The organism is Longicatena sp. 210702-DFI.1.196 (assembly GCF_020563125.1).
In the GTDB taxonomy this organism is placed as follows: domain Bacteria; phylum Bacillota_I; class Bacilli_A; order Erysipelotrichales; family Erysipelotrichaceae; genus Longicatena; species Longicatena caecimuris.
Map to the genome: position 1 here is coordinate 1 of NZ_JAJCPX010000009.1, position 57,671 is coordinate 57,671.

The 57,671-nt window shown below is 37.3% G+C and carries 50 protein-coding genes, 2 pseudogenes and 1 riboswitch; of the genes and pseudogenes, 2 read left to right on the forward strand and 50 right to left on the reverse strand.

All coding sequences use genetic code 11. The features are described from left to right. Positions 1–45: 45 nt before the first annotated feature. The 15 genes and pseudogenes from LI241_RS05745 to LI241_RS05820 all read right to left on the reverse strand — a co-directional run. A pseudogene (locus LI241_RS05745) lies at positions 46–165 on the reverse strand (helix-turn-helix transcriptional regulator); the annotation flags it as partial. 524 nt (positions 166–689) lie between these two features. Next, positions 690–1,835 (reverse strand): ankyrin repeat domain-containing protein, encoded by a 1,146-nt coding sequence (locus LI241_RS05755; protein ID WP_008691015.1) that lies wholly within the window; start codon positions 1,833–1,835, stop codon positions 690–692. A 246-nt stretch (positions 1,836–2,081) separates the two neighbouring features. Then, positions 2,082–2,351 carry a hypothetical protein gene (locus LI241_RS05760; protein ID WP_226906223.1) on the reverse strand — a complete coding sequence of 90 codons (270 nt, stop codon included), beginning with the start codon at positions 2,349–2,351 and terminating at the stop codon, positions 2,082–2,084. 60 nt (positions 2,352–2,411) lie between these two features. Next, complete coding sequence (locus LI241_RS05765; RefSeq protein ID WP_008691013.1) at positions 2,412–3,179, reverse strand: nitroreductase family protein; 768 nt, start codon at positions 3,177–3,179, stop codon at positions 2,412–2,414. A gap of 398 nt (positions 3,180–3,577) precedes the next feature. Next, the gene (locus tag LI241_RS05770) at positions 3,578–4,651 is read right to left on the reverse strand and encodes a YhcG family protein (protein WP_017144524.1); all 1,074 of its coding nucleotides are present in this window, start codon (positions 4,649–4,651) and stop codon (positions 3,578–3,580) included. A gap of 421 nt (positions 4,652–5,072) precedes the next feature. Further along, positions 5,073–6,554: a lysine--tRNA ligase gene (gene lysS, locus LI241_RS05775; protein ID WP_008691001.1), complete on the reverse strand. Its 1,482-nt coding sequence runs from the start codon at positions 6,552–6,554 to the stop codon at positions 5,073–5,075. A 386-nt stretch (positions 6,555–6,940) separates the two neighbouring features. Next, positions 6,941–7,747: a LytTR family transcriptional regulator gene (locus tag LI241_RS05780; RefSeq protein ID WP_008691000.1), complete on the reverse strand. Its 807-nt coding sequence runs from the start codon at positions 7,745–7,747 to the stop codon at positions 6,941–6,943. 235 nt (positions 7,748–7,982) lie between these two features. Next, positions 7,983–8,999: a tRNA dihydrouridine synthase DusB gene (gene dusB, locus LI241_RS05785; RefSeq protein ID WP_008690999.1), complete on the reverse strand. Its 1,017-nt coding sequence runs from the start codon at positions 8,997–8,999 to the stop codon at positions 7,983–7,985. Next, positions 8,989–9,876 (reverse strand): Hsp33 family molecular chaperone HslO, encoded by an 888-nt coding sequence (hslO, locus tag LI241_RS05790; RefSeq protein ID WP_008690998.1) that lies wholly within the window; start codon positions 9,874–9,876, stop codon positions 8,989–8,991. Before hslO ends, dusB begins: the two co-directional genes overlap by 11 nt. Before the next feature lie 178 nt (positions 9,877–10,054). Beyond that, entirely contained in the window at positions 10,055–11,389 is a 1,335-nt protein-coding gene (locus tag LI241_RS05795) for an MATE family efflux transporter (RefSeq protein WP_008690997.1), read from the reverse strand. A gap of 77 nt (positions 11,390–11,466) precedes the next feature. Continuing rightward, positions 11,467–12,228 carry a helix-turn-helix transcriptional regulator gene (locus tag LI241_RS05800; protein ID WP_008690996.1) on the reverse strand — a complete coding sequence of 254 codons (762 nt, stop codon included), beginning with the start codon at positions 12,226–12,228 and terminating at the stop codon, positions 11,467–11,469. 280 nt (positions 12,229–12,508) lie between these two features. Next, positions 12,509–14,542: an ATP-dependent zinc metalloprotease FtsH gene (gene ftsH / locus LI241_RS05805; protein ID WP_008690988.1), complete on the reverse strand. Its 2,034-nt coding sequence runs from the start codon at positions 14,540–14,542 to the stop codon at positions 12,509–12,511. A gap of 20 nt (positions 14,543–14,562) precedes the next feature. Next, the gene (gene hpt, locus LI241_RS05810; RefSeq protein ID WP_008690987.1) at positions 14,563–15,102 is read right to left on the reverse strand and encodes a hypoxanthine phosphoribosyltransferase; all 540 of its coding nucleotides are present in this window, start codon (positions 15,100–15,102) and stop codon (positions 14,563–14,565) included. A 27-nt stretch (positions 15,103–15,129) separates the two neighbouring features. Next, on the reverse strand, positions 15,130–16,350 hold the full coding sequence (tilS, locus tag LI241_RS05815) for a tRNA lysidine(34) synthetase TilS (protein WP_117547766.1): 1,221 nt from the start codon (positions 16,348–16,350) through the stop codon (positions 15,130–15,132). A 149-nt stretch (positions 16,351–16,499) separates the two neighbouring features. Next, on the reverse strand, positions 16,500–18,377 hold the full coding sequence (locus tag LI241_RS05820; protein ID WP_117547767.1) for a SpoIIE family protein phosphatase: 1,878 nt from the start codon (positions 18,375–18,377) through the stop codon (positions 16,500–16,502). Positions 18,378–18,545: 168 nt separating this feature from the next. Between LI241_RS05820 and LI241_RS05825 the strand changes: the two genes are divergently transcribed. Beyond that, on the forward strand, positions 18,546–19,910 hold the full coding sequence (locus LI241_RS05825) for an MATE family efflux transporter (protein WP_008690984.1): 1,365 nt from the start codon (positions 18,546–18,548) through the stop codon (positions 19,908–19,910). Between the two features lie 67 nt (positions 19,911–19,977). Here the strand turns inward: LI241_RS05825 and LI241_RS05830 are convergent, their stop codons facing one another. From LI241_RS05830 to metK, 35 genes and pseudogenes are all read right to left on the reverse strand, one after another. Then, positions 19,978–20,547 (reverse strand): hypothetical protein, encoded by a 570-nt coding sequence (locus LI241_RS05830; RefSeq protein WP_008690983.1) that lies wholly within the window; start codon positions 20,545–20,547, stop codon positions 19,978–19,980. A gap of 239 nt (positions 20,548–20,786) precedes the next feature. Beyond that, the gene (locus tag LI241_RS05835) at positions 20,787–21,869 is read right to left on the reverse strand and encodes an MraY family glycosyltransferase (RefSeq protein WP_008690981.1); all 1,083 of its coding nucleotides are present in this window, start codon (positions 21,867–21,869) and stop codon (positions 20,787–20,789) included. Between the two features lie 27 nt (positions 21,870–21,896). Further along, a complete protein-coding gene (locus LI241_RS05840) occupies positions 21,897–22,883 on the reverse strand; it encodes a rod shape-determining protein (RefSeq protein WP_008690978.1) in 987 nt (328 codons plus the stop codon). 140 nt (positions 22,884–23,023) lie between these two features. Beyond that, the gene (locus LI241_RS05845; RefSeq protein WP_008690977.1) at positions 23,024–23,638 is read right to left on the reverse strand and encodes a M23 family metallopeptidase; all 615 of its coding nucleotides are present in this window, start codon (positions 23,636–23,638) and stop codon (positions 23,024–23,026) included. A 41-nt stretch (positions 23,639–23,679) separates the two neighbouring features. After that, on the reverse strand, positions 23,680–24,618 hold the full coding sequence (gene spoIID, locus LI241_RS05850; RefSeq protein WP_008690976.1) for a stage II sporulation protein D: 939 nt from the start codon (positions 24,616–24,618) through the stop codon (positions 23,680–23,682). A gap of 43 nt (positions 24,619–24,661) precedes the next feature. Beyond that, entirely contained in the window at positions 24,662–26,242 is a 1,581-nt protein-coding gene (locus LI241_RS05855) for a response regulator (RefSeq protein WP_008690975.1), read from the reverse strand. Next, entirely contained in the window at positions 26,217–27,893 is a 1,677-nt protein-coding gene (locus tag LI241_RS05860; protein WP_226896800.1) for a sensor histidine kinase, read from the reverse strand. The genes LI241_RS05855 and LI241_RS05860 overlap by 26 nt, the downstream gene beginning before the upstream one ends. 15 nt (positions 27,894–27,908) lie before the next feature. Further along, positions 27,909–28,112, reverse strand: coding sequence for a DUF1146 domain-containing protein (locus LI241_RS05865; protein WP_008690970.1), 204 nt, complete (start codon positions 28,110–28,112; stop codon positions 27,909–27,911). 60 nt (positions 28,113–28,172) lie between these two features. Beyond that, entirely contained in the window at positions 28,173–29,375 is a 1,203-nt protein-coding gene (locus tag LI241_RS05870) for an O-antigen ligase (RefSeq protein WP_008690969.1), read from the reverse strand. Positions 29,376–29,552: 177 nt separating this feature from the next. Then, positions 29,553–30,224, reverse strand: a complete 672-nt coding sequence (locus tag LI241_RS05875) for a hypothetical protein (RefSeq protein WP_008690967.1) — start codon at positions 30,222–30,224, stop codon at positions 29,553–29,555. Between the two features lie 89 nt (positions 30,225–30,313). Then, positions 30,314–31,528 (reverse strand): ATP-binding protein, encoded by a 1,215-nt coding sequence (locus tag LI241_RS05880; RefSeq protein ID WP_227151046.1) that lies wholly within the window; start codon positions 31,526–31,528, stop codon positions 30,314–30,316. Next, complete coding sequence (locus tag LI241_RS05885; RefSeq protein WP_008690964.1) at positions 31,525–32,223, reverse strand: LytTR family DNA-binding domain-containing protein; 699 nt, start codon at positions 32,221–32,223, stop codon at positions 31,525–31,527. Before LI241_RS05885 ends, LI241_RS05880 begins: the two co-directional genes overlap by 4 nt. A 189-nt stretch (positions 32,224–32,412) precedes the next feature. Further along, positions 32,413–33,723, reverse strand: a complete 1,311-nt coding sequence (locus LI241_RS05890) for a hypothetical protein (RefSeq protein ID WP_117547770.1) — start codon at positions 33,721–33,723, stop codon at positions 32,413–32,415. Positions 33,724–33,938: 215 nt separating this feature from the next. Beyond that, on the reverse strand, positions 33,939–34,628 hold the full coding sequence (gene lepB / locus LI241_RS05895; RefSeq protein WP_008690962.1) for a signal peptidase I: 690 nt from the start codon (positions 34,626–34,628) through the stop codon (positions 33,939–33,941). A gap of 484 nt (positions 34,629–35,112) precedes the next feature. Next, a complete protein-coding gene (atpC, locus tag LI241_RS05900; protein ID WP_008690961.1) occupies positions 35,113–35,505 on the reverse strand; it encodes an ATP synthase F1 subunit epsilon in 393 nt (130 codons plus the stop codon). Positions 35,506–35,509: 4 nt separating this feature from the next. Then, positions 35,510–36,910, reverse strand: a complete 1,401-nt coding sequence (gene atpD / locus LI241_RS05905; RefSeq protein WP_008690960.1) for a F0F1 ATP synthase subunit beta — start codon at positions 36,908–36,910, stop codon at positions 35,510–35,512. Further along, a complete protein-coding gene (gene atpG / locus LI241_RS05910; protein ID WP_008977858.1) occupies positions 36,910–37,767 on the reverse strand; it encodes an ATP synthase F1 subunit gamma in 858 nt (285 codons plus the stop codon). Before atpG ends, atpD begins: the two co-directional genes overlap by 1 nt. Positions 37,768–37,770: 3 nt before the next feature. After that, on the reverse strand, positions 37,771–39,291 hold the full coding sequence (gene atpA, locus LI241_RS05915; RefSeq protein WP_008977859.1) for a F0F1 ATP synthase subunit alpha: 1,521 nt from the start codon (positions 39,289–39,291) through the stop codon (positions 37,771–37,773). An 18-nt stretch (positions 39,292–39,309) separates the two neighbouring features. After that, complete coding sequence (atpH, locus tag LI241_RS05920) at positions 39,310–39,858, reverse strand: ATP synthase F1 subunit delta (RefSeq protein WP_117547771.1); 549 nt, start codon at positions 39,856–39,858, stop codon at positions 39,310–39,312. Next, positions 39,846–40,364 carry a F0F1 ATP synthase subunit B gene (gene atpF / locus LI241_RS05925; protein WP_008690955.1) on the reverse strand — a complete coding sequence of 173 codons (519 nt, stop codon included), beginning with the start codon at positions 40,362–40,364 and terminating at the stop codon, positions 39,846–39,848. Before atpF ends, atpH begins: the two co-directional genes overlap by 13 nt. A 151-nt stretch (positions 40,365–40,515) precedes the next feature. Next, on the reverse strand, positions 40,516–40,764 hold the full coding sequence (gene atpE, locus LI241_RS05930) for an ATP synthase F0 subunit C (RefSeq protein ID WP_008690954.1): 249 nt from the start codon (positions 40,762–40,764) through the stop codon (positions 40,516–40,518). A 38-nt stretch (positions 40,765–40,802) separates the two neighbouring features. Continuing rightward, positions 40,803–41,498 carry a F0F1 ATP synthase subunit A gene (atpB, locus tag LI241_RS05935; protein WP_008690953.1) on the reverse strand — a complete coding sequence of 232 codons (696 nt, stop codon included), beginning with the start codon at positions 41,496–41,498 and terminating at the stop codon, positions 40,803–40,805. Between the two features lie 3 nt (positions 41,499–41,501). Further along, entirely contained in the window at positions 41,502–41,873 is a 372-nt protein-coding gene (locus LI241_RS05940) for a hypothetical protein (protein WP_008690952.1), read from the reverse strand. Continuing rightward, complete coding sequence (locus tag LI241_RS05945) at positions 41,863–42,087, reverse strand: AtpZ/AtpI family protein (protein WP_226906250.1); 225 nt, start codon at positions 42,085–42,087, stop codon at positions 41,863–41,865. Before LI241_RS05945 ends, LI241_RS05940 begins: the two co-directional genes overlap by 11 nt. Continuing rightward, positions 42,056–42,676 (reverse strand): uracil phosphoribosyltransferase, encoded by a 621-nt coding sequence (upp, locus tag LI241_RS05950; protein WP_008690949.1) that lies wholly within the window; start codon positions 42,674–42,676, stop codon positions 42,056–42,058. The genes LI241_RS05945 and upp overlap by 32 nt, the downstream gene beginning before the upstream one ends. 302 nt (positions 42,677–42,978) lie before the next feature. Beyond that, a complete protein-coding gene (locus LI241_RS05955; protein WP_117547772.1) occupies positions 42,979–43,488 on the reverse strand; it encodes a hypothetical protein in 510 nt (169 codons plus the stop codon). Positions 43,489–43,615: 127 nt separating this feature from the next. After that, positions 43,616–44,845 (reverse strand): serine hydroxymethyltransferase, encoded by a 1,230-nt coding sequence (glyA, locus tag LI241_RS05960; RefSeq protein ID WP_008690945.1) that lies wholly within the window; start codon positions 44,843–44,845, stop codon positions 43,616–43,618. Positions 44,846–44,884: 39 nt separating this feature from the next. After that, positions 44,885–45,268, reverse strand: coding sequence for a hypothetical protein (locus LI241_RS05965; protein WP_008690944.1), 384 nt, complete (start codon positions 45,266–45,268; stop codon positions 44,885–44,887). A 14-nt stretch (positions 45,269–45,282) separates the two neighbouring features. Continuing rightward, positions 45,283–46,017, reverse strand: a complete 735-nt coding sequence (locus LI241_RS05970; RefSeq protein WP_008690943.1) for a DUF5131 family protein — start codon at positions 46,015–46,017, stop codon at positions 45,283–45,285. A gap of 51 nt (positions 46,018–46,068) precedes the next feature. Further along, the gene (gene rpiB, locus LI241_RS05975; protein ID WP_008690942.1) at positions 46,069–46,509 is read right to left on the reverse strand and encodes a ribose 5-phosphate isomerase B; all 441 of its coding nucleotides are present in this window, start codon (positions 46,507–46,509) and stop codon (positions 46,069–46,071) included. A 52-nt stretch (positions 46,510–46,561) separates the two neighbouring features. Further along, entirely contained in the window at positions 46,562–47,740 is a 1,179-nt protein-coding gene (locus tag LI241_RS05980) for a hypothetical protein (RefSeq protein WP_008690941.1), read from the reverse strand. Between the two features lie 44 nt (positions 47,741–47,784). After that, positions 47,785–48,396 (reverse strand): L-threonylcarbamoyladenylate synthase, encoded by a 612-nt coding sequence (locus LI241_RS05985; RefSeq protein ID WP_008690940.1) that lies wholly within the window; start codon positions 48,394–48,396, stop codon positions 47,785–47,787. Between the two features lie 140 nt (positions 48,397–48,536). Further along, positions 48,537–49,475: a D-2-hydroxyacid dehydrogenase gene (locus LI241_RS05990; RefSeq protein WP_008690935.1), complete on the reverse strand. Its 939-nt coding sequence runs from the start codon at positions 49,473–49,475 to the stop codon at positions 48,537–48,539. 110 nt (positions 49,476–49,585) lie between these two features. Next, positions 49,586–54,616: an InlB B-repeat-containing protein gene (locus LI241_RS05995; RefSeq protein ID WP_227161026.1), complete on the reverse strand. Its 5,031-nt coding sequence runs from the start codon at positions 54,614–54,616 to the stop codon at positions 49,586–49,588. 180 nt (positions 54,617–54,796) lie between these two features. Then, positions 54,797–55,890 (reverse strand): annotated as a pseudogene (metK, locus tag LI241_RS06000) (methionine adenosyltransferase). A 65-nt stretch (positions 55,891–55,955) separates the two neighbouring features. Further along, a riboswitch (SAM riboswitch) is annotated at positions 55,956–56,053 on the reverse strand. A gap of 276 nt (positions 56,054–56,329) precedes the next feature. Between metK and LI241_RS06005 the strand changes: the two are divergent. Beyond that, complete coding sequence (locus LI241_RS06005; protein WP_008690928.1) at positions 56,330–57,658, forward strand: MATE family efflux transporter; 1,329 nt, start codon at positions 56,330–56,332, stop codon at positions 57,656–57,658. The last annotated feature ends 13 nt before the right edge of the window (positions 57,659–57,671 follow it).

Below are 57,671 nucleotides of genomic sequence, written 5' to 3' on the forward strand. Positions count from 1 at the left end.
TGCAAGCAGGTAAACACAGGTTATTTCTTAATATCCTTTTGTTTGGGAAACTTCAGTTTCCCAATTTGAAATTGTTTGACGTGTAACTTGAATTTCCTCAGCAACATTTTCTTGTGTCAAACCTGCTTGCAACCTTGCTTCTTTTAACTTTACACCTATTTTCATAACACCATTCCTTTCGCAGTTACTATCCCACTTCTATGCTTTGCTGTCTATCAAAAATGTTTGGAATACACAAAATATCTGTGTCAAAATTTTTTTACATGCATTATCTAGTGTCAAAAGACTGGATTAATACTAAATATTGCTTATTACAAAATTATAAATTTTCAAAAATATTCCTATAGTCCTCTTGAGTATCAAAGATAGAAAAGAAAAAGTCCTGTCGAGTGCCTACCACTTCTTCAGAAGTGGTGCTTTGCACTCTTGATCGGGCTTTTTGTTTACTGTATCTTCTGCAAAGAGGAAAAAGACTACTCATCCGCATTATCTAAATCGTACTTTTTTAATACTTCCTGTAAAAACTCCATATCCTCTTTTGCGTTCGGATTTATCATTTTCACGACTTGATAAGGCATTTTATACTCTTTAATTCATATATTACACATGGCTTTTTTATTATGTCATCTAATTTAATACAAGACAAACAAACGTTATTCAAAGTTGAATACTTAACACAAACTGGATTTTTAGCGTTTATACTCTGCTTTACCTAATTGTATAGGTTCTGTATTCAATAACACCCATTTTACACATAATTCGCTTAATCTACTTAATTCATCATTCCAAGCATGATTTTGTTTGATTTTGTTGATGATATTTATAAATTCATTATTTTCACTTTCTGTCAATTGATTACCTTGACTTAAATACCCCAATAATGCTTGGACCATTTGTAGATACTCTTTATCCCAATTCATCTTACCATTATCAAGTATTTCCTGTGATAATTTACCTGAAATTCTAATCACTTCTCCTTGTAACGTTGAAGCATGTCCACATGATGGAACAAGTAGTTGCCATAGTTCTTCATGCTGATCTTCCCACTTTTTAGCTTTGACCTTAATTTTTGATTTTCCATCATATACGACTCTTTTGGGAATTGGCATCACATTAAAAATTTTATATAATTCTTTTAAACTGCTTTCTATTTCATCGATATAATCTTTATTTATACGATCTCTAAACCATTCAAAATCAGTTCCGATTCTTTCTACTTGTTTTTGCTCTTCGCCGCTTAACTTCGCACCTTTATCTATTAAATACTTTATCATTATAACCAAATCAGGGATATTCGCATTTTTTGCAACAGCCATTGCTTTTAGTAATGGTGTTTGATTCATATCATTTTTAGCATTTATATTCGCTCCTGCTTCAACTAAGGTTTTTAGATGATTGAGACGAAAGTATTGTGTAGCATAAAATAATGGTGTTTCATTTCTTGAATTGACAGCTTCTATATTGGCACCTAATCGAATTAAAAATTCAGGATTTCCGTTTGGATTTATCACTTGGTGGTGGAGCGGTGTATTATGATAAGTGTCTTTATAATCAATATCTGCCCCTTGTTCAACAAGCCATTTCATTATATTTTCAGAAAGTTTAAAAGAAAGGGCATTCGTTTTATCGTACCCACCATATGCATTGATATCGCATTTTTCAAATATTGCTTTTATTTCTTCTTCGTTTCCTCTTTCAAAAATTTCATCAAAATCTTTAACTAAAGTTTTTCTTTTTGTACCACTTTTAATTTTATTTGTTTTTTCTGCTGATTGCTTTTTCTTAACTACATCTTTTTCTGAATTTTTCTTTTTAAACCTATCAAACAACCCCATACAAAACCTCCTCATCAACTTCTAATTTACCTATTTGCCTTGTTATTGGTATTGTTGTATCTTCTTTCATACTTTCTTACATTATAGACTTATTACCTTTAAAAAGTCTATTCTTGAAATATCTTTTTATTTGAGTTACACTAGACAATCCAAAAAAAGCATGACATCGCGTCATACTTCAGATTCGCTTTACAAACTGGAAATTATCGGATATTCAAATTATCTACATTTTTCTATACAAATGCGTTAAGTGTTGTAATTCCAATTTTGCTTGCTAAATATTCCATCATTAGAAATTATTAGCTTTTTCTTCTCAAAATCTCTTCCACCTAAATTTTTAATCGCAGTCTCTAACATTTTATTACTTTCCTTATATAAAAACGGTGATATGTACTTATAAACATTGTCGTTATTGCTAATCTCTGGCAATGCTGCAACATCGTTCATGTCCATTTTTCTTATAATTACTTTATCGTTTTCTATATATGGAAATACATCAAATAATTCTGTCATCATAAACTCCTCAAAATCAAATATGTCTTTCATTGCCTTTATTATGACATCTTATAACGGGAATTATGAAAGTATTTTATAAACCGCGTTTAATGTTTTTTCTTCATCTGCCCCATTGTCTGTGTATAATTGTACTTCATACTTTATATCTTTATGTTGCAAGCATAAATCAAGAAAGTATAAGAAAATTCCAATATCAATTTGATTATAGAAAGACACTTTATCAGCAGGCATTATTCCTCGCTTACCTTGCTTTTTATACCTATAAACATTTAAAAGGGTATCAGTATGTTCTACTAACCAGGGCTGTGTATTGCAAGCACTGGGGGCAAATCTAACAATATCAGATATTCCCCCAAGTGGTTCTCCCAACCAAATTTCATCCATAGACTTTCGTTTGCTCTTGAACATATCTTTGCGGAATTTTCTTTCATCATCTACTTTTGATATTGCAATCATTATGATAAAATCAAGACCATCATATGACGGTTCATTCGTCTTTCCAATTCCAAACCATAGTGTTCCAATGTTTTGTGAAACAAGGTATAAATCTAATTGCTCGCCTAAATACCCAATATTCTGCAAATAATTATCTCTCTTTTCACTGTATAGCAAAATGCAGAACTGTTGACCACGTTTACAAGTAGTTTCATTCGCAGGAACAATTTTAATTGCTGTTTTTATATCGGGACATAGCGGGATAAGTGTCTTATATATTTCTTTGATATTCTCAATGTCATTTGCAGATATAGAATCATTTCCAATATTTCTAAATAAATGAAACGATTTCCTTTTAAAAATTATACTGTATAATTCTTTGTTTAAGTTCATAACCTTGTCCTCACAAATTCTTATTTCGTACTATATAAGTGTAGATGATAGCTATATCTTATTTTAGCATATTATCATTTTTTACACCACATCACAAGAAATCAAACTCATTTTCAAAAAAATGACCAACTATCATTACGATAACTGGTCATTCTCACGACTTTTTCACGACTTTTTACGACTTTTCACGGAAAATCTACGTCTTTTATATGCTTCTATCTATCATGTATATTTTATCTGTATGCAGTTGTATGTAATTATGAGTAATGCAACAAGGAAATAACAGAAGTTAGTCATTAGTGCGTAAAATTATAACTTTATTTACACGTGAAAATCGTTACTGGAATAATAGTATTATTTATTGATCTCTACATAAATATAACCTCGCAAGATACTTATTACTTTTCATTATTTTGTAATTCAAATATTGTTTTCTGTGATTCAATTTCTGCTCTTAATTCTTCATCGGATGGTAAATACAACTTGTATTTGCTTGCAAATAATTGTTCATTACCTTTCAATATTGAATAACGTGCAATATCTTCATCTGTTTCTAAACATAAGATAATGCCAATGGTTGGATTATCACTTTCTGTTCGTTTTAATTCATCATACATTCTTACATACATATCCATTTGCCCTACATCTTGATGCGTTACTTTTTCTGTTTTCAAATCGACTAACACAAAACATTTTAAATAATAATTATAGAAGACCAAATCAATAAAATAATCTTGTTTTTCCGTATGGATATGTTGTTGCCGTGCAACAAAAGCATATCCTTTTCCTAGTTCCATTAAGAATTTTTGCAAGTTACTAATAATACTTGTTTCTAGCTCTGTTTCTGTAAATGAAGTATTAGTTGGTAAAGATAAAAATTCCGCAATCACTGGATTCTTAATAAATTCTAACTTGTCATATTGATATTTTGTTGTTAATTGTTTCATCTCTTCAACTACTGGATCCTTTACTTGCGATTTAAGTAAACGGTAATAGTATTGTGATGCAATATTACGTTGTAAGGTTCTAACATTCCAAGCTTGTTGAGCAGCTTCTTTTTCATACCAGTTACGTGCTTTTTCATCTTTTACTTGTATTAAAGTACGATAATGAGTCCAACTAAGTAATGGAACAGATTTTCCACTCACTGAGTGGAAAATGTTTGGATACATTTTATAAAAAGAATAAAAACTATAAAGATTTGTTTTTGTGTATCCTTTACCATACTCATTTGTAAGTTCTTTTGATAATTTTCTAATAAGTGTTGTCCCATATTCAGCACGATCTTCACCTTTTAGTTCTTCTTCTGCTATTCTATAACCTATCAACCAATTTCTATAAACTAAAGCAGTATTGATCGCTTGGTATGCCTGTTTCTGAGATAATTCAATTATGTTTTTTAAATCTGATACAATATCTTCTGTCTTTTCTGCTTTAATAAGTTGATTAATATCCATTAAATTATTATCCATTTTTCTCATCAACCTTTCTTTAGTTATTTACGTACTCCGAATACATCTCTCAATAGAGTATATCAACACGCTTGTGTTTTAGTTTTATATTAAAAGACACTTTTTCACATGTGTATTCACTCATACTTTTCATTCCTAAAAAATTCGAATTTACCTATATTTCTTATTATAGCACGATGACATTTTTAATACCACAGCACTAGAAATTAATCTTAATTTCAAATAAAAATGACCAATTATACATAATGATAACTGGCCATTCTCACGACTTTTTTACGACTTTTCACGGAAAAATCGTGTTTTTATGCAAAAAATCTTCGCTTTTTATATGCGTTTATATGCTACCTGTATGATGCCAAAAACCCTTTCGTTATCGGCTTTTTAGCGTTGTATGCTATGTGTATGGTAGTTGTACGAACTCTTACTTATTCTTCATATGTGGGAACAACAACACCTCACGGATCGTTGTCTGCCCAGTCAGCAACATCACAAAGCGGTCAATACCCAAACCAACACCGCCTGTAGGAGGCAACCCATATTCCAACGCCTCTACATAATCCGTATCCATTTCATTCGCTTCATCATCCCCAAGATCACGCAGCTTTAACTGATTTTCAAAACGCTCTCTTTGATCAATTGGATCATTCAACTCAGAGAAAGCATTCGCATATTCATGTCCATCAATGAACAATTCATAACGATCCGCAAAACGTGGATCCTGTGCATTCTTCTTTGCTAATGGAGAAATTGATGTTGGATGTCCATAGATGTAAGTAGGCTGAATCAATGTTTCTTCAACATATTTCTCAAAGAATAAGTTGATGATGTGACCAACACTGTTATGCTTCTTTTCTACTTCAATATCATGTTCCTTCGCAATCTCACAAGCTTCCTCAAAGCTCATTTCTTTCCAGAAATCTACACCACAAGCTTCTTTGATTGCATCTACCATATGCAAACGTTTGAAAGGTGCTTTTAAAGAAATAGCTTTTTCATTATAAGTAATCTCGGTTGTGCCTAATACCTCATTTGCGACATAATCAAATAAACCTTCAATCAAATCCATCATACCATTCAAATCAGAGTAAGCAACATAAGCCTCCACTGTTGTAAATTCTGGATTATGTGTTGCGTCCATTCCTTCATTACGGAATAAACGGCCAATTTCATATACACCCTCTAAACCACCGACAATCAATCGCTTTAATGGTAATTCTGTTGCGATACGCAAATAGAAAGGCATATCTAAAGTATTGTGATGTGTAATGAATGGTCTTGCGGCTGCTCCACCTAAAATTGGCTGCAATACCGGTGTTTCCACTTCCATCAACCCTTTACCATCTAAGTAACGCTGAATCGCACGGATGATTCTTGGTCGTGTTACGGCAATGCGCTTGCTTTCCTCATTCATAATCAAGTCAACATAACGTCTTCTGAATCGTTCTTCCTTATCCTGAAGACCGTGGAACTTTTCAGGTAATGGACGCAATGCTTTTGTTAGATGAGTATACACTTCCGCCTTAACAGAAAGCTCGCCATGATTGGTTTTCATGACTTTACCCTCAATACCAACAATATCACCTAAATCTGATTTCTTGAATACTTCGTAAGCTTCTTCGCCAATAACATCCTTACGTACATAAATCTGAATTTGTCCATCAATATCTTGAATGTGCATAAAACCGGCTTTTCCTTGTCTGCGCTTTGTCATGATACGACCGGCAACTTTTACCGTCACATTCTTTTCTTCTAGCTCTTCCTTTGTACAGCCTTCATATTCTGCACGAATCTGTCCACTTTTGTGTGTTCTTTCATACGCTTGTCCAAATGGCTCAATACCCATTTCTTTGAGTTCTTCCATTTTTTGTCGACGAATTTTTTCCTGTTCCGTTAACTTTTCCATTTTTTACGCTCCTTATCCATTAAAAAAACTCTCTTCCGCATAGGGACGAGAGTTAACATCGTGGTACCACCCTAATTTATCAGCCGGTTTCCCTAACTGACCTTAGTGACTTTCTTTAAGTCCATCTTTAACGCAGATGTAACGTCCTGTTGGAAGGCTCCAAGTCTTTATTTCAGCTATTGTATCACTATCCCTTTCCAGCTTAGCGGGACTCTCTGTCAGTTACTCAATAACCTACTCTCTCTTCATCGCCTATTACGTTTATGATTATATAGAGAATGCATTTGTTTGTCAAATGATTTTCGATGAAAAACGCCTAAACAATACCAATCCAAAGCATTTGCAATACGTAATGTGGATGATATTAAATAGACGATGTATATAATCTATCTTTGGAGATAACGTTTCAATTCCATATACCGTTCTTTCGATATTGGTAATTCTGTGGCAGAATATTTCAATTTCGCCCGATATCTTTGAATACTGTCAATTTGCATACAATTTACCAAATAGCTTTTATGAATACGATGGAACACCTCCGGTAATTTCTTTTCAAAATCAGCTAACAATCCCCAAACTTCAAAGCTTTCATTTTTTGTATACACTATAGTACATTGTCCCGCTGCTTTTAAATATAAAATCTCAGAAGGCAATAAATAACGATAATGTTTTTCTCTATCTCGGAAAGAAAGGCGTTTTAGATTGGTATTCATCAATGCCAATTGTTTTAAATAAGCAAAGAATTCTGTATCCTCCGTAAATGGTTCTTCTATTAAACCCGCTTGACTTAAAGGAATATCCTGTGCATGTGAGCTATGGATGTGTACAAGTGATAGTTCCCCTTTTATCAGTTTCCAGATAAACGTGCAACGAACATGTGCATAGATACTGTTATCATCCTCTAATGCCGCCATGATCTTATAGCGACCATAAACAACCCAAACACCGCGTTCATGAAACAAAAGATGATATTCTTCATCGGATACTATGGCAGCTGGTTCATGCAATTCTTTCTCCGTTATTCGTTTGAATTCATCAGATCCTTTGGACCATTGAAAATCATTAGGCCCGATATACATAAAGTCATCACTCATTAGATGCGTTGTTTTTATGATATCTCTATCATAAAAGCCGCGAACGACTTCCTGTGTTTTTTGAATGATCGTTTCTTCTTTATACATTGTTCTTGGCATACGCATCCTCCTTCAAATTATAATGTCATTATAACAGGTACGTCACAAAACAACAAGCAATTCCAAGGGAAAATTTCTTAATTATTATGTGATAATTATATGATATAAAGATGAAAGATCAAATAAAAAGAACTCCTTTTTTGGTGTATTCCAAATTTTAGAGTTCTTATTATTAAACAACTTTTCCTTATTATCGAAGTGCCCCCTACATATGGAAACACTTCGCCTAAAACAGCTATCGTTGGGATGGCACATAACTATCTATATATTCTTGATATACTTTTTCATATGCACATAAAATTTCTTCCATCTGCGCATATGTATCCATCTTTGTCAAACTGTCTTTTAACTGATGACTTTTTGGTAAACCTTTAACATACCATGCGGCATGTCCACGCATTTCCCGCATACCCACATGTTCACCCTTTAAATCACAGAGGCGTTTTGCATGAAGTCTTGCCATGGTAAATTTTTCATTCACACTGACCGGTGGCAGCTTTTCACCGGTAGCCAAATATGTCGCAATTTCTTTGATCAGCCATGGATCACCTAATACACCGCGACCTACCATGATCGCATCACAACCAGTCGTATCCAACATCCACTTGGCATCTTCACTGCTGCGTATATCACCATTTCCCATAACCGGAATAGAAACAGCTTGTTTGACAGCTTTGATATATTGCCAATCAGCTTTGCCTTCATACATTTGTTTCCGTGTTCTGCCATGTACGGCCAAAGCAGACACACCGACAGATGCTAACCCTTTTGCCAGTTCGACACAATTGATGCTATCCATATCCCAGCCTATACGCATCTTAACAGTAACCGGTTTTTTTACACTATCGACAACTGCTTTCGTCATTGTAACCGCATGATCAATATCCTTCATTAAGGCACTGCCGGCATTGGATTTGATTATTTTATTCACCGGACATCCCATATTGATATCTATGATATCACAATCACTTTTTTCATCCAGTAACTTAGCAGCATAGACCATCGTTTCAATATCATGTCCAAAGATTTGCATGGTCAAAGGATGTTCTTCTTTTTCAACTGCTGTCATATGCAATGTTTTTTCATTTTCATAATATAACGCCTTATCACTTACCATTTCCGTATAAATCAATCCTGCGCCAAATTGTTTGCAAATCACACGGAAAGCCGGATTACTGATACCAGCCATAGGTGCAATAACAACTTGATTGGGTATGGTGATATCGCGTATCTTCCACGATTTATCTTGCATAACGTTCTATGAATCCTTCCAAATCACGCAGCTCCTGTTCATTGAAATAATATTTTTCATTACAGAAATTGCAGGTAATCTCACAACCATGATCTTCTTCAATCAGTTTCTTACGCTCTTCTTTTGACAATGTTACTAATACCCGTTTCATAGTCGCTCGATCACAATGACAGCGAAATGCTATTTCCTGACTAGATAAGATTGTTGCATCATCAAACAATGAAGTAAGAATATCCTCTAAACTTTCCCCTTCATTGATCAATTTTGAAATAGGTTCCATATGCGCTATGATGTTTTCTACTTTTACAATATCTTCTTCCTCTGCATCTGGCATCATTTGAATGATCATGCCGCCGGCAGCCTGAATAGCATTATCTGGATTTACAAGTACGCCTACAGATACTGCGGATGGTGTCTGTTCACTGGCCGTAAAATAATATGCAAAGTCATCACCGATTTCTCCACTTTGTAAAGCGACAGTGCCACTCCAGTTTTCTTTCATATTCAAATCTTTGATAACTTCTAAATAACCTTCTTTTCCTACCGCTGTACCTACAGCAAGTTTTCCTGTATCGTTATATTGCAACATGATATGTGGATCGGATACAAAGCCGCGGACATGTCCATCACTGTATGCATCAACTAAAATGGTTCCAATAGGACCGCCGCCATTTATACGAATGGTCAATTGTTCTTTATCACTCTTCAGCATACTTCCCATCATGGAACCAACACTTAGTGTACGCCCTAAAGCCGCAGCACTGGTTGGCCATAAATCAAATCGCTTGCGAGCCTCCTCAACTAAAGCGGTAGAGGAACATATATAAATTCGCACATGTTCATTACATGCTAATGCTTTTATTAAATAGTCTTTCATTTTCCTTCACTCCTTGAATTTGCACCTGTAGTATACCATAATCATTAACAAAAAGAAAAGGAAGTGATAACACTTCGCTTATTACATAACACTTTCTTTCATGAAGATCTTCCAAATGCTACCGTCTGTTATAGTTCCCTTATCTTAAATATAGTTTCATATCCAATATGTTTTCTCTTTAGATCAACATACGCTCTTTTTTCTTAAGGTCCCGGTAAAAGAATATAAAGAGAAAAGGTCCCATCAATGACCAGGCAATTGGCTCCGCAAAACATACACCGGTATAGCCGCTAAAAGGTATCAAAGCAAAGGTTGCAATAATCTTAACGCCCATTTCAATACAGCTGGATACAATCGGACTTCGCCCATTGCCAAGCCCCTGCAAACCATTACGATAAATAAATAAGATAGCAAGGATGAAATAAAATACACTGCTGATTCTGGTATAATAAGCCGCTAGTGAAACAACCTGTGTCTGTTGCTTATTGACAAGGAAGCCAATAAAGAAATCAATGCATGTAAAGGATAATAAGATGACGATACCTACCCAACCAAAGCTTATCCATACACTTTTTTTCATACCTTCTCGGATTCGATGATACTGTTTAGCACCTAAGTTTTGTGAAACAAAGGTTGTAACAGCAATGGCAATGGAAATCAGTGGCTGCATAAACATCTCCACAATTTTGCGTGCTGCCACATGTGCCGCAATGGTCATTTCTCCCAGACTGTTCACTGCACTCTGTAAGACTACTGAACCGATGGATACAATGGAATTCATAAGCCCCATGGAAATCCCCATAGACATTTGTTTCAGAAAAACTTCTCTTTCTACATGACATTCTTCTTTTTTCAAGAAAAACATTGGATATTTCTTTCTCATATACAGGAAGCATAATACTACACTTAACAACTGTGCCAGTACGGTGGCATAGCCAGCTCCATTGATGCCTAAATGCAATTGAGCAATAAAAAGATAATCTAAGGCGATGTTGGTTAAAGAGGCAATGATGAGAAAATATAATGGTGTCTTACTATCACCAATTGAGCGTAACATACTTGCCATCATATTATATGCCATAGTAATAAACAATCCCATAAATATGATAGTTAAATACCCATCTGCCATCGAAAGAATACTTTTCGGTGTCTGAAGTAAGGAAAGAATTGGTGTCTTTAAAAGCATCGCGGCAAGCACGATAATTACCACACTGGACATACATAACAAAATACATCCATAAGTTGCCATTTTCATGCCTTCCTGATCCCTAGCCCCGTAATACTGTGCTATCAATATTGATACTCCCATAGATACACCACTTACCAGACCAATGACCAAACCGGATAAGGAAGCAGTAGCTCCCATAGCAGCTAAGGCACGTACCCCTAAAATCTGTCCTACCATCATCGTATCTGCCATAGTATAAAATTGCTGAAAGATATTTCCCAAAAGGACCGGAACAGCAAAACTCAACAACAATTTCATAACATTCCCTTGTGTCATATTCTTCATAGCATCACCTCGCATTTACGCATTATTCTAACATAAATTAACTTGCGAAACAATGACTTTTATACGCATCCCCTTGATCATATACAGATAGGGATATGTGTTAAAAGGAAGCGTATCAAAAAGGGATAATCGTTTTCTGCCAACAATAGCATCACGGTTTTCATCGCTGTACTATCTAAATAACAATCTTGTTTATTCGCCAAGAGAAGCATCGTATCACCAAAAGCGTGCGTTCCGATTGTCAGATGCCCATAAGCAACGATACCAAAGCTTACTTCAAAGCCAATGGAAATAACCCCGATACTATACATGCCAATAGCTAAAGTACCAACACTGATATAGCCTATAGCTAGCGCTCCTAAAGCATACACTCCGATTGCCAACACACCTAAACAAAAAAGGAAGCCAAAGCTTAATAGGCCAAAAGATAAAATACCAAAGCTCATCATGCCAAGCGATATCACCCCCACAGCTGTATTACCGATGGCAATGATGCCTTTCGCTATTCGTCGTTTTCCATTTCTGTTCCTTCCCAAACCAAGTTGAACAGCAAGCAAAGGAATCCCAAATACTTTGCAGGAAGAAGTATATTCACAACCTTTAAAAAAAGTACTTTTATCCTTACCCATACGCTGCTTAATTGGCATGCTATTCTCACTTATTTCCTCTGGGATGTGCAAAAGCTTAATCAACTTTGCCATTTGCTCTTCATTTGCTTTACCTAATCCAAGTTCCCATCTTCTGATGGTCCATGGTGTTACATTACATAATAAAGCAAGTTCTTCATAACTCAGTTTTTGTGCAATACGATAAGCCCTTAATCTTTTCTTAAATGCCATCCATTTCCCTCCTTTTCTATCAAGGAAACACATAACTCCTATTTCATTAAATAAAGCACTACGATTTACACGCTTATTTCATATCTGTTTTAAAGAGTATCATTTAAGTTTTACAACCTATGGCTATTGATAGTAACTATAAAATAAACCTTATCCATTTATCATGATACTAGCATAAATGATCGATTAGGAACAGCCTTTCGCAATCCTTATCCTATCCTCTTATTTGTTTTCACCCCTATGAATAAGGAAAGGAAGCCAATGATTTGGCTTCCCATTGTTATTCTTCATTGTCGTGTTTCGTTAATTCTTTTAACGCTTCTTCAAAACTCTTCTGCGCTTTTTGTTTTTCTTCTTCTCGCTTCAAAGAAGTTTCATTATCTTCTACTTCCTGTGTTGGATTTTCAGCTTCTGCCTGAGCTTGCGCAGAACGTTCTTCTTCTCTTTCTGCTTCTATACGGGCTTGTTCTTTCCGCTGTTCCTGTTCCGGAGAAGTCAATTTACCATAAGTCATTAAATTATTAATCTGCTCACTTGTAATGGTTTCTTCTTCAATCAGATTTTCCGCAATCAATGTTAACAGATCTTTATTGTCCTCAATCAGTTTCTTTGCCTGATCATAACACTCATTAATGATCTTCCGGATTTCCTTATCAATTTCATAAGCAATCTCTCCGGAATAATTACTTCCGCTGCCATAATCTCTTCCTAAGAAAACATTTCCTGTACCATCATCATATTGAATAGGTCCAAGGGAAGACATACCCCAACTTCTTACCATTGCTTTCGCAATCTTTGTCGCCTTTTGAATATCATTGCTAGCGCCGGCAGAAATTTCATTAAACATGACTTCTTCGGCCACACGACCACCCATTAATCCAGTAATCTGGCTCATAAAATCAGCTTTTGTCGGGAACAATTTTTCTTCCTTCGGTGTCATGAGGTTATAGCCACCGGCTTCTCCACGTGGAATAATCGTTACTTTTTCTACCTTATCGGCATCCTCAAGTTTCAGACCAATTACCGCATGCCCTGCCTCATGATAAGCTACCAGACGTTTCTCTTTCTCCGTATACTTCTTTGATTTCTTCGCCGGACCCATCATTACACGGTCGATAGCTTCATCTAAATCTTCCATCGTAATCATCTTACGTTTATCACGAACGGCCAAAATGGCACCTTCATTTAACACGTTTTCCAAATCCGCACCAGAGAATCCCGGAGTACGTTTCGCCAAAGACTCCAAAGAAATATCCTTTGCCAATTTCTTATTGCGGGCATGTACCTTTAAGATTTCATAACGGCCTTTCTTATCCGGAAGATTAACCGTAATCTGGCGGTCAAAACGTCCGCTTCGTAATAAGGCAGGATCTAAGACATCCGGGCGATTCGTTGCAGCAATAATGACAATACCTTTATTTTCACCCATACCATCCATCTCTACCAACAGCTGGTTTAAGGTTTGTTCACGTTCATCGTTTCCACCGCCCATACCGGCTCCACGCTGGCGTCCAACCGCATCAATTTCATCAATAAAGACGATACATGGTGCGTGTTGCTGAGCTTTTTTAAACATGTCACGCACACGGCTAGCACCGGTACCGACAAACATTTCCACAAAGTCAGATCCACTGATTGAGAAGAAAGGCACATCTGCTTCTCCGGCCACCGCTTTCGCCAACAAAGTCTTACCAGTACCCGGAGGGCCAACCATCAGCATCCCCTTAGGAATACGAGCACCCATATCGGTAAAGCGTTTTGGGTCTTTCAGGTAATCAATGATTTCCTTCACTTCTTCTTTTTCTTCATCACATCCGGCAACATCCTTAAAACGCACTTTAATGCTGCTTTCTATCTTCGCCCTGGATTTACTAAATTCAAAGGCCTTGTTATTGCCTCCTGCATTCATACGAGAGAACAGGAAGATTGCTGCTCCACCAAGAATCAAGAAAGGCAATACGCTTTTAAGGAAAACTTCTAATACACTTTCCTTATTTGCATCTAATACATTCACTTTTGTCTTCTTATTCTTTTCAAATAATTCACTCAGCCATTTTACATTGTCATCCGTGCGTGGCACACTGACTGTAAAACTCTTCGTGCTATCGCCATTCTGATAGGTTCCTCTGACTCCGATGACGGTAGTACCCATAGACATATTGACTTCTTTAAATGATAAATTTTCAGCTTGCGCCGCAAATTCATTATAATTGAACTCTTTTGTGTTACTACCATTTCCAAATGTAATCAGAAGGACCATAATAGAAATAACAAGAATATAAGGCAACAGACTTATTACCTTTTTATTGTTCATATGATACGCCTCCTTTTTGCTTATTCATAGATTTCGCGTTTTAAAACTCCAATGTATGGCAGATTGCGATACTTCTGGTCATAGTCTAAACCATATCCAATGACAAATTCATTTGGAATGGCAAATCCTACATATTCTGCCTCTATATCAACAACACGACGATCCGGTTTGTCAAGCAATGATACAACCTTCACATCCTTGGCACCCTTATTCATCAATGTACGTTTTACTTCCTTTAATGTTCTGCCGGTATCGACGATATCTTCAACTAACAGAATGGATAATCCTTGTACGGAACAATCCAAATCCTTATCTATACGAATATCTCCTACAGACTTTGTCCCCTGATAACTGGATACATCCATAAAATCTATTTGAATATCTAAATCAATATGCTTAATAATTTCCGCCATGAAGGGAACGCTTCCTTTTAATAAGCCTACGACATAAGGAACCTCATTCAAAGCTTTATAATCACTCGTAATCTTTGCGCCGAGTTCTGCACATTTATGAATGATTTCATCCTGTGAAACCAATACCTTTTCTACAACTTCATGCATCGTTATTCCTCCTAATACAGCTATAAACTATTTTACCACAAATATGCTTGGATTGTTAGAGAAATGTGCAATATCACAACCGATTTGCGGTACTAAAATCACATTTCCCTGTGCGTTGACAACAACCGGCCAACATTTTCTTTCCCAAGAAGGAATTTTGCGGTCAATAAACCAACGATGCACCTTTTTTCTACCCAACCGCAATACGATAGCATCGCCTTCTTGTACATTACGAATCGTAATTGGAAAATCCTGCGGATATAAGGTTAGCGCCTCACAGCTCTTTCCTGTTAAGCTGGTATGAAAATAAGGTGTATGCAAACATGCTACTTCATGCAGTACATAGGCATAGGATGGCATATCTTTCATATGAATATGCACAATGCCATATTCCTTACTCATACAATAGCGTTTTCCGATATCACTTGTCCAATTATTTGCCTTAAAAAGCAGACCTGCCAATTGATCTAACAGCTTTTCTGATACATGTTCTTTGCATTCTTGATAAATCCATGTACGTAAAACTTGTTTACGAAAATTTTCATCAAGTTCGCATAAAGCTGCCGCATCATACTGCCAAACTGCTAAAAAAGCCTTTGTCTTCTCTAATACCTGTTGTGCTTTGTTATTCTTCTCTGCTATTTCAGCCGCCAGCTCTTCCTTTTCCTTACGGCTCATATGATCAATATAAGAATGGCGAATCCGATTCCTTGTATAATCATCTGTAAAGTTACTTTCATCAAAGCCATACGGAACTTGATGTTCAATACAATATGCTAATAATTCCTGTTTGGTATAGGATAATAGTGGACGCAGAACCTTACAATCATATAATACCGTTTCTTCTTGAATCCCATAATACACACCCTTAGAACCTCTTTCCATCTGCATCAGATACGTTTCTAAGTGATCATCTAAATGATGTGCCAACAAGATGGCATCACCATGATATTTTTCAAGTAATTCGTGATAGAAATGATAACGTTCTGCTCTGGCAAATGCCTGAAAGTTTCCCTTGCATGGTTTCTTCTGCCTTTTTACATAACATGGGATTTCATACCTTTGGCAATAATTAACCACCAGCTCTTCATCACGGAATGCACTTTCGCGTTTCTGATAATTCATATGTGCCACAAGAAAAGACAGACCATAAGATCTGCACATATCTAATAATGCCATAGAATCCGGACCGCCGCTGACACCAATGACATATACGTGTTGTTGCGAAAGATTGGCTAAACTTTTCATATGCGTATTATATACTAAAGCCTATGAAAATCAAGGTTTTTCATTGATTTCACATGAACTTCACATCGGTATACAGAAAAATGTCGTTTAAAAAAAGACTGCGTACATACAGTCTTACCTACTTACACGATGCAAAGCGTATATCATGATCATGCCCCTATCTGTGCGTTTGCCTTACATACTTTTATAGCGATTAAGGTGGAATCATCTTTTCTTCGTTGACGTGATAAAGTATCGCTAAAGGCGGCAACATCTTCTTTTAAATCTTCTTTTTTACGCTGTGAAAGCCATGCGCTTACCTCACTGCGGGTAATGCCATCAGAGATCATTAAGAATTCATCACCTTCTTGCAAGGCTACTTCGAAGCAATCTGGTTCTATAGCCGATATGATTCCTACCGGCAAAGCATTGCCATTGATTTCATGCAGATGCTCATCACGTAATAAGAATGTTGGACATGCGGCTGATTTCGAAATATATGCCATCCCGCTGGAGCGATTGATGCAGATTACATCCAAGGTCGCATAGGTGTCACTTTGAATCAATTTGTTGATACAGCGAATGGCACTATCCTGTGGTATGCCACTGATAATCATACGCTGAAATAAACTGGTAATCAAACGAGAACTGCGTGCTGCATTTTCACCATTTCCCATACCATCACTGATCATACAAATCATACTTTGGCGAAAACGGAAGATTGAGTAACTATCGCCATTTCCGGTATAAGAATTACGGATACTATCGCCATATGCCTCTATATCAAAAGGTAAGGCATCTGCAAATAGGATGGAAAACCCTCGGACAAAACGTTTCTTTTGAACTTCTAAGACTTGCAGCTTACGATGTAACAAAGTTTCCAATAATGGCTGCAAGGTCATATGAATTTCCCCTCGCCGTAAATTGCCAACTTCCAGATGTAACTGCAAACTGCCATCACTGCTTTCCTCTATATGTAAAGTTTCTACGCTGAATTGATAACCCTCTAAGGCTTTTTGTAATTGTTCATAGCGTTTCCCTTCTAACGGTATCTTCTGAATCTCTTCTGCATTATATTGCAAAGCATTCGCCATATTTAATAGTAATTCAGCCCCCGTCTGATGAATGCCCTCATAATACTCTGCCAGTGATTGAAAGATACCGGCATAATTTTGCATCTGTCTACGCAATAGATTATCATTTCCCCTATAAGGAAGCATTGTTTCCTTTGTTTCCAAGTATAACAAGGGAATATACTCCACACGCAGGATGAGCACGGATAAGATTGCAACACCAAGATAAGCATAAGTAAACATTGTCGAAGGAAGGAAAAAATAACTTAGGATAAGGATAAAACAACACAAAGCTTTTTTCTCTTTAAAGATCATGCAGATTCCTAAGACTAAGAATAGCGTCTCTTCATGAATGGGTAATAAAAATAAAATTCCTAAAAGTGCTGCAGCACTTTCCCGTGTACAGATAATAGTGATTAACAAATACGCAAAGAGAAGTATTGGTGTGTAATATAATGGCATACTGGCAGCTAACACCAGGGCGATACTCATAAGCATTGCGCCATACATGCTTTCAGTAAGGGCATAGCGTTTCTGTGTCCAGCCATATTGTGAACATGTTTGATACATCAGAATACCGCCAATCATTGGTTCAATCATAGCTTTCGGGGTTATGTTAAATTGCCGTATCGCATAAGGAATCAATACCAAACCTATCACAAAGGGAATCCATTGATAAAGATTACGATTCAAGATTTTCACTATGTACAACAAAACAAAAAACAACGAAAATCCTAATGCATAAAAATATGCCGTGAGGATATCTTTCTGTAATGCCAATAACAGTATGAAAAACACGCTGATACAGACCTCTTTATTACTACGTAAATAAGAATATGCTACAAATAAAAAAATGATGAGCGGAGATACCACCGTGTCGCTGATACCTATGTAAATCGCTAAAATACCACAAACAATATCACTGGGACGCAAAAGCGCTTTCCCCCTTGTTTTCTTAATGACTGCCTTTTCCAACCGAAACCACCTCTTTCATGACACGATTATAAAAGTGTTTTCTCAAGGATTCTGTCAGTTTTTGTCTTATCTTTACATAATCACCACAAGATATACAGAACATGTGAAACCATCTGTCATTTCTTGTTGTTTTCTGATAAAATAATCTTGTTTTGAAAGGGGATCTATATGATAAATCGTCGTGTTTTTTTATCTACGATGCTGACCATCGGTCTGCCCATCATCATTCAACAGATCATATCGTTAAGTTTGAATATGATTGATACCTTCATGATCGGGAGTGTCGGTGTTGCCGAATTAGCTGCTGTGGGAGCTGCTAATAAAGTTTATTTTATCTTTTCTACTATCTGTTTTGGTATTTATAGCGGTGCTAGTATTTTTGTGTCGCAATATTGGGGGATTCATGATGTGAAAAACATCCGAAAGGTCATCGCTATTCAAATGCGGATTGGTTTTATCCTATCCGTATTCACCTGTATCACTGCTTTTTTATTTGCCCCTGGCATCTTAAGACTCTTCGTAAGAGATGCACACGCCATTCAAATAGGCGCACAATATCTACGGATTACCTGCTTCACCTATATTATGACTGCCTTTTCTTTTTTAATGAGTTTTAACTCGCGTGCCATTCATAACCTGCGCATACCAACTATTGCAACGATTATTGCCATAACGATTAATACCATTCTTAATTATGGTTTAATATATGGTAATTTCTATATGCCTCAATTAGGTGCCCAGGGAGCGGCGATAGCTACCCTCATTGCCCGCTTAATTGAAATGGTCTTTATCCTAACTTACGTATACACCAGTAAGGAGCATCCTTTAGCCGCAGATTTATTTACGATTACACATTTGGATCATGAATTATTAAAACGTGTTGTGAAAACGGCTCTGCCGGTAGCGGCAAGTGAAAGTGCTTGGAGCGTAGGTACAACGGTCTGCTTCATGGCTTATGGATTATTGGGCACCAGTGCTGTGGCAGTTGTACAAGTGGCGAGTGTTATTAATGATTTATTCCAATGCGTATTCTTTGGTTTAGGCAATGCCTGTGCTGTCATGATCGGAAATGAATTAGGACGCCAACGTAGTGATCTTGCCTATACCTATGGAAAAATCTTTATTCTGATGAATCTGGGATTCTGTCTGACCATGAGTATTCTGCTATATGCCAGTCGTGCTATGATCGTAGATATTTATAACTATGATGAAGCTACGAGTCGTTTATTAGATGCGACCATCATCGCCTTTGCGCTTTATAATACCCCGAAGATGATGTCCTATGTGCATATCTGCGGTATTCTTCGAGCAGGTGGCGATACCCGCTTTTGTATGGCATGTGATGTCATCGGCATTTGGTGTATTGCGATACCGCTGGCATTCCTAGGCGCAGCCGTATGGAAACTTCCACTTCCTTTGGTCGTAGCATTATCCTTTAGTGATGAAATTGTCAAAGCGCTCATCACTTTATGGCGTTTCCATTCAAAAAAATGGATTCATATCTTAATACAGACCAGCGAATCCCTGATGTGATCCCAAAAGTTAGTCCTAACATCTAACGATGAAATGTTTTAACACCTAGCATCCCTAAGGATGCTTTTTAATCTAAGCATTGTTTCACACGTTCTTTTATTTCACGAAACAGATTACTATTTTTATCTAAATGTGATTTCACATCTATAATACGTGCCGTATTGATCCACTTAGCATCATTGATAAATAAAACCGATTCCTTATTCATGCCCCGAATCTTGCCAAGCCGCATCAAATGACGTTTACCTTTTGGATTGTCTTTCCCATAAGCCTGTACATAAGCACTGTGATTCCCACTCATCGGCACAACAAACGCTTTGTTGTGAAATAAAGTCATGATGATACCAAAATGTTGAAATCCGATTTCATAAATATAAGCTTCGCCAAAATCAATATAACAAATATCACCAACACGAATATCCACTCCCAATTCATTACAATTCGTGATATTACGTCGTTCGCGTAAATTCATATCACTAATCAGTTTAGGTATCGCATCCTTCACTTCCAAACTGCGATAATCCTGACTTTTTTCTTCTATGTAATGTTGCCAAAGCTCTTCCCAATATGCTTTCTCTACAATCTTTCCTTTCTTCTCATCCTTATCTAAAATTTCTTGCAATTCCTTTAGTTCCACATCTATCACCTCATAAAACTATACGACAGAGGAACCGGTGTTTTTGTAAAAGTGAAAAGATTTATGTATTTTCCTGAATAAAAATGAAAGCTTTTTATAATTCCAATATTTCATAGGTGTTTATTTACCAAGCATTTTGAAAGATATTAAATCGGAAAGTTTTCTTTATATAAACTTTTTCTCTTCCTATAACCATACGAAAAAAGACGCCCATATACATCGACGTCTCACATTTATATTTAATTACTTCTTTTACTAAATTTATGGCAGATTATTAGGAATCGTTTTTTAACGCCTCTTATCACCGATAACAAAGGATGAAATTGTTTCGATATCATGCCACTGCCTTCAATGAACAATTCAACAATCAAGGCAATGATGAAGAGAACAACAAAGCCAGCCGTTTTATTCACCAAATAGATATATGCGGTAAAACCAAACAAAGCTGTAACCACATACAAAATTAGCACTGTATTTCGTTGCCCGAAACGCTGCATCAACAAATGATGCACATGTTTTTTATCCGCATCTGAGAATTTATGCCCGGACAATTTTCTTCGTAAGATTGCACCTAAGGTATCCACAATCGGTACCGCCAATAATAAAATCGGTAAGGCCAATGTCATGATCGTAGAACTCTTAAAGCCTAATAAAGAAATCGCTGATATGATAAAGCCTAAGAATAACGCACCGCAATCTCCCATAAAGATGCTTGCCGGATGTGAATTATAAATGAGGAACCCCATCGTTGCACCCGCCAAGATCAACGACATCGTTTGAATATCCATACGTCCTTCAATAGCAGAAAGACATGCAACCACAATCAAAATAATCGTACTGATACCACCGGCTAAGCCATCCAATCCATCAATCAGATTGACCGCATTGGTAATCCCGATGATCCAGACAAAAGTTACTAAGAAAGAGATGATTCCCATATCAATCGTAATACCTAAAGGTAAACGAATGACATCTAAACTCACCTTTCCTACCATCATCAGTACAATGGCAGCAGCTATTTCAAATAATAATTTCAATTTCGGCGATAAGTTTACCATATCATCAATCAATCCGCCGATAAACATAATACTTCCGCCAATCAAGATCCCATTGATGGTCATATCGGTTTTCATAAACACCGCCATACACACAACAAAAGATACATAGATGGCAACTCCGCCAATACGGGCAATTTTGCCACTATGTACCGTTCGTTCATTTTCTAAGGCATAAATTTCTAATCGCGTTGCCACAACTTTTAAGAAAGGTGTCAGAAAAGCCGATAGTAACAACGGAATCAATAGATATTTCAGGTAATCCATAGATTCACCTCGCTTATCTTATGTGTTTTAGCGTACCAGATGCAAATTCTCCAATAAGATTCCGGTTCCTTCTGCAACACAGCGCAATGCATTTTCCGCAACATATACTGGAATATGTAATTCATTACGCAATAATTCATCAATACCATGCAACAATGCACCACCACCGGTTAATACGATACCTCTGGTAACAATATCGCTAGCCAATTCCGGAGGTGTCTGTTCCAATACCGTTTTACAAGCACGTACAACATCCTGCAGGCTTTCTGCCATACTACCCTGAATTTCCTCAGAGCATAAGGAAATCGTTGTTGGTAAGCCGGTAACCAAGTCACGTCCGCTGACTTCCATTGTTTCATGTAAGCTGCCTTTCCAAGCAGTACCGATATTTTTCTTCACTTCTTCGGCTGTACGATCACCGATCAACAGTTTCTTTTCTTCTTTTACAAATTTAATGATATCACGATCAAAGGTATCTCCGGCAATCTTCAAAGATGTACTGGATACGATTTCCCCTAAAGAAATAACCGCAACATCGGTAGTACCACCACCGATATCCAATACCATACAGCCACTTGGCTTACCGATATCCAAACCGGCACCAACCGCTGCTACTTTTGGTTCTTCTTCAATAAATACTTTTTTTGCCCCTGCGCGATAAGCGGCATCACGAATGGCATTTCTTTCCACACTTGTAATATTGCTTGGACAACAAATCAGAATCGTAGGACGTTTGAACATTCCCTTGATTGCCAATTTCTTAAAGAAGAAATTCAGCATAATTTCGGTTACTTCAAAGTCCGCGATAACGCCATCCTTTAAAGGACGGATTGCCAATACTCTGCCTGGTGTTCTTCCAAGCATATCCTTTGCTTCCTGGCCTGCAGCCAGACATTTTTTTGTTTCTGCATCTATTGCCACGACGCTAGGTTCGTCAATAACGATACCCTCGCCTTTTACATACATTAATAAGTTCGCTGTTCCTAAGTCGATTCCTACTTCTTTCGAAAACATAGTTATTCCTCCGTTCTTCAAGCAAATATCATTATAACATAAAATTCCGATTAAAAAAGGCAAATTCTGCAAACTTCAGACATCCTTAAGATTTAACCGCTTTCTTATTTTACGGATATGAAAATAGTACCCTTTAGGTACTATTTTATCTCGCTCAAAGTCTTGTCAAAGACGGTTTTCGGATCTATGATCGTACCATTTTTTTCAACGACCATATGCAAATGCTTTCCTAACTCTTTATTGTAAATATTCGTACCCGCTTTAGCAATGGCATCACCCTGATTCACTTTATCACCTTGTTTTAATGCCACATCATCCAGGCTTTGATAGGTGATGGAAAGATCCTTGCTCTTGATGGTAACACTCTTTCCAAACAAGGCATCTTCTTTCACCTCACTGACATCACCGGCAAAAACAGCTAAAACATCAAAGGCTTCATCGTTACATGCATAATCAATTCCCTGATTGGCACGATAGACACCTTCAAACTTTGTCATGCTGTCAACTTCATGATCCTTACCATCAAAGTATTCTAACACCGTTTTCGCTTCTACATTGAATGGATGGATGCCTTTCTGCGTGGTATCCGGCAATGACAATACCGGAACACTTTCCTTGAACACTGCCGTGTCCTCTTTATCCTTGCGGCTTGTGTATTCATAGCTGATAAACGCTACGGCAATCACCAGCACACAGCTTAATGCAACAATCAGTCTTCGTTTTGATGTGTTTTTTTCTTTCGTATAGCTATACATTTCATCACCTCTAGTGATGATTATTCCCTTATGAAATTCCTTTATACATCCTTTTTTTCAATCTTTACATCAGTGTAATAATGATGTAGGATTTCCTGATAGCTCTTACCTTCCAATGCCATCCCCTGAGCACCATACTGTGACATTCCTAAACCATGCCCATATCCTTTTGTCGTGATGCGATAAGCATCCCCGGTTTTTTTAATAGTGAAACAAGAAGAGCGAAGATTTAACTTCTCTCTTATACTGCGTCCGCTAAATGTTATACCATCGATTTTTATACTTTTTACATAACCGCTGGCATATCGAAGCGGCTCACTGATTTCGCTGACAGGATTTTGAAAACCCAATTTCGTATGAAAGGTATTGCTATCGATCGTTACCGTTTTTTCATATCCCTTTTCCTTTTTATCCCAATGGGAATCGACACTACGCAAGTAGGGCGTTTTACTTTCCCAATACTCCTCCGCATTTGCCGTTTTCCCACAAGAGCCGCTAAAAAACACTGCGGATATCGGTTTTCCCTGATACGTCAAAATTTCTCCAGATGTCTCTTTCACGGCCTGTTTGATACGTTTAGAATACTTCGCATAGGATGCCCCCCATATTTGCTTTAATTGTTTATCATCATGATAAACTTGTGTCTGTGTCGTATCATCTACTTCTAAGCCTCGCCGTATCACAAAGGTCCTCGCCGCAACACATTGCGCTTTTAATGCTTCCATTTCAAAAGATGCTGACATTTCAGAGGCTATGACACCACGTAAATAATCATCCATAGCCAAATGCAGCTCACTGCCATCTTGTCTGACGACATGTACTTTCTTTTTAGATTCTTTCTGCTTTTCAGCTGTAAAAGATTTCTCTTCCTGTGTCTGCCATTTAAGCGATGACTGCTTTCCATCTCCAATATGTAACCATAAGTAAAAGATAACAATGATGCTGAGAACAAGCGCGACTGCCTTGCATGTTTCCTTCAAAGCCTCACACCTCCCCTATCATGGTATGATGACAAAGCCGGTTCTATGCTTCATCATCCTGAAGAACTTTCTTACGATAATCACTTGGTGATACATGATAGTATTTTTTAAACACCTTATTAAAATATAGCTGATCCTCCATACCGACAGCATTTGCCACATCCTTAATCTTATAAGCGGGTTCTTGTAACAATTCTTTGGCCTTCTTCATTCTTTTTTCATTAATATAATAATTCAGATTGATACCCGTCTCACTTTTGAATAATCTACTCAGCGTACTTTCATTCATATCTAATGTTTCTGCCAGCATTTTCAAATTCAGTTTCTGATGATAATTCTTTTCCACAAAATCCATCACTTCCGTTATTTCACGGCGATATTTACTACTGCTAGAATCTTTCATCCACTCCTCAATCTTCACAAAGCCTTCTTTTAACACTTCTGACAATTTATCCAGTGTTTCACATTTCCGTATGTTTGCGGTGATTGCGCCAAACGGCATATTCTGTCGGGCTCCTTTTTCAATCTCTTTTCCCTCTAAGTTATTAATAATAAAAATCGTATATTCTAAGACTTGTCTTGGTACGATATGATTTTCACGCATATACAATAATGTTTTATCAATTAATTCATTCGCCTGATGAAAATTTTTCTTCTGCACCGCCTCCAGCAATTCCACATGGTATTGTAAATCATTCATTTGCAGGCTATGAAACAGATCCCCTTCTTCACTGTGTATCAACACACCTTCCCCTTTATAAAAGCGCTGTTCATGAGCCTGTACCACCTGCATATATACTTCATCATAGGTCTTTAAGGTGCGCTGTATATCAGATAAGGTAATCGATAAATGGACATCCAGATATTGTTCAATATTTCGCATAATGGAATTACATATCGTTATAATACGCAACTTCTCCGCACTGTGGAAAAGAATGACACCAGAGTGATTACTAATAAAAATCACCTGATGTTTTACATATAACGAGATACTTTCGCGTATCAAATCACGCAGATTACTCTGTAAACGCGCATGTTCTTTAAATTTCCCTTCATAAAGCATATTAATATTATCAACACGAAAATAAGCCAATTGATAAAAATCCTCATATTCCTGAAAAATCGGTTGTGCTAAAGCTCGCTGATATTCCTTCACATCAATGATATGCTCATTTTTACTTAATACCATGCATTGTTGTAATTCTTTAATTCCCTGTTTTTCTTCTTCATTTTGTGATGAGCCACCTTCTTCACAGTTTTCTTTCACCTGGGTGATGATCCTGGTCAATTCTTCTTTTTCCAATGTAATCTTTAACAGATAATCAAAAGCGCCTGCCTTCATCGCATCACGGACTAGCTCAAAGTCGGAATAATTGCTTAATACGATGACTTGTGTATTTCGGCTTTCTTTTTTTATTTTTGTTATGAGTTCTATGCCATCCATTTCCGGCATTTTCAAATCGGTAATAACAATTTCAGGGTGTACCTCTTGAAAGATGCGATAAGCTTCCTTGCCATCCTTGACCGTCGCAATCACCTCACAGTGTAAGGCCTGCCAGTCAATCATATTTTTTAACGTGATTCGGATCAGTCTTTCATCATCTGCTATCAATACCTTGTACATCTGTAATTCCCCCTTTCCTATATGGAAGCAACAGTGTCACAATGGTTCCTTTATTTACTTCACTCTGAATATTCATCGAATATTTATCTCCATACATCAAGCGTATGCGCTCTTGTATATTCATAATACCGATGCCACTTAATTTCTTATTGGTATAGGATTGTTCCACCTCTTGAAATCCTTTTCCATTATCTCCTATCTCTATTTTCAAACAACCTTTTTCAGCCTGCGCACGAATCGTCAAAATCTGATGTTCGCGATCTTCTTCAAATGCATGCAGAATACTGTTTTCAACAATCGGCTGTAACAGAAATTTCAAAATACGGCAATGGCGTACATCTTCATCAATATTATAAACCGTTTCAAACAAATCACCATAGCGAAGCTTTTGAATGATGATATAATTTTTCACATTTTCTATTTCTTCTTCCACATCAACATATTCATTACTGTCTACGATCGTATTACGTAATAACTTTGATAGCGCACTAATGCCTTCACTAACGGGATTGTCTTCATTTAAAATCGCCAAATAATGAAGTGTATTTAACGTATTGAATAAGAAATGCGGATTTATTTGTGCCTGTAACAACTGAAGTTGCGTTTCTCTTTTTTGTTCCTGTTCCAGTGCAACCGTCTTTACTAATTCCTGTACACGATTCAACAAGTCATTAAAGTTTTCACTTAATTCATGTACCTCATCTTTCCCATTATCCTCCACCTGACTACTAATAAGATTCGTTTCATCAAGCTTACGCATGGATACCAAGATATTATGAATCGGATCATAAATACTGTGATATACAATAGTCGATAAGATAGCTTCTAATATCAAGATGGCCACTCCATAAAGAAATAGCATATTCCGCGTACTATGAATTTCTTGTAAGACATATTCCGAGCTTACCAGATTGACAACCTTCCAATCCATGCCCTCGATTTGTTTACTTTCATGGTAATAAGACTTACCATTCACATTGACCATGTCTTGACTTATCTGAATATTTTTTCCTTTCGGAAACGCTGCCTGACCAAATAAATAATGATTATCCTTATCAATAATGATCATCATATTTGAAATACTGGAAGCATTGGTAAATGATGGACTGAATGCTCCCTCTTTAAAACCACCACAAACATAGCCAATGGTTTCATTATGGTAAACGATACGTTTTGTTAAGAATATTCCATTATGTTCTTTTTTATATGCCCAACTAATATCCAAGGTAGATGGTAATGACAAATTTCCTTGTTCCTTTTCACCGGCATCATCATAAATGACTTCCTGTTTCTCATTAAAGAGCACCAGACGATTTCGTCCGTTTAAATTCATATTCATCTTTGCATAGGCAACGAAATTTTTGCGTACAGAGCTTTCACCATCACTCAGCAACATGTCATATACGATTCCTTGTGCACAGAATTCCGTCATCTGATCTTCAAGACGCTCCATATTAAGATGAAAGAGTTCTTCTACCATCTCAACAGAATGTTGTGATGATTCCTGATTCTTTGATATGATCATTTGCATACTGAAATTATAGTATAATAAAAAACAGATAATCATTACCACCAATGGCAATGCGATAAAACCAAATAAAAGGCGGGAGCGTATGCTCACATTACGTAACAATTTGCGTCGCTGTTTCATATCATGCACCATCATCTATAGACCATTGAACAAAGATATATTCAATAAAAATTGTGCTACCAGATAGCCTAAAGCCAACGCTAACAACAATAGCAGACATTGCACTTTTCCTGGTTTGTGCACATCACAAAAACGGTCAAATTTGACACTGCTTAATGCCCAGAAACTTGCCGCAAAACAAAAAAGATATACAGTAAAAGTGATTAGGAAATAACGCATAAGCACCCTCCTTACATTTCTTATATTATATCATACTTCTCCATCAAAAAAAGGGAGGCGTTAAACCTCCTCTTGTGTATACGCACGTTCTTTGTGGAAGTAAATACTGGAGCTTGATAATATCAGAAGAAACAACAAGCCCGTTTGTACCCAATACACTGTATAGTCCAACATGCCATGAATCAAGACAGTTAGGATACAGGCAACGATCAAGGAACATAAACGCAAATCAATGCGTCTTACAAATAAACGATATATTTCTTTCAGATTACTGCCAAAATAGACTCCCATGATCAATACGCCAATCACTCCATGACTTAAGATAGGATCTAAAATCACATTATGAGCATGTTGTGTAGGATGTCCACCATATTGTTTATAAATATGGAAATAAGTCAATGGACCTTCCCCCAGCAAAGGATGCGCCTCTATTCCTTTAACGGCTGTTGTCCAAATTTTAGCTCGCTTAAGAAAATCCGTAAAGATAGAAGCTCTTTGAAATACCTCCGGCTTTAATAATATTGCTATCCCACCTGTTCCAATTGCACTCATGGTCGCGGTGAAATAACCAAAACGCTTATTCATCAAAAACATGAAAGGTATCGTCACAACAAATGGTACCCAGGCCGTACGACAGCCTGTCAGATATAAAGCAAATAAGTTTGCCAAAATCGTTACGATATAAAAAATAATACGGCGTTTTGTTTTAACCTGCATCATCTTATATACGCAGATAAGCACCAGAAACTCAATCATCATTGCATAATAATTGGCATTAAAGAAGGTTGAATTCACACGATTTTTAGGACTGTCTTCAATAACCAGCATCATAAAATCATAGTTCAGACGATGTACGATACGCATATATTCCATCAAAGCCCAAGCTACACAGAATAATGATATGATGCAGCAGGCATCCATTAACAATTCAAATAAACGTTTATTAATCACCGTACGGAAGTAAAAAATAAAGAGAAAGATCACTAAGATACCGATTCCACAAACAGCTCCCAGCCAGTTTTGATGGAATGCTGCCACCAAAGAGGCTAACAAGCAAAAGGCAATTGCGAATTTTGATCTTGGTACTGATTGAATGATCGTTTTCATACGTCCCTGAATGGTTAAATAAAGCAATACACCGATAATCGCGATGATCGAACAATAGAAAGGTAAAAATATCGTACAGACAACAAACATGATCAGATATTCATCAAATGAAAAGTTGTCTAGCTTGCGATGTAAAAAGGCAGCAATTTTGTCCATGTTTGTTTCCTCCGTTCCTAAAAGTAGCTTTATTATAGCATTCCACATCAAAAATAACAATTTACCAAAGTAATCTTACAAATTTGATAGAAAGAAAAAACACGCCTTTGCAAACAACAGATAGAATTACAAAAGAGCCATCCAGAAGATGGCTCCATCAGTGAAAGGGAAGAAAACTCAGAATTTATAAGGCTTATTGATTGTCTCCATATATTCATACATCGTAATATCCGGATTCTTCAACGCCTCCAGAAGATGATAGGGATCCTCAATGATAACCCCACAAGTCTTCATATATTGGAGAATATTTACTATGTCTTCATGATGAAGATTGGCAAAAATAGGTAAGCCGCCCGTACTTGATGGCAACAGGAAGCCATTTTCCATGGAATTCATGGTAAACAACTTCACATCCTTATTTTTCAATAGGAAATATAGCTGCATGGTGTAACGACTATATCCCCAGGTGCCCCATTTACGCTCAAAGGTAAACTTAACTCTATCAATCTCATGCCAATACAATCGTTCATAAAAATCACTAATCTCTTTTGATAACAAGATCTGTAATACCAATGATAATTTTTTAAAATGACCGTATGGAGGAAGATAAGCCAGATATGTTTCATGATATTCCATACATTTGCTGGAATCTATCGCAAAGGGGAGCCATAAGCATTCGACGAACATTAGAAAGACGATCATACAAATGGTAATGTTGGATTGGGATAAACCAAGTGTATCTTTTAACAGTCCCTGCATTGCAACACCAAACAACAATCCGATAACCGCAATAACAGCTGCACTGGCTAGGATCTTTCCACGTGAGACATTTCCTTTCTTCTGCTTCATAACAATACCTCCCATAGGTTTTCTTTACCCGCTTATACAATACGTCATCTTTTACTTTCTGTGTCATACTTTTGCATAAGTGGCTGCTTTTATGACACATGTGGTAAAGCAAGATATATTTTGGTAATAAATAATTGATGTTCTTGATCAAAGCAACAATGCAGATCTCCTTGATATTTCTGTGCCACATCTTGCATATTACGCAATCCAAAACCGTGATAAAAGGTATCCTCTTTCGTTGACAGCATGCGTTCACCAACTTGATGTACACTTTCACAGCTGTTTTTCATTTTTATAAAAACATACCCTTTCTCTTTGCGTATCTTTAACTGTATGACACGTTGTTTACATTTTACACAGCTTTCAATAGCATTTTCCACCATATTGCAAAAAATAGCGCTCATATCCACAGGATCAAACTGATCTTCTGCAAATGGTTCTACATCTAGTATCAATTGAATATCCTGCTCCATGATATCCTTTTGATAATTGCGCAAAACCCGATCCAGCAAAGGACAACCGGTAGGAATAAAGCTTACCACCTCAGAATAGGTCATCATGATTTTTTTCGTCAATGTATCATTCTCTTCTATTGTTTTATTATTTAAGAGCTTCATCTGTTTACGTAAATCATGTATCTGACGTAATATTTCATCATTATCCTTTTGTAATCGTTCATACTGAATGACATTTTCTTTTGCTAAATGTCTGCGATTTGTTATTGATAACATCGTTTCATACTGCTGCTTTTGCACATACGCAAAACGATTTAACAACGTGATCATAAGAAATAGCAAAAACGGTAACATATGCTCTATATGCATCATATTGGATTTCTTAAGCCAGACAAACTGTATCATGATACCTAACAACACTCCATATGCCATTAATAAAAACCATCCGCCTTCGCTTTGCTTGCGAAGTATCAAAAAAAGCAACGCATGAAGGATTCCCTCGACAAGCAGAAAACACATGCATTTTGCATACCAATCATGGAGAAAAACATCCATCATGAATACCACCAGCAAGGAGAGGATAAAACTTGCCAGAAAACTGCAGAAACATTTTACAAAGGCTGTTTCTTTCTCATAAATGAAACTAGCAAAGATACACAATGCCCATAAACCATATAAATACCAATCCATTGGTAACACCAAGCTGCTTAGACAAGCTCCCATAACCAGGATGCTCATAAACTGCCTGATTTTCATCTTCATTGCGGAAAACTGAAACCATGTCTCATAATATAAAAAGGTCATATAAAGCATGCTGCCTGTGCAAAGAAATACCGTGAAATAATTCATAGACTCATCTCCTGAAACTGTAACCAGCTTTCTTGTACCTGCTGCACTCTTCTTCTAGCCAAGGGTAAAGTCTCATGATTGCTTATTTCAATACAGTCTTTACGAATCTGCATAATATGGCTCAATTGTACAAACAGCCCCTTATGACATTCAACAAAATGCACATGTAATTGCTTTGCCCAATAACTAACCCCTTCCTTACTTTCATATACTCCTTGAGGCGTATGGAAACAAGTCGTTCTTCCAATACTTTCAAAATATAAAATTTCTTTCATTTTCACCATGGTTGTCTCTTGGTGCATAGTTAAAGTCAGTGTTTGTGAGGTATCTCTTGTCTGTAAAATTTCATCCAATTCACTATACAACAAAGTCTCATGAATTGGCTTTAACAAATACCGGGATGCTTGTATCTTATAACCCTCTAAAGAATATTTTAGATAGCTGGTAATTACTACGATAATCATATCCGGTAAACGTTTACGTAATTCCATCGCAATTTCAATCCCATTTTCTTCTTGTATCTCAATATCTAAAAACAGCATATGATATATCTTCGTACTATCTAGAAGCTCTTTTCCATTTGTATAACGATCAATTCTGGCTTCCATATGACGTTTATCAAAATATGCCCGCAATAAATCTTCATTTCTTTTCCCATCCTGATATTCGTCATCCAATACACAAATTTGCAACATCTTATCACCCTCACTAATAGTTTCATTATACACACAATATGATAAAAAGGATGTATGAAACACAAAATCGGTTCTTTTTCTGACATCACCGGTAAAAAAGACGTAAAAATCATAAAAAAAGGAAACCCTAAGACCCTACATCAGGTTTTACGATTTCCTACGTTTTTTGCCCACCACTTACAAGCGAGACTATTCTAACTCTTTTAGCTGATTATCAATTTTTTTGATTTCTTCTTCTAAAGTCGCAATTTCATTCTTTTGTTCTGTGATTGTCTGCTCAGCCTTGCTCTTCTTGCTTTCTGCGGTTTCTTTTTTCTCATTATAAATACCGGTAAGTGAAGATGCTTCTCCAGTAAGACGATTATATTCTGTCATAGCTGCATTTTTTCTTTCTAATGCCGCATCTAAACTTTCTTTTAACTGGGCTTTTACTGTTTCATCTTTTTCCGCATTATAATTCCCTAAAATACGTTCATATTCATCGTTGGCTGCCTTATACTCACCATTTTCATAAGTACTTACTTTTTTCTGCGCCTCTTTAGCCTTTGCCAACTCATTTTTTTCTAAAGATGCTAAAGTTTCAGTTGCATCCTTCTTATCCTTTTCGGCAAGTTCCAACTTATCATTGGCATCTGCTTTCCGCTGTACATAGGTTTCTCTTTGTTTCTTTAAAGCTGCAATCTTGGCTGATGAATCAGTAACATCGTCTTTGTTATTGGTATCATCCTTATTTGCATCCGTATTTGTCGGATCCTTGGTTGGGGTTGTTGGTTCTTCTGTTTGCTCCGGTGCCTTTTTATTATCATTACCGCCAAGGAAAGTATCCATTGCATATTGTACGGCAAAAAAGCATGCAACGATGATTAAAATCCCAACAATACCAAGAATGACATAGGTAATGATTTTATTTATCTTCGTATTTTTTTCTTCATCATCGCCTTCATCTTCTTCCACTTCTTCTTTTTTAGATGTGGTTTTCTTAATTGATTTCTTTACAGGTAATGGTTCTTCATCCTCATCTAACACATGTACATCCGATAATGGCTGAACGATCGTTTTCCCCAATTTTTCCTCGTCTTCTGCTTCTTCACCATAATCAGAGATTGGCATCTGCTGAGTCATCGTTACATCTTGTGGCTCTTCAGCTGCCGTTAGGCTTTTTTTGCCATTCATGATTACCAATGTCTGATCATTTGTATCATCCACAAAGCCTACTCTTGTTTTCGCCAGTTCTTCTTCATCTACGCGAATATCAGGGATAGCTTTCTTCTCTGTACTTGCTTTTTTATCTTCAAAGATAGGGGAATGAAATTTCTCTCCCGTTAATGGATTAATCGCATTTTCCTCTTGGTTTCGTGGTGATGCTGAAGCAGTTGTCTGTGCTTCTTTTTGGCGTTTCATCTCTTCTATCTTTCGGCGTAATTCACTATCTTTACTATAATCGTTAATAATACCTGTCAAATCTACATCATCATGTTCGTTTTTTCTATTGTTCTGCATACGATCCCTCCGTTACAATTAGCGGTTTCATTTAATGAAAGAGCGTCCAATCGGACACTCAAGAAGAATTTTCACACTCAAAGGAGGAGAGAAAAATTCTTATATAAATCTATGCATCATGATTTCATTGGCTAGATGAAAACACATAAATTTACGTTATTATTATAACACTGAATTTTTCAATCTGTCATTCCATTTCTTAATTTTATCTTACACTATTCAGGAGCACCGTTTCTTACCATTTTAATTTCCGTGAAAGGAAATAAAACATAAACATCCTTACCAACGATAGCAGATTTTTTAAAAGGCCCGACTGCTCTAGAATCATAAGATACCACACGGTTATCTCCCATCAAAAAGTATTCATCTTTTCCTAAGGTTATTTTATTAAAATCCTCCGTAAATGGTTTCCCCTGTGATCGAATATGATTTGCATATTCTGTATTTAGATAAGGCTCTTCTAATGGCTTGTCATTTACATAAACCACATCATCTTTCGCATATACCGTATCATTTGGCATACCAATCACACGCTTTACCCAGTTTTCATCAGTTTCTTCATTATAGACAACCACCACATCCTGGCGCTTAATGCCTTGGGTCTTTGCCAAAAAGATATTCATGACACCGATTTCTGAATCACTAAGCGTTGGATACATACTATCTCCATCAACCTGCACTGGATTGATGACAAAGTGTGATAACAGCATTACGACGATAAAGCAGATGATGAAGGTTCTGGCTAAATCAAACAATTCATACTTCCATCCGCTTTTCTTAGGCTTTTTCTTCTTGCTCTTTTTCATTGAAGAACTATCTTCTTGTTGTTCATCATCTATAATCATAGCTTCTACATTTGGTTTTGTATTTTCTATTGTTTCTGTTTCTGATTTCTTTTCTTCCATAAAGGTTTGCTCCTTTTCGACTATGTACATTATTATAACACTACTTATCTAAAACAAAATGGGAAATTGTCGAAAAGCAAAACGTTCTGTATTTCATATCGCAGAAATAGCAGCTAATGTGTAATATCTTCAAATAGGTCTATTAGATTATAGAAATGTCTTTGGACTAATTAAATATGGAGTTGAAACTCAATCTTTCCTAATTTCCATTCATTTAAATTTTACTGTCTTGTTAAAGGTATGCCTGCGGTCGTACAAGAGTTTTTTTATATTGTGACGTTTTTCTATGGATTATGCCGATATAGTGCGACGGTTTTCCAATGTTTTGACTACCTAACTGCAACGTTTTTCCATATTGTTACCTTTTTCTTATTCTTCTATTCATACAAATCTCTTATACCATAAGGTTTTAGCTACATTATTTTTACCAACACAACATAAAAAGACGTATGCACTCTCGAAGAGTTTCATACGTCAATTTTACTTATCCATTATAAACATGAATACGATTAATAGCTTTGGCAAGGGCAACCTCTGCACGTTTGATATTCGTGCGGCTGTCTTGCTTTTTCAAACGCGCTTCCGCACGTTCCTTTGCCCGTTTTGCTCGTTCAATATCTATTTCTTCACGACCTTCTACGGCATCTGTCAAAATGCGCATTTCATTATCCGCAAACTGTAACAAACCACCGGCCAAAGCATAATCCTTTTGTTCCTTATGCTCGCTCAAGGTACATTTGCATGTCTTTAACATCGCCACGATTGGCATATGATTGGAAAGAATCGTTGTTTCACCATCTACCGTTGTGACATGCACAGCCTCCACTTCACCCTCTTTATACAAACCAAGAGGAGTAATGATTTTCAGCTTGATCATAGGACTAGCCTTCCATCGCTTTGGCTTTTTCTACCACTTCTTCGATAGTGGAAGCGAACATGAAGGCCTGTTCCGGTAAGTCATCATACTTGCCATCTAACAGCTCTTTGAAACTGCGTACTGTATCTTCACGAGATACGTAGCATCCTTTGATACCGGAGAATACTTCGGCAACATGGAATGGCTGTGACAGGAAGTTACGTACACGACGGGCACGATTAACGATGATCTTATCTTCTTCACTTAATTCATCCATACCTAAGATAGCGATGATATCCTGTAATTCTTTATATCTCTGTAAAATTTGCTGTACACCACGAGCTACCTCATAATGTTCCTCACCCACCACTAATGGATCAAGGATACGAGAGCTAGATTCCAATGGATCAACAGCCGGGTAGATACCCAATGCCGCAATGTCACGATCCAATACAGTTTTAGCATCCAAATGAGTAAACGCCGTTGCTGGTGCGGGGTCTGTCAAGTCATCGGCAGGTACGTAGATGGCCTGTACGGAAGTGATGGAACCATCCTTCGTAGATGTGATACGTTCCTGTAACTGTCCCATTTCCGTTGCCAATGTTGGCTGATAACCTACGGCACTTGGCATACGTCCTAACAGCGCACTTACTTCTGAACCAGCCTGTGTGAAACGGAAGATATTGTCGATAAACAATAACACATCCTGATGTTCAACATCACGGAAGTATTCCGCCATCGTTAAGCCGGTTAAACCAACACGCATTCTGGCACCTGGAGATTCATTCATCTGTCCATATACCAGAACGGTTTTATCAAGGACACCACTGTCCTTCATTTCATGATACATGTCGTTACCTTCACGGGTTCTTTCCCCAACACCGGTAACAACGGATTTACCACCATGTTCCTTGGCAATATTGTGAATCAATTCTTGAATCAATACGGTTTTACCTACACCGGCACCACCGAACAGACCAATCTTACCACCTTTGGAATATGGGCACAAAAGGTCGATAACTTTAATACCGGTTTCCAACATTTCCGCAGATGTCTGTTGTTCATCAAAGCTTGGTGCTTTACGATGAATAGGCAGACGTTTGCTTGTTTTTACTTCGCCTAAACCATCAATTTCACGGCCTAAGACATTAAACATTCTTCCTAAGACTTCATCTCCGACAGGTACTTGAATCGGTGCGCCTGTATCGATGGCATCCATGCCACGTACTAAACCATCCGTACCACCCATGGCAATACAGCGTACCCGTTCATCGCCGATATGCTGTGCCACTTCGACAATCAGAGAGTCTTGATTTTTCAAAGGGATTTCGATTGCGCTCAACAGTTGTGGTAATTCGCCGTTTTCAAAAGCAACGTCAACTACCGGACCGATGACCTGCACAATTTTTCCTGTGTTTTTACTCATCAACTGCTCACTCCTTCCATTGCGTTGACACCGCCGACGATTTCTGTGATTTCCTGTGTAATGGCGGCCTGTCTAGCCTGGTTGAATTGTAATTCCAGTGTTTCCTTAATTTCTTCAGCGTTATCTGTAGCGCTTTCCATAGCCATACGGCGACTTGCCTGTTCACTTGTTTTAGTTTCCAGGAAATAGCTGTATAACAGTGATCTGACATACATCGGAACCAAGGTATCAAGAATTTGATCACCCGCTGGTTCAAAGATCGTCAGAGCGCTTGTTTTCTTTTCACGTTCCTTATCCTTTTCTACCGGCAACAAGGTTACTAACTGCGGCTCAAAGCTGACAGAGTTCACAAAGTGAGTATACAGGATACGGATTTCGGATATTTCTTTCTTGCGGTATAAGTCCAATGCATGATCGGCAATGGTTACCAGTTCACTGTAACAGTCATCTTCAAAGTCTGTTTCTTCCATCACGACATGGAAATCCTTATTACGGCTCCAATTGACACCGCGACTTCCTATCATGACAAAATCACCGACATTGCCAATGTCATTCAACAGCATGCGAAAGATATTCGCATTATAGCCGCCACATAAGCCCATATCACTTGTAAAAACGATGGTGAATGGTTTTGCGCCTTCATTTTTACTTAAATAAGGATGGCGGGAATGTTCTATGGAAGACAGGATTTCTTGCACCGTTTCTTTTAAATAATGGGCATATTCCCGATTTTCTTCCATGTACTGTTTTTGTTTTTTCAGCTTACTGGTCGCCACTAGCTGCATCGCCTTGGTAATCTTTTTGGTAGATTCTACTGAGCGGATGCGTGCTTTGATTTCCAGTTTTCCAGCTGCCATAGACTATCCTTCCAGCATGTTCTTGAATTCTGTTTCAAAAGAAGTCAAGGCATCCTTGATACGCTGTGACAAAGCATCGTCTAACGCCTGCTGTTCATCAATATCATGGATGATGTCCGCATGTTCACGTTCCATATATTTTAACATTTCTTTTTCATACAGTTTGACCTGTTCTACCTTCACAGGCTTCAAGAATTTATGTTTTGCCGCAAATAAAGATAATACCTGATGGGCAACCGGCATTGGTTCATACTGGTTCTGAATCAGTAATTGTGTTAAGCGTTCCCCATGTGCCAATGTTTCAGTCGTAGCAGCATCTAAGTCACTACCGAATTTCGCAAAGGCCTGCATTTCACGGAACTGTGCTAATTCCAATTTTAAGCTTCCGCTGACCTGCTTCATGGCTTTGATCTGGGCTGCACTACCAACACGGGATACCGATAAACCACTGTCTACCGCAGGACGTACACCGCTGTTAAACAATTCTGTCTGTAAGAAGATCTGTCCATCGGTGATAGAAATAACGTTGGTAGGAATATAAGCAGAAATATCCCCTGCCTGCGTTTCAATAATTGGCAGTGCGGTTAAACTTCCTGCACCTAATTCATCGTTCAGCTTCGCTGCACGCTCTAACAGACGGCTATGCAAATAGAAGACATCTCCAGGATAGGCTTCACGTCCTGGTGGACGTTTTAACAATAAGGACATGGTACGATAAGCAACCGCATGTTTACTTAAATCATCATAGATGATTAAGACATCGTCACCGTTTTCCATCCATTCTTCCCCAATCGCACATCCTGCATATGGAGCAATGTATTGCAAAGGTGCCGGTTCACTAGCGGTAGAAGATACGATTGTCGTATATTCCATAGCACCATGTTTTCTTAATTTTTCTACAATTTGGGCAACCGTACTGGCTTTTTGCCCGATTGCTACATAAATACATTTTACATTTTTACCTTTTTGGTTGATGATCGTATCAATGGCAATCGCTGTTTTACCTGTCTGGCGATCCCCGATGATCAACTCACGCTGTCCTTTTCCGATTGGAATCATAGAGTCAATGATCTTCAAACCTGTCTGGATTGGCTGATGAACACTTTTACGTGTCATAACACCGGGAGCAACACGCTCTACCGGACGGTATTTTTCACTGACAATAGGAGCACCGCCATCAATCGCCTGTCCTAAGGCATTGACAACTCTTCCTAACATCATATCACCGACAGGAACTTCTACGATCTTTCCTGTACGCTTTACTTCGTCGCCCTCTTTGATTCCCTCATCATCACCTAACAATACGGCTCCGACATGTTCCTCTTCAAGGTTCAATACCATTCCATACACATCGTGTGGGAACAGTAACAGTTCTCCAGACATTGCATTATTCAGACCATGGACTAACGAGATACCATCACCAATCGTGATGACGGTGCCGGTTTCTCCGACCTCCAGCTCATCATCGTAGCGCCGTATCTGTTCCTTGATCAGTTTGCTGATTTCTTCTGGCTTTAAACTCACCATATTCACCTCACTTGCTTATTGTGTTTCAGATACGTTCAAAACGGTACGTTTCAGACGCTGTAGTCTGCCTAATGCCGTATTGTCGATAATCTGATCGTTTATTTTGATGCGGATGCCGGCAATCAGATCTTTATCTGTTGACAGCACGAAATCTACTTTTTTCTGCAGTTTCTTTTCGAGTGTTTCTTTCAGCTTCGCAATTTCTTCCTTCTGTAATGGTGTTGCACTCTTCACGTGTACCACCTGAATGTTATTAAAGTCATTGTAAGCCTTATTGTATTCTCTGCGAATCTCTTCAATTTTAGCGAAACGTCCTTTATCAATCAGCAGTTTTAAAAAGTTTAACAGCATATGGTCAATCTGCTTTCCATAGATTGTTTCCAGCATGCCTTTCTTTTCTTCCTTACTGATTTTCGGATGTGCCATGACAGCACGGAATTCATCATCCTGCTTCACACTGTCTGCCACCACATTCAGCTGTTCTTTATATACATCCAGCTTTTCATCTTCTTGTGCCAGCGCAAACAATGCATCGCAGTAATTCTTACTGACTATGCCTGCCATGTGTCATCACCTGCGTGTTCAATAAATTCATCCACATACTTCTGCTGTTGTTTCTCATCCAGCTCCTTCTCAATGATCTTGCTGGCAGCTTCAAATGCTACATCCGTAATTGTCTGTTTCATTTCTTTCTGTGCCTGAACTTTTTCACGCTCAATATCCTGCATTGCTTTTGTTTTTAATCCATCCGCTTCATCTCTGGCTTTAGCAAGAATTTCTTTCTTCTCAGCCGTAGCATTGCGTTTTGCGGTTTCCAGGATCTCATGAGCATCGCTTTTGGCATTTGCCATCTGCGTTTCATACTGTACTTTATAATCTTCACCCGCTTTGCGTGCATCGCTGCCCGCTTGGATATCTGCTGCGATTGCATCATGGCGTTTCTGGAAATAATCCGTGATGACATCCCAGAAAAAATGCTTGGCAACCAGACAGATGATCAAGGTTGAAATACAGACAAGAGCCATATCCACAGGGTTTATTCGCAGGTAATTGGTAATGTCGATATTCATCTGCTAAACCTCCTTATGGTTGTGAATCTTACGAAAATTCATATAAAAGTCATGCCTATGTAAAAGATATTTTCTTCATGCAGAGGGTTCTTTCCCTAATAGCAAAACTTGCTTACTTTCTGCATGCGCATGACCTTGCAAGATCTTACGCTTAACCTTTCAGGAAAATCAGCAGCAATGCGATGATCAATGCATAGATACCAGTTGTTTCGGCCATCGCGATACCTAATACCATGATAGAACGAATCTTACCGGCAGCTTCTGGATTGCGGCCTACGGATTCAGCACCTTTACTAGCGGCAATACCCTGACCAATACCAGGACCAAGACCAGCAATCATTGCAATACCAGCACCTAACAGTGCCATACCTTGTACGAAAAATTCATTAAATTCAGCCATTTTCATTTCCTCCTATTACTAATTTGCAAACAGCTTTTTTATTCTTCTTCATCGGCATACGATTCACTCAAGAAGAAACTTGCCAATGTGAAGAAGATATAGGTCTGAATCAGACCTGAGAAAATATCGAAATACGCATGCAGGAATGGCGTAAAGGATAAACCTAGTACACCAAACGGCATCAGCGATTCCATCAGTGTGTAAACAAGACCGGTAATAATGGTACCTGCCAACAGGTTACCAAACAAACGCAGTGACAGTGAAACCGGTAATGCCAGATCACCAAGGATGTTTAACGGTAAGAATAAGAAGATAGGATCACACAGCTCCTTAAATCTTCCAATCACACCTTTTTCCTTGAGTCCGACGAATTGAATCAGCAAGAACATCATAACAGCCAGTGTCACATTAACACTTAAGTTTGATGTCGGTGGCTGTAATCCTATCAGCCCCAGTAAGTTACTGGGAGCCATCATAAAGATCAGTGTTCCAAAGAAGGGCAGATAAAACTTCGTACGTGCCTTTAGGTTATCGGATATAATACCGGTTCCCAGTTTGGCGACACATTCACATACAAGCACAAAGCCTTTCGGTGCCTGTGTTGGATCTGCTTTCTTTATCTTATTACCTGCAATAATGAAAAAGACAGATAATAGTACACACAGAATCAGCCAGTTCACAATGGATGGGTGCAGCTGAATCGTCATATCACCTATCCGGATTACAAATTCCACGAATCAATCCTCCTTTCTGTGTAGAAATACATATATAAGAATTGCCCCTTTATGAAGCAGCATTCCTGCCAAAAGTGCCAAAACATGTACGCCTCGCCATGCGGCTAACGCAAAGATCAGTGTATAAATGGCATAGCGTTTTACATAGCTGCTGTAACCTTTTGCCTTGGGATTGCCATATAATTCAATGGTGTTGCTCATGTGCGTGATCATCGAGAAACCGATGATACCGGTGAGTGCACCAATCAAAATACCGGCACCGATATCTTTGAAATGCCCTTGAAAAAGCATGAGTGAGATACCACAGCTGACAAGTGCTAAAGCAAGCGTAATACGGCGGATTTCTTTTCCCATCTGTGAAGTTTCATCCATCATGCTCACTCATTCCTTTCATCAGCAGATAAAAATTAGCAATGATTGCATATGCCAGCAACAGCAACAAAATGATTGGTGTTGTATGAAGCTTTTCATCCAGCCACATACCAATCAAAACGGCTAACAGACAGCTTAACAGCATCGTCATCATAAAGCGAACGGCCTTATAATAGTCCTTCATGTTACTTTGTACCGAAGATTCTATCTCCTGCATCACCAAGACCCGGTACGATATAGCCATGTTCATTTAGCTTCTCATCTAATGCAGCTAAGTAAATATCCACTTCCGGATGTGCTTCTTCCACAGCTTTTACACCTTCCGGTGCACCTACCAAACAAACCAGGCGAATATTTTTTGCGCCTTGTTTCTTCACCATATCAATGGCAGCATTAGCACTTCCTCCGGTTGCCAGCATTGGATCAACGATCATCACAACCGCATCCTTCACATTCTTAGGATATTTTTCAAAATACGTATGAGGTTCTAATGTTTCCTCATCGCGATACAAACCGATATGCGCAATCTTAACGGTTGGAATCAGATTGGCAATACCATTCACCATGCCCAGACCAGCACGCAGAATCGGTACTAATACGATATCCTTTGCCAGCTCTTTGGTCGTGTAGGGAGAAACCGGTGTTTCAATGTCTACGGTACGCAAAGGCAAATCGCGGGAAATCTCATATGCCATCAAACCGGCAATTTCATCAAGATTGGCCCGAAAGTCTTTGGTTCCGCATTCCTTCCTGCGCATCTGCGTAAGCTTATGCGTAATCAGGGGATGTTCTAAAACTTTCAACATGTTACTTCTCCTATTCTTTTCTTTGCGCAGTATACACTTTACCATATCTGCGTCATTTGATTAGCAGACAAATTTGACATTATGTCAAAATTCAGCTTATCTGCGTCTTTTTTATTATACCATGGATGTCCTGTTTTTAACGATAAAAGCTTAATTTTCTGGCACAAAAATGTTGCTTTACAATAGATGTGTTACAGATTCGCTTAACCAAAAACAAGAACTGAATGATTCATCTATATAAGACTTATTTTTCAGTTCTCTTACAAGCTTCTTTCTGTATGATTTTTTGAATTATAATTATGTTAATGAACGAGCTCTGGGTGCGTTAACAGTAAAACCAAGATGGCCGCGGCAAACGGAAATACTACAAATAGCAAATTAGGTACTACTTTCGGTTTGTCATAATCTGTATATACTTTATTTCCCCAATAATATATTCTTATGGTTTCCGGAAAAATTGCCCTGCCATCCACTCGGAACTCTACTATTTTTACACGCTTTCGTCCTCCATTGATAGCATAAGAATATCTTACCGGTTCACTTCCGCTCTCTTCCTGATAGAACCTGCTTCTTCTGCTATCCATTATTTTTGCCTCTACATATTGCCCGGCTTCCTTCGCTTTTTGAATCTTTTTCTCTGTCCCACTGCCGATTATTTTTTTATTTACCAAAACAATCTCAAGTGCTAAAACTATTACAAAGGCAAGGAAGGCGGGTATTCCCGGAATAATTTCCTCCATTGCTTGTTTCCATACTGCTTCATTATTCACAAGTATTTTCTCTCCTTTTTTACTATATACATAGGATATCATAGTTATCCCTTTTCACCAATACGGGTGGATGGATTTATTTAATAGTAACGTATGCGAATACTCTTGCTTAACGATCATTATTGGCGTGAAAAAAGGATAAAGCTTCAATCAGCCCTATCCTATCTGCTTATTTTTCATTAGGTAAAGGGAACTTTACGGTCAATTCTCGTACCTCTTTTAATACTTGTTTGCGTACAGTTTCATCATCCGCATGCTTTAACACACGGGAAATCCATAAAGCTACCTGTTTAAATTCTTCTTCCTTAAATCCTCTGGTAGTCATCGCCGCACTTCCTAAACGGATGCCGCTTGTCACGAATGGTTTTTCTGTTTCAAACGGAATTGTGTTTTTGTTACATGTGATGCCTGCTTCATCTAAGAGCTTTTCTGCCTCTTTCCCAGACATGCCAATACTAGATTTTACATCCACCAAGATCAGATGATTATCGGTACCACCACTTACGATGCGAAAGCCTTCTGCCTGCAAAGTATCACTCATGATCTTACAGTTTTTAATAATTTGTTGTGCATATGTTTGGAAAGATGGTTGTAAGGCTTCATAAAAGCACACTGCTTTAGCAGCTATAATATGCATCAATGGGCCACCCTGCATACCAGGGAAGACTTTTTTATCCAATAGTGCTGCATATTTTTCTTTACATAAGATCATGCCGCCGCGCGGACCACGTAAGGTTTTATGTGTAGTTGTAGTCACAAAATCAGCATAAGGCACTGGACTAGGATGAAGATTAGCCGCCACAAGTCCGGCAATATGAGCCATATCCACCATAAAGTAAGCCCCTGCTTCATCAGCAATCTCTCTGAATTTCTGAAAATCAATGATTCTTGGATAAGCACTTGCCCCTGCGACAATCAATTTTGGCTTATATTGCAAGGCTTTTTCTCTAACATCCTCATAATCAATGGTTTCCCCATCTTTGGTAACCCCATAATCAACAAAATTATATAATGTACCGCTGAAGTTTAACGGATGTCCATGTGTTAAATGTCCTCCGGCAGTTAAGTTCATACCTAAAACTGTATCCCCTGGTTCTAACAGTGCCATGTAAACACCCATATTCGCCTGTGAACCACTATGTGGCTGTACATTCGCATGTTCTGCATGGAACAATTCTTTTGCCCGTTCTCTGGCAATATCTTCCACTTCATCTACATTCACACAACCGCCGTAATAACGTTTATGTGGGTAACCTTCTGCATATTTATTCGTTAAGATACTGCCTGCTGCGGCTAATACATCCGCGGATACATAATTCTCTGATGCAATCAATTCAATGTTGTAAAGCTGTCTTTCTGTTTCCTTTGCAATCGCTTCGGCAATTCTTTTATCGTTCATAGTGTGTCCTCCGTTTTCTCTTATTTTATCACAAATCCTTTATTCGTCACCTACTGCGCTCTGAAAACTTTTTGAAAAATATTTGCGGATAATAAAGATGATCGCAACAGCTAAGACACCAATCAGATTTTCCATGGCACTTTCATGCGAAATGATGATCTGACGAGCTACTGCATAAAGCAATACTTCAATCACCGATTCCGGCGTATGCAACAATAACATCTTCACAAACTCAATTGCCACAACAATTGTCAGTACACCGCTTAAAAAGTGTTCTAACTGAAAATCTCCTGCTATGACTAAGGCGGTTGTATCCAACAATGCCATTCCTGCCGCGATAACGATTGCCACCATCAAACATAAGGCTACGCTGAATTCTAAAAGTTTGGTAAACCGTAATAATCGTGTGTTTAAATTCTTCATTTTCCTCTCCTACGTTATTTCTTAAAATCAGGATATACAGCAAGATAATCGATGTTTGCTTTTCTTGCTTGGGTAAGTTGTTGTTTACGTGGTATATGATAACAGATTCCATCTTTCACAAAGCGTGCACCGGTCTGCTTGAAATAAAAAGGAATCTTTTTATTTAAACATTGTTCTCTTAGATGTAAGATCCATGCATAATCGCATATTCTTGCCTCATCGCCGCTTTCTCCTCCGGCAGTTACCTGCTCGATACGCTCATCCAACCATAACGTAAGATCTATGTCCTCTAACAGCGGTTCACAGATCAATTCTTTATGACGAATAGGCAATTCCATGTAGATGGGCAGTCTGCGTTCAACCTCTATTTGATTTTCAATCGTCGCACAAATAGTTACATTCTCATAACCGCTTTGCCAATCATCCGGCAAGTTTGGCAAAATTCTTTCCACACGTTTTGTAATCATATAAAAATGTAGATCTGAACGTTGTTTCATGAAGCTCCATGCTTCCTTGCGCCATGCATCTGCCTCTTCCACAAAGAAATCAGAGCTAAAACAAGTATAGACAACACCTTCCTGTATCTTCCAGGAACCATCTTTTTTCTTTTTCACAGGCAAAGCGAAATCTTTCGTCTTTTTTACAACACTACTATCTCTTCCATAGCGCTCATCCATCCGATATACATAACAATTTGCACAACCGGCACTGTATTTATGACAGCCATGCCAAGGATTCCATAAAGTCATATTTGTTTCCTTTCACTAGGCAAAGAGCTGCCTTTATCAGCAGCTCTCACTTTATTTTTCTAATGCCATCACTTTATCAATACGACGCTGATGACGTTCTGCATGCGAGAATTCCGTGTTCAACCAAACATGAACAATTTCCTTCATCACAGCTTCTCCGGTTACCAGCTGACCGAGTGCTAATACATTTGTGTCATTATGCTCTCTAGTTAAGCGTGCGCTCACCGGATCAGATACTAACGCACAGCGAATACCTTTGATCTTGTTTGCGGTAATACTTACGCCAATACCGGTACTGCATATTACAATTCCTCGATCATTCTTACCATTCGCTACAGACTGTGCAGCAGGTGCTGCATAATCAGGATAATCTACGGATTCCTTACTATGACAGCCAAAGTCTTCAATCTCATGTCCTTCCTCAGACAACATTTTCTTAATGAGTTCCTTATACTCATAAGCTCCATGATCACAAGCTAATGCAATTTTCATAACGATAACCTCCCATATTTCCTATTCAGCTAACCTATTTCCTATGCGAAATTTATCCAATTTCTTTCGCATCAAAGCACAAACAAACACCTTCATCTGTATTCTCACTGTTGAATTTGCCCTGGACACGCTTTAATGCCACCATACAGTTTTCAAGTGATGGTACTTGTAATACTGCGGCATACGTTAACGCAGAACAATGGCAGAATACATCATTTCTGCGCAAGTTATGATACAACACTTCCTTTAACAATGCGCTGGCTTTACGCACTGCTACTTCATTCGTCTTAGACACCATCTTTAACTGTAACATGACGATATAACTGACAACTCCACGTGATGATGCACGAACATGCACCTGATATAAATTACGGAAAATTTCAGCATCACAATAAAAGGCTCCATTGCGATATATTTCCTCATTTAAATCTCCTATCAATTCTTGAATACTCTCTGGCTCATCTTTATGGAATTTTAATAATTCATGATGAATATTCGTGATGTTCGGTGTTAGTTCAATATTAAATGTACTACTATATAGTTCCACAATTTTATGATAATACGTAATAGCTTGCGAATATTGCTTTACTTCATAAAAAGCCTTTAATTTAACTTCCATTAATTCTGGGAAGATAAAATGTTTAAATTCTGCATATTCACAAATTTTCAATACACGATCATAATCTTTTTCCTGTTCACATAGTTTGCATCCATGTAATAAAGCACGCTGAATCATATCTTTATAATAACGGCGTTTTACTAAAATCCATTCTTCATCAAAGTCATGTAAAAAAGCCATTCCATATGTATTCAGTAAATGCTGACATTTATCACACATCGTTGAAGCATCTTTGATATTTTCAATATCCTCACATGCTTTTTCAAGACGGACGATATCAATATCCCATGGTATTGCATTGTTCCAGGAATACGTATTACCTTTTGATAAGATACAAGAATGTTTTCGCTCTCTGCAAAATGGCTCCAATTCCTTACGTGCACGATAAATCAGATTTCGCAAGGCCCCTTCCGGATTTTCACTGATGCCATTTGGCCATAAAACTTCAATCAATGCCTCTTTCGTTAAAGAAGTATGACGATACATGATTAAATAAGCAATTAAGATAATCAATTGTGTGCTTTTTTTGACTTTATTAGGAAATTGAAATTCTTTATTTTCAATCGAAAACTCACCCAGCAAATGAATCTTTATTGGTCTTTCTTTTTTCATTTCATGTATAGGATGATAATTTCATCCTTCTCCTTTCTGTCGTGTTAGTCTTGCAGGACTTCGCGAATTCGTTTTTCGCTGATAGGTCCTTCTCTTACAATGCGTAATTCATCGGTACTCATATCCACGATAGTACTTGCCTTACTGCCTCCACTTTCGCCAACTACGATAGCATCAATTCGTCCATCCAGCTGTTTTAATACCCCCTCTGCTGTTTCTTGCGGTTCTTCACCACTTAGATTAGCACTAGTCACAAGCAATGGTTTCTCACAGAGATCAATCAGATGTAGTATGATGTCATCATCCGGCATGCGTATTCCTACCGTATCAAATCCATTTGTCAAATATGCAGGAAGGTGTTCTTTCTTCTTAAGAATCATCGTAAAGCCTCCCGGCATAAATTCCTCCGCAAGTTTTCTTGCGTCTTCACTCATATAGGCGATTTCTTCCATTTGTCGGAAATTTGAAACCATGGTAGGGATTGGTTTATTTTCTGGTCTTCCTTTACTTTTTTTAAGAGCTTCTAAGGCCGCTTCATTTTCATAAATGACAGCCAAACCATAAACCGTATCCGTAGGGAAGGCAACCACCTTTCCTTCTTTCAATAAATCAGCGATTGTTTCGATATCTTTTGCTTCATAACGCACAGTTTCCATTTTCTTCACCTTCTGTAGTTATTTTATCATATTATACGGCTTTTTTAATAAAATTTTTATTATCATTCCAATTCTATTATTATAAATATAGAAATACTTTTTATATCTTACAATTCAGATGGAAGTATCTTCTCCTTTTCTTAATAGCCTTCTTTTATATTCACAAGATTACAAAGTGCTTTTCCTTGTGCATAAGCCTCAAGATTTTGTATTAAAATATTTACATAACGCTCAAAAGATTCCGATAATTGAAAGGTACCTGAAATATGGGGTGTCAAAATGACATTTGTCTCTTTCCAGATAGGATGTTGCTGCGGCAACGGCTCCTGTTCCATTACATCTAATACCGCTCCTTTGATAGGGTATGTATGAAGAGCTTCTAATAACTCATCTAACGACAGGGCATCTCCTCTTCCCACATTTACCAAAATAGCGTTTTCTTTCATTCTAGCATAATATTGCTTTTGAAAGATATGTCTTGTTTTTGCTGTGCTTGGTAAAGCCAATACGACAACATCAGCATGAGGTAAAAGTGTTTCTATTTCTTCTATACCATAAAGTTCATCAAAAGCCGTTAGGGGAAGCTTCGGATGACGATTAATGCCAATCGTATGTGCCCCCATCATCTTAACTTTCCCGGCAAATTCTTTTCCAAGATCACCTGTACCTACTACTAAAATCTTGGAACCGTAAATAGAAGAAATAGGTTCTTCCACTTGCCATAAATGCTTTTTTTGATGTTGCTGATAGAGATGTATATTACGCATAAGCATTAATATAGTACAAATCAGATATTCGCTGATCGCTAAACCAAAACTGCCACTGGCATTACATAAGCTGCATGACGAAGGAAGCTTATTTAAATATTGTTCATTTCCGGCTGTTTCCAATTGTAACAAGCGAAGATTTTCAGCGATTGGTAAATACGTTAAAGGCACTTTCCCGGCAATCACCTCAGCCCAACGTATATCCTCTTCATTAACAGAGTCAGGGGTTTTTAAACGATATTCATAACACGCAGGTATTCTATTTAAATGATGTGGTTTCAATGCAGATAATAGTAATAAATGTTTTTTCATAACGAATTCCTCCCGTGTAAGTGTATCGTATTTTACCTATCTTGTGAATAGATAATGTCAACCTTGTAGAAAAGGTGGTCTTTTTCAATAAAGAATCCACCTTTCTTTGCTTATTGTTTTTCTTTTCTTCTACGTTTTAAACCATATGCCAATACAGCACCACCACTTAACAATACCATCATGATCCATAATGTTCGCTGACTTGTATCACTTGTCTGTACTTCATCTTCTGGTTTTGGTTTTTCTGTTGTTGGTTTGCTTGGCGTCGCCGGTTTTTGTGGGTCTTCTTTGGGTGGGGTTGGTTCTGTATCTTCTTTCTTTACATAATATACCTTGATGATATTTTTACTTGCATCTTCACCTAAGGTCAATGGTATATTCTCCACCTTTTCAAATATGTACCCTTCCTTGTTCTTCTCTGGATAGGTTTCTACGATATCGCCTGCTTTTAAATCTGCGATGTTCTCTGTCTTGCTCTCATCCAGCTTGCCATCATAGAAGTATTGTACCTTTGCAATTGTTTTTGTTCTTGTGTAGTATACTTCAATCACATTCTGACTAGCATCTTCTACTAGTTTTTCTGGTATCTTTACTTCTGCTAAAGAATAGTGTTCCTTCTTTTTATCTTCGTAGTTTTTATACTGTGAACCTACTTCTAATTCGTCTACTCGATAGGACGCTTTCTTATCTTCTACTCCATCATAGTAATACTTCACAGTAACCGAAGTTGTCTTGCTATCTTCTTCATCCTTTGCATAATAGATGTTGATGACATTCTCTGCCGCTATAGCACTTAACGTTAGTGGCAAGTGCTCGCTCTTCACAAAGTGATACCCTTCTTTATTCTTTTCCGGATAGGTTTCTACGACATCGCCTGCTTTTAAATCTGCAATGATCTCTGTCTTGCTCTCATCCAGCTTGCCATCATAGTAGTATTGTACCTTTGCGATTGTTTTTGTTCTTGTGTAGTATACTTCAATCACATTCTGACTAGCATCTTCTACTAGTTTTTCTGGTATCTTTACTTCTGCTAAAGAATAGTGTTCCTTCTTTTTATCTTCGTAGTTTTTATACTGTGAACCTACTTCTAATTCGTCTACTCGATAGGACGCTTTCTTATCTTCTACTCCATCATAGTAATACTTCACAGTAACCGAAGTTGTCTTGCTATCTTCTTCATCCTTTGCATAATAGATGTTGATGACATTCTCTGCCGCTATAGCACTTAACGTTAGTGGCAAGTGCTCGCTCTTCACAAAGTGATACCCTTCTTTATTCTTTTCCGGATAGGTTTCTACGACATCGCCTGCTTTTAAATCTGCGATGATCTCTGTCTTACTGTCATCCAGCTTTCCATCATAAAAGTATTGTACCTTCGCGATTGTTTTTGTTCTTGTATAGTATACATGAATGACATTTGCTTTCTCATCCTCTACAAGTTTTTCGGGGATCTGTACTGCCGCAAAGGAATAATGTTCTTTCTTCTTATCCTTATATCCACCAAAATAAGAACCTACTTCCAAATCATCAATTCTTTCTCTTAGGCTTTCATCTTCCACATCATCATAGAAATATTTTACGGTTACAGAAGTCTTCTTGTGTACATAATATACCTTAATAACATTCTCTTCTGCATTCTCTTTTAATGTAAGTGGCAACCCTTCTACTTTATCAAGTTTATAGTTTTCTTTGATCTTATCCGGATACGTTGTAATCGTATCGCCTGCTTTTTGATCTGCTAGAATTTCTGTCTGACTATCATCCAACTTTTCATCATAGTAATACTGTATCTTAGCGATGGTCTTATTTCTTGTGTAATATACCTTGATGACATTTTCTTCTGCATTCTCTACAAGTTTCTCAGGAATTGTTACGGTTGCCAAAGAATAATGTTCTTTCTTCTTATCTTTATAAGTATCATAATGAGAACCTACCGCAAGATCATTGATGGTATAAGCAGCTTCCTTATCTTCTATACCATCATAGAAATATTGGACAGTTACAGCCGTTTTCTTTTTCTTATAATAAACCTTGATGACATTCTTGGTGTAGTCATCATCTACGATCATAGGAAGTCCATCTGTTTTATCTACTTCATACATACCATCTTTTGATTTGTCTGGATAAGCAGTTACTGTATCCCCAGTATGAAGGTCAGTTAAGGTTTCTGTCGCCTCATCATCTTTAACCCCATCATAGTAGTATTCTACTTTACCGGTTGGTTCAAAGACGGCAATTACATTTAGTTTAGATATCAAAAAACTTCTCGCATATGGTGGAAGTAAAGAATCAACAAGATTACCCTCATAAATTGGTGTTTTTGATAATTCTTCTGTAGACCATATCTCTTTTTTTAATGTATACCAGTCTGCAATCGTTACTTCATTTTTTGCATTAACACTTCTAGAGGGAACTTTAGGAAAACAATTCTTGAAATAAGGGCGTAATTTCCATCCTGCAAATACATAGCCCTCATCAGCGACAGGTATTGGTAAATCAAGTATGCGAAGAAATATATCTTCTCCACTATCTTCTATGTATTTAGTAATTTTACCTGTTTCATTCTTTAAAACGCCATGATTGTTTGCCATATAGGATGTGGGAATTTTTCGATTTATCATTTTTATTTCATATGTTACTTCTGAAACATCTGTTGGTAATATAATGCTTTTTTTGTTCTCACCATCTAAATCTTTAACATATATTTCATTATAAGCATTAACATAGCTTTGCTCGTAGGTCAATTTCTGATTTAGTACAGAATACTTATTATTGAACAAAAAATATGAGGCATTAAATTCTATTCCCTTTGGTGCATAAGTAGTGTCCACTAGTTTGTTCCCATTTCCTTGATCCAATTCAAAGGTTACTTTGATAAAATCACTTCTTTTTTTTAATTCTTCTTCACTTATCCATTGTGCATACAATCGAACTGGATTATTTTTTTCTTTTATTAATTCATATATGTCGTCGGAAGTAGCTGTCCAAAAAGATAAAAATTCATCAGGATTTTCATTATTAGGTGTTAAAGACCATCCTATTAAATATTCCTTGTCTTCCATAGGAATTATATAATCACCTCTAGAAAATAGTGGGAGACTATTAATTCCTTTTAATTCCGGAGTTAGTGCGATATCATTACCATTTGGATCACAAAAGATGCTATTTTTTTCATCAGAATAGCTTGAAAACACTTGTAATTTACCATTTGTTATTGCATGTATATATTCAAAAACGGGAATTTGTTTGAAAGATTGATCATAAAACGGATACCACCCAATAAAATAACTTCCCTCATATTCTAAACCATTTGTTGGCATATTTTTCAATTTAATTTCATCGCCTAATTCATATTCTGCATTATCAATAGGACATGTAACTGAATCAAGACATTCATATACGATTTTAAACTTTGTCTTCTTCATTACTATAGGTTCTAAGACCACTCCAACGCCATAATCATTTTCATCAGTAAAAGGAGCATACACCTCATTTAATTGCTTATTTTTCCATCCAACAAACACATAATCTGAATTTTTAAATTCATCCGAGATATCCGGCAGTAAGAATGAATAATCACTATTTGATTCATCGAATATCACAATCAGTTCTGGTTGCCGAATCTCTATATTATTTGGTAAGGATGATAAGTCAAATGTAGCTGGAACATATATAAAAATAGGTTTAAGATTAACTTTTGTTTTATCTCCATTATAACTTAAAGCTTCTTGCAGTTTTTCAAAAGTGATTAAATCATTTTCTTTCCAAATATCTCCATTATAAGTTTTCCATCCATAAAAAATACTGTTTCTTGATGTTAAAGTACCTGCTCCAGCAATAGCTGCCACTGGCTTCATACCTTTTTCTAATCCATATATATTTTTATCGACAGGTGGTTTACCGTTTAAACCTTCTGGATTTTCATAGATAATATCAATGCCATAATTGTCCTCTTCATCATAAATCCCCGTTAAAACACCTGGAAAACAGCCTGCTGCCAATGTTCTCGGAAAATCTATTTTTAATTTTTTTACTTTTAGTGATATTTTTGATCCTGCAGGATATTCAATAGCCACTTGGTTTTCATAGTTTTCATATAACCAATATAAAAAATTTTTCCTTATCAAATCAGGTTCTTTTAAGACCACATCTTCAACAATCAATTCTTCTGTATCTTCATTATAACTATAGTTATAGCGATCTTTAAAATCTTTTATTATTTCATTATTATCATTTTGGTAAATAGATAATATACCTAATTTGTTTTCATTATCGTAAATAGCGAACAAAAACAGCAATACATCTCCTTCATCTGTGATGCATATATATTCAGAAAAATCTACATCAGATAATTTATCACCTGGTTTTATTCTAGGTACACTTTCATCTATATATGCATCAATACTTGCAGCCCAGTAAAGAAATTTTCTTGTTTCTAGTCCAGATTCTCTAAACTCTTCAGGATAATTAATTATATCTGTTCCCTCTATAGTTTTTTCCAACCATTCATTATTTGCACTATAGTATGTAATTTCTGTATTTTCTAAAGCTTTTATTCCTTTTGCTTTAATTTCTTTTTTCATAAATTGTGCAACAAAAGTGCTATCTTCTTTTATTTCTATCTCTTTCCCAGGCTCATAGACCTTGCTATCTTTTTCATTCTTCCAGCCTGCAAAGACTTCATTCTCATGTTCGCTGTTGCGATATACCGGTAGTGTTATCTTCCCATCTTTTGTTTCTTCTTCATGGTATATAGTTTCCTTATCTCCATTTATATCCATGAAATTTACCTTAAAGACTTTCTCTTTCCAGATAGCATAAACATCTAGTGTTGTTTCGTCTTTCATCACTTCATTCAATTTCGTCTTTTCCGCTACACGTTTACCTTTGCCATCCGCTTGCAAGTTCCATGATACAAAGGTTCTTCCTTCCCATGTAAAAAGACTTCCTTCTTCGATGGCCTCTTCTTTGCTTGCATATTCTTTGTCTATAATCTCATCTGTTCCATCATTCTTATGATAATGCACGGTGAAGCTTTCTTTTGTTTCTTCTGCTTTGATCGTTCCTTGTGATGGCAGTATTGTCAGTGCCATCATAAACACCAAAAACAATACTCCTAATTGTTTCATCCGCTCCTTCATTTTTTCCTCACCTTTCAGTTTCACTTATTTGTGCAATAAGCATTTTTCTGTAACCGTTTACATAAAAATTATAACCGATTTATTTATGAATAGCAATGTAGTTCCTTCGTTATCATACTATTTTGGTTATAAAAAAGCTCTTATAGGATTTCATAAGAGCTTTATAGTAAAGTAGTGTGATTAATATTTTAAATCTATAACCTTTTCCCAACGAAATTCATTTCTACCAAAATGTCCATAGCAGGCTGTTGCTTGATAAATAGGTTTTAACAAGTCTAATTCCTCAATAATGTTTTTCACTTCGAAATTAAAGTTTTTTTTAGAATATCTAATAAATCTTCATCACTCATAGTTCCTGTACCAAATGTATCTAATAAAATAGATATTGGTTTTACCTTGCCGATAGCATATGCCACCTGAATCTCACATTTTCTTGCCAACTGATGAGCCACAATATTTTTAGCAACATAGCGGCAATAATATGCAGCACTGCGATCTACCTTTGATGGATCTTTACTGGAAAAACAGCCGCCACCGATTCTACCCATACCTCCATAAGTATCAACAACAATCTTGCGTCCTGTCGTACCACTATCACCAAAAGAACCGCCTACAATAAAGCTGCCACTTGGATTGATAAGATAGCGCGTGTCCTCATCTAATAATTCATCTGGAATTACCGGCGTGATGACTTCTTTCATAATCAAATTGGCAATTTCCTGCTGACTCACATCCGGTGTATGTTGGGTCGATACAACGATAGTATCAATACGTTTAATTTGATCATTTTCATATTCAACACTTACTTGTGTCTTGCCATCAGGTCTTAAAATCGGATGTGTACGGCGTACTTCACTTAACTGTTTTGCAAGTTTATGTGCATAAGCAATTGGCGCTGGCATATATTCTTCTGTATCATCACATGCATAGCCAAACATGATTCCCTGATCCCCTGCACCAATACTACCATCTTGGACAACTGCCTGGTGTATTTCACTGGATTGCTTATTTACTTTCACCATTACCTGATATTCTTCTTCATATCCAATGTTTTTGATGACCTTTTTCGCAATACCTTCAAAATCAATCTTAGCTTTTGTGTCAGCTTCTCCATAAATCAACACAAACTCATCTTTAATTGTTGCCTCCACTGCCATCTTGCTATTCTTATCCTGACGTAATGCTTCATCTAAGATAGCATCCGCAATCGTATCACAGATTTTATCCGGATGGCCTTCTGTAATGCTTTCTGATGTAAATACATAATCTTTCATATCAATTCCTCCATATAAAAAGCCTTCTCAAGCGTCAGAGAAGGCATACGTATCGATTCTTTCTTCTCTTATCGCTGTTAGCTGTACCACCTTATATGATTTACCCCATACAGGTTGGTGTGGGATTATCGAGCTAACTCTCTACCCCAACTCTTGATAAAAAAGGCATCTATATTAAAACATGCATGTAGTACTTTTGCAAGTAAATCTTATCGAAAAAATATGAGGAAGTATTTACCACCGCTTATATCATAAACATTTCATCTTATTACCGCAAACGTATAAAAGTTATTTTCTGGCTTGACTTTATGTATAGCTCTGTTAAAATAGGGTTGCTCGGAGGGCGAGTCATTCAAAGAGAAATGATGAGCTGGATAAGGCGACGGATTGAGATACCCGTAACCTTGTTCAGCTCTTTTTTTGATTAGGAGGAATTTTTATGGATTTTTTAAAGGGAAATATAAAGACACTTTATTTTAAATATTTAGCAGCTGCCTTTGGGAGTGTTTTGATTACATCTGTTTACTCGATTGTCGATATGGCAATGGTTGGACAATATCAAGGACCAGAAGGTACAGCAGCATTAGCTGTAGTTGCGCCGATTTGGAACATTATTTTTAGTTTAGGATTGTTAATGGGAATTGGAGGTTCGGTTATTTTCAGTACTATCAAAGGGAATGGAAAAAGCAGAACACAAGAAGCGAATGCTTATTTTTCAGCAGCCGTAATAGGAGCCGTCTTCTTAGCGGTAATCACATGGATCCTTATCATCTTGTTTGATCGTCAACTGCTTATGTTTTTTGGCGCAAAAAGTTCCTTGTTAGCTCTAGCAAGAACCTATTTATTACCAATCAAATTTGTCTTACCTTGTTTCCTGTTTACGCAAGTATTAGCTGCTTTCTTACGTAATGATGCTGATCCTACACTTGCGACAATAGGAGTATTAGCCGGCGGTATTTTTAATATGATTGGTGATTATGTCTTCGTCTTTGTGTTTGATATGGGTATCTTTGGTGCCGGTTTAGCAACGGCGATTGGTTCTATCATCTCCTGTATCGTTATGCTAAAACATTTCTTTTCTAAGACAAATACCTTAAAGTTTCAAATGCCACAACATATACTGCATAAACTCAAAAGAATTACCATTACGGGATTTTCAACTTTCTTTATTGATATTGCCATGGGAATCTTGACCATTTTATTCAACCGTCAGATTATGAACTATCTTGGGACAGATGCCTTATCCATTTATGGTATCATCGTAAACATCAGCACCTTTGTGCAATGTTGTGCATATAGCATCGGACAAGCAGCACAACCAATCATCTCCGTCAATTATGGCGCAAAACTCGGATTCCGTATTAAGAAAGTTCTAAACTATGCCTTAGCTACTGTTTTATTCTTTAGTATCTTTTGGACTGCACTGTCTGCATTAGCCCCTAACCTATTTGTTAAATTGTTTATGGCACCCACTAAAGAAATCTTACAAATTGCTCCCTTAATTATTCGTACCTATGGATTGTCCTTTTTATTACTACCATTCAATATCTTCTCAACTTATTACTTCCAAGCTTTATTAAAACCAAAAGCCGCTTTCATTGTTTCCGTAGCGCGCGGACTTATCATTAGTGGTATTCTTATTTATCTATTACCTTTGTTAAGTCCTGAAGCTCTTTGGTATACGATGCCCCTTACTGAGTTCATTGTTGTTATCTATGCTGGTAGTAAAATGTTTCAATATACAAAGGCATTGGCTGATAAAAAATAGTTTGACGTTATGA

Coding starts and splice junctions, on each gene's coding strand:
- LI241_RS05755 (WP_008691015.1), bottom strand. CDS start 1,835: ATGGGGTTGTTTGATAGGTTTAAAAAGAAAAATTCAGAAAAAGATGTA.
- LI241_RS05760 (WP_226906223.1), bottom strand. CDS start 2,351: ATGATGACAGAATTATTTGATGTATTTCCATATATAGAAAACGATAAA.
- LI241_RS05765 (WP_008691013.1), bottom strand. CDS start 3,179: ATGAACTTAAACAAAGAATTATACAGTATAATTTTTAAAAGGAAATCG.
- LI241_RS05770 (WP_017144524.1), bottom strand. CDS start 4,651: ATGGATAATAATTTAATGGATATTAATCAACTTATTAAAGCAGAAAAG.
- lysS (WP_008691001.1), bottom strand. CDS start 6,554: ATGGAAAAGTTAACGGAACAGGAAAAAATTCGTCGACAAAAAATGGAA.
- LI241_RS05780 (WP_008691000.1), bottom strand. CDS start 7,747: ATGCCAAGAACAATGTATAAAGAAGAAACGATCATTCAAAAAACACAG.
- dusB (WP_008690999.1), bottom strand. CDS start 8,999: ATGCAAGATAAATCGTGGAAGATACGCGATATCACCATACCCAATCAA.
- hslO (WP_008690998.1), bottom strand. CDS start 9,876: ATGAAAGACTATTTAATAAAAGCATTAGCATGTAATGAACATGTGCGA.
- LI241_RS05795 (WP_008690997.1), bottom strand. CDS start 11,389: ATGAAGAATATGACACAAGGGAATGTTATGAAATTGTTGTTGAGTTTT.
- LI241_RS05800 (WP_008690996.1), bottom strand. CDS start 12,228: ATGGCATTTAAGAAAAGATTAAGGGCTTATCGTATTGCACAAAAACTG.
- ftsH (WP_008690988.1), bottom strand. CDS start 14,542: ATGAACAATAAAAAGGTAATAAGTCTGTTGCCTTATATTCTTGTTATT.
- hpt (WP_008690987.1), bottom strand. CDS start 15,102: ATGCATGAAGTTGTAGAAAAGGTATTGGTTTCACAGGATGAAATCATT.
- tilS (WP_117547766.1), bottom strand. CDS start 16,350: ATGAAAAGTTTAGCCAATCTTTCGCAACAACACGTATATGTCATTGGT.
- LI241_RS05825 (WP_008690984.1), top strand. CDS start 18,546: ATGATAAATCGTCGTGTTTTTTTATCTACGATGCTGACCATCGGTCTG.
- LI241_RS05835 (WP_008690981.1), bottom strand. CDS start 21,869: ATGGATTACCTGAAATATCTATTGATTCCGTTGTTACTATCGGCTTTT.
- LI241_RS05840 (WP_008690978.1), bottom strand. CDS start 22,883: ATGTTTTCGAAAGAAGTAGGAATCGACTTAGGAACAGCGAACTTATTA.
- LI241_RS05845 (WP_008690977.1), bottom strand. CDS start 23,638: ATGTATAGCTATACGAAAGAAAAAAACACATCAAAACGAAGACTGATT.
- LI241_RS05855 (WP_008690975.1), bottom strand. CDS start 26,242: ATGTACAAGGTATTGATAGCAGATGATGAAAGACTGATCCGAATCACG.
- LI241_RS05860 (WP_226896800.1), bottom strand. CDS start 27,893: ATGAAACAGCGACGCAAATTGTTACGTAATGTGAGCATACGCTCCCGC.
- LI241_RS05865 (WP_008690970.1), bottom strand. CDS start 28,112: ATGCGTTATTTCCTAATCACTTTTACTGTATATCTTTTTTGTTTTGCG.
- LI241_RS05870 (WP_008690969.1), bottom strand. CDS start 29,375: ATGGACAAAATTGCTGCCTTTTTACATCGCAAGCTAGACAACTTTTCA.
- LI241_RS05875 (WP_008690967.1), bottom strand. CDS start 30,224: ATGAAGCAGAAGAAAGGAAATGTCTCACGTGGAAAGATCCTAGCCAGT.
- LI241_RS05880 (WP_227151046.1), bottom strand. CDS start 31,528: ATGAATTATTTCACGGTATTTCTTTGCACAGGCAGCATGCTTTATATG.
- LI241_RS05885 (WP_008690964.1), bottom strand. CDS start 32,223: ATGTTGCAAATTTGTGTATTGGATGACGAATATCAGGATGGGAAAAGA.
- LI241_RS05890 (WP_117547770.1), bottom strand. CDS start 33,723: ATGCAGAACAATAGAAAAAACGAACATGATGATGTAGATTTGACAGGT.
- lepB (WP_008690962.1), bottom strand. CDS start 34,628: ATGGAAGAAAAGAAATCAGAAACAGAAACAATAGAAAATACAAAACCA.
- atpC (WP_008690961.1), bottom strand. CDS start 35,505: ATGATCAAGCTGAAAATCATTACTCCTCTTGGTTTGTATAAAGAGGGT.
- atpD (WP_008690960.1), bottom strand. CDS start 36,910: ATGAGTAAAAACACAGGAAAAATTGTGCAGGTCATCGGTCCGGTAGTT.
- atpG (WP_008977858.1), bottom strand. CDS start 37,767: ATGGCAGCTGGAAAACTGGAAATCAAAGCACGCATCCGCTCAGTAGAA.
- atpH (WP_117547771.1), bottom strand. CDS start 39,858: ATGGCAGGCATAGTCAGTAAGAATTACTGCGATGCATTGTTTGCGCTG.
- atpF (WP_008690955.1), bottom strand. CDS start 40,364: ATGAATATCGACATTACCAATTACCTGCGAATAAACCCTGTGGATATG.
- atpE (WP_008690954.1), bottom strand. CDS start 40,764: ATGGCTGAATTTAATGAATTTTTCGTACAAGGTATGGCACTGTTAGGT.
- LI241_RS05940 (WP_008690952.1), bottom strand. CDS start 41,873: ATGATGGATGAAACTTCACAGATGGGAAAAGAAATCCGCCGTATTACG.
- LI241_RS05945 (WP_226906250.1), bottom strand. CDS start 42,087: ATGCAGGAGATAGAATCTTCGGTACAAAGTAACATGAAGGACTATTAT.
- upp (WP_008690949.1), bottom strand. CDS start 42,676: ATGTTGAAAGTTTTAGAACATCCCCTGATTACGCATAAGCTTACGCAG.
- LI241_RS05955 (WP_117547772.1), bottom strand. CDS start 43,488: ATGATATCCTATGTATATAGTAAAAAAGGAGAGAAAATACTTGTGAAT.
- glyA (WP_008690945.1), bottom strand. CDS start 44,845: ATGAACGATAAAAGAATTGCCGAAGCGATTGCAAAGGAAACAGAAAGA.
- LI241_RS05965 (WP_008690944.1), bottom strand. CDS start 45,268: ATGAAGAATTTAAACACACGATTATTACGGTTTACCAAACTTTTAGAA.
- LI241_RS05970 (WP_008690943.1), bottom strand. CDS start 46,017: ATGACTTTATGGAATCCTTGGCATGGCTGTCATAAATACAGTGCCGGT.
- rpiB (WP_008690942.1), bottom strand. CDS start 46,509: ATGAAAATTGCATTAGCTTGTGATCATGGAGCTTATGAGTATAAGGAA.
- LI241_RS05980 (WP_008690941.1), bottom strand. CDS start 47,740: ATGAAAAAAGAAAGACCAATAAAGATTCATTTGCTGGGTGAGTTTTCG.
- LI241_RS05985 (WP_008690940.1), bottom strand. CDS start 48,396: ATGGAAACTGTGCGTTATGAAGCAAAAGATATCGAAACAATCGCTGAT.
- LI241_RS05990 (WP_008690935.1), bottom strand. CDS start 49,475: ATGAAAAAACATTTATTACTATTATCTGCATTGAAACCACATCATTTA.
- LI241_RS05995 (WP_227161026.1), bottom strand. CDS start 54,616: ATGAAGGAGCGGATGAAACAATTAGGAGTATTGTTTTTGGTGTTTATG.
- LI241_RS06005 (WP_008690928.1), top strand. CDS start 56,330: ATGGATTTTTTAAAGGGAAATATAAAGACACTTTATTTTAAATATTTA.